The organism is Streptomyces sp. NPDC005794, assembly GCF_042871445.1.
Lineage (GTDB): Bacteria > Actinomycetota > Actinomycetes > Streptomycetales > Streptomycetaceae > Streptomyces.
The window spans coordinates 399,456-455,041 of the sequence record NZ_JBIAIN010000005.1 but is presented as its reverse complement, the minus strand read 5'-3'; the positions used below and the strand labels follow the sequence as shown (position 1 = coordinate 455,041).

At 71.2% G+C, this 55,586-nt stretch carries 53 protein-coding genes and 1 pseudogene (2 of these 54 cut by a window edge); 30 read left to right on the top strand and 24 right to left on the bottom strand.

Annotated elements, in window-relative coordinates:
- Positions 1-1,443: the 5' portion of an acyl-CoA dehydrogenase family protein gene (locus ACFYQ5_RS11340; protein WP_389196370.1), read on the bottom strand. Its footprint begins 195 nt before the window's first position; the window shows 1,443 of its 1,638 coding nt (coding positions 1-1,443); its start codon is at positions 1,441-1,443; its stop codon lies beyond the left edge, outside the window.
- A 17-nt stretch (positions 1,444-1,460) separates the two neighbouring features.
- Here ACFYQ5_RS11340 and ACFYQ5_RS11335 point away from each other — a divergent pair, with 17 nt between their 5' ends.
- Positions 1,461-2,591 carry a YihY/virulence factor BrkB family protein gene (locus ACFYQ5_RS11335; RefSeq protein ID WP_389196368.1) on the top strand — a complete coding sequence of 377 codons (1,131 nt, stop codon included), beginning with the start codon at positions 1,461-1,463 and terminating at the stop codon, positions 2,589-2,591.
- Positions 2,592-2,616: 25 nt separating this feature from the next.
- Positions 2,617-3,378, top strand: a complete 762-nt coding sequence (locus ACFYQ5_RS11330; RefSeq protein ID WP_389196366.1) for a DUF6597 domain-containing transcriptional factor — start codon at positions 2,617-2,619, stop codon at positions 3,376-3,378.
- Here ACFYQ5_RS11330 and ACFYQ5_RS11325 read toward each other — a convergent pair.
- The 4 genes from ACFYQ5_RS11325 to ACFYQ5_RS11310 all read right to left on the bottom strand — a co-directional run bounded on the left by ACFYQ5_RS11325 (position 3,315) and on the right by ACFYQ5_RS11310 (position 7,083).
- Positions 3,315-3,710: a VOC family protein gene (locus tag ACFYQ5_RS11325; protein ID WP_389196364.1), complete on the bottom strand. Its 396-nt coding sequence runs from the start codon at positions 3,708-3,710 to the stop codon at positions 3,315-3,317. The two genes, ACFYQ5_RS11330 and ACFYQ5_RS11325, sit on opposite strands and share 64 nt — an antisense overlap.
- Positions 3,711-3,774: 64 nt before the next feature.
- The gene (locus ACFYQ5_RS11320) at positions 3,775-5,328 is read right to left on the bottom strand and encodes a 3-hydroxyacyl-CoA dehydrogenase (RefSeq protein WP_389196362.1); all 1,554 of its coding nucleotides are present in this window, start codon (positions 5,326-5,328) and stop codon (positions 3,775-3,777) included.
- A gap of 34 nt (positions 5,329-5,362) precedes the next feature.
- A complete protein-coding gene (locus ACFYQ5_RS11315; RefSeq protein ID WP_389196360.1) occupies positions 5,363-6,139 on the bottom strand; it encodes a CoA-transferase subunit beta in 777 nt (258 codons plus the stop codon).
- Positions 6,140-6,165: 26 nt separating this feature from the next.
- A complete protein-coding gene (locus tag ACFYQ5_RS11310; RefSeq protein ID WP_389196422.1) occupies positions 6,166-7,083 on the bottom strand; it encodes a CoA transferase subunit A in 918 nt (305 codons plus the stop codon).
- Positions 7,084-7,244: 161 nt separating this feature from the next.
- Between ACFYQ5_RS11310 and ACFYQ5_RS11305 the strand changes: the two genes are divergently transcribed.
- The 5 genes from ACFYQ5_RS11305 (at position 7,245) to ACFYQ5_RS11285 (ending at position 12,425) form a co-directional block, all read left to right on the top strand.
- Positions 7,245-8,135 (top strand): LysR family transcriptional regulator, encoded by an 891-nt coding sequence (locus ACFYQ5_RS11305; RefSeq protein ID WP_389196358.1) that lies wholly within the window; start codon positions 7,245-7,247, stop codon positions 8,133-8,135.
- A 115-nt stretch (positions 8,136-8,250) separates the two neighbouring features.
- A complete protein-coding gene (locus tag ACFYQ5_RS11300; RefSeq protein ID WP_389196356.1) occupies positions 8,251-9,477 on the top strand; it encodes an acetyl-CoA C-acetyltransferase in 1,227 nt (408 codons plus the stop codon).
- Between the two features lie 115 nt (positions 9,478-9,592).
- Positions 9,593-10,936: an MFS transporter gene (locus ACFYQ5_RS11295; RefSeq protein ID WP_389196355.1), complete on the top strand. Its 1,344-nt coding sequence runs from the start codon at positions 9,593-9,595 to the stop codon at positions 10,934-10,936.
- Between the two features lie 47 nt (positions 10,937-10,983).
- Positions 10,984-11,442, top strand: a complete 459-nt coding sequence (locus ACFYQ5_RS11290; RefSeq protein WP_389196354.1) for a MaoC family dehydratase — start codon at positions 10,984-10,986, stop codon at positions 11,440-11,442.
- A gap of 278 nt (positions 11,443-11,720) precedes the next feature.
- A complete protein-coding gene (locus ACFYQ5_RS11285; RefSeq protein WP_389196353.1) occupies positions 11,721-12,425 on the top strand; it encodes a hypothetical protein in 705 nt (234 codons plus the stop codon).
- Between the two features lie 161 nt (positions 12,426-12,586).
- Here the strand turns inward: ACFYQ5_RS11285 and ACFYQ5_RS11280 are convergent, their stop codons facing one another.
- The 4 genes from ACFYQ5_RS11280 to ACFYQ5_RS11265 are packed head-to-tail and all read right to left on the bottom strand — an operon-like array spanning position 12,587 to position 16,713.
- Positions 12,587-14,080, bottom strand: a complete 1,494-nt coding sequence (locus ACFYQ5_RS11280) for a sialate:H+ symport family MFS transporter (RefSeq protein WP_389196351.1) — start codon at positions 14,078-14,080, stop codon at positions 12,587-12,589.
- 55 nt (positions 14,081-14,135) lie between these two features.
- Positions 14,136-14,816: an N-acetylmannosamine-6-phosphate 2-epimerase gene (locus tag ACFYQ5_RS11275; RefSeq protein WP_389196349.1), complete on the bottom strand. Its 681-nt coding sequence runs from the start codon at positions 14,814-14,816 to the stop codon at positions 14,136-14,138.
- The gene (locus tag ACFYQ5_RS11270) at positions 14,813-15,757 is read right to left on the bottom strand and encodes an ROK family protein (RefSeq protein ID WP_389196347.1); all 945 of its coding nucleotides are present in this window, start codon (positions 15,755-15,757) and stop codon (positions 14,813-14,815) included. The genes ACFYQ5_RS11275 and ACFYQ5_RS11270 overlap by 4 nt, the downstream gene beginning before the upstream one ends.
- Positions 15,754-16,713, bottom strand: a complete 960-nt coding sequence (locus ACFYQ5_RS11265) for a dihydrodipicolinate synthase family protein (protein ID WP_389196345.1) — start codon at positions 16,711-16,713, stop codon at positions 15,754-15,756. The genes ACFYQ5_RS11270 and ACFYQ5_RS11265 overlap by 4 nt, the downstream gene beginning before the upstream one ends.
- A gap of 163 nt (positions 16,714-16,876) precedes the next feature.
- Between ACFYQ5_RS11265 and ACFYQ5_RS11260 the strand changes: the two genes are divergently transcribed.
- Positions 16,877-17,614, top strand: a complete 738-nt coding sequence (locus ACFYQ5_RS11260; protein WP_389196343.1) for a FadR/GntR family transcriptional regulator — start codon at positions 16,877-16,879, stop codon at positions 17,612-17,614.
- Here ACFYQ5_RS11260 and ACFYQ5_RS11255 read toward each other — a convergent pair.
- From ACFYQ5_RS11255 to ACFYQ5_RS11235, 5 genes are all read right to left on the bottom strand, one after another.
- Entirely contained in the window at positions 17,560-18,774 is a 1,215-nt protein-coding gene (locus ACFYQ5_RS11255; RefSeq protein WP_389196341.1) for an FAD-dependent monooxygenase, read from the bottom strand. The genes ACFYQ5_RS11260 and ACFYQ5_RS11255 overlap by 55 nt on opposite strands.
- 99 nt (positions 18,775-18,873) lie before the next feature.
- The gene (locus ACFYQ5_RS11250; RefSeq protein ID WP_389196340.1) at positions 18,874-20,313 is read right to left on the bottom strand and encodes an exo-alpha-sialidase; all 1,440 of its coding nucleotides are present in this window, start codon (positions 20,311-20,313) and stop codon (positions 18,874-18,876) included.
- Between the two features lie 73 nt (positions 20,314-20,386).
- Positions 20,387-20,863, bottom strand: a complete 477-nt coding sequence (locus ACFYQ5_RS11245; protein ID WP_389196338.1) for a hypothetical protein — start codon at positions 20,861-20,863, stop codon at positions 20,387-20,389.
- Between the two features lie 14 nt (positions 20,864-20,877).
- A complete protein-coding gene (locus ACFYQ5_RS11240) occupies positions 20,878-21,882 on the bottom strand; it encodes an acetylxylan esterase (protein ID WP_389196336.1) in 1,005 nt (334 codons plus the stop codon).
- A gap of 160 nt (positions 21,883-22,042) precedes the next feature.
- The gene (locus tag ACFYQ5_RS11235) at positions 22,043-22,774 is read right to left on the bottom strand and encodes a FadR/GntR family transcriptional regulator (RefSeq protein WP_389196334.1); all 732 of its coding nucleotides are present in this window, start codon (positions 22,772-22,774) and stop codon (positions 22,043-22,045) included.
- A 168-nt stretch (positions 22,775-22,942) separates the two neighbouring features.
- On the opposite strand from ACFYQ5_RS11235, the gene ACFYQ5_RS11230 reads away from it, so the two are divergent.
- The 5 genes and pseudogenes from ACFYQ5_RS11230 to ACFYQ5_RS11210 all read left to right on the top strand — a co-directional run bounded on the left by ACFYQ5_RS11230 (position 22,943) and on the right by ACFYQ5_RS11210 (position 29,464).
- Positions 22,943-24,538, top strand: a complete 1,596-nt coding sequence (locus ACFYQ5_RS11230) for an ABC transporter substrate-binding protein (RefSeq protein WP_389196332.1) — start codon at positions 22,943-22,945, stop codon at positions 24,536-24,538.
- 71 nt (positions 24,539-24,609) lie between these two features.
- Positions 24,610-25,560: an ABC transporter permease gene (locus tag ACFYQ5_RS11225; protein ID WP_389196330.1), complete on the top strand. Its 951-nt coding sequence runs from the start codon at positions 24,610-24,612 to the stop codon at positions 25,558-25,560.
- A 1-nt stretch (position 25,561) separates the two neighbouring features.
- A complete protein-coding gene (locus ACFYQ5_RS11220) occupies positions 25,562-27,529 on the top strand; it encodes a dipeptide/oligopeptide/nickel ABC transporter permease/ATP-binding protein (RefSeq protein ID WP_389196328.1) in 1,968 nt (655 codons plus the stop codon).
- A pseudogene (locus tag ACFYQ5_RS11215) lies at positions 27,526-28,532 on the top strand (oligopeptide/dipeptide ABC transporter ATP-binding protein). The gene ACFYQ5_RS11220 and the pseudogene ACFYQ5_RS11215 overlap by 4 nt, the downstream one beginning before the upstream one ends.
- Positions 28,529-29,464, top strand: a complete 936-nt coding sequence (locus tag ACFYQ5_RS11210; protein ID WP_389196326.1) for a dihydrodipicolinate synthase family protein — start codon at positions 28,529-28,531, stop codon at positions 29,462-29,464. Before ACFYQ5_RS11215 ends, ACFYQ5_RS11210 begins: the two are co-directional and overlap by 4 nt.
- A 63-nt stretch (positions 29,465-29,527) precedes the next feature.
- Here the strand turns inward: ACFYQ5_RS11210 and ACFYQ5_RS11205 are convergent, their stop codons facing one another.
- Positions 29,528-30,349: a chaplin gene (locus tag ACFYQ5_RS11205; protein ID WP_389196324.1), complete on the bottom strand. Its 822-nt coding sequence runs from the start codon at positions 30,347-30,349 to the stop codon at positions 29,528-29,530.
- A gap of 472 nt (positions 30,350-30,821) precedes the next feature.
- On the opposite strand from ACFYQ5_RS11205, the gene ACFYQ5_RS11200 reads away from it, so the two are divergent.
- From ACFYQ5_RS11200 to ACFYQ5_RS11185, 4 genes are all read left to right on the top strand, one after another.
- Positions 30,822-31,676, top strand: coding sequence for a hypothetical protein (locus tag ACFYQ5_RS11200; RefSeq protein WP_389196322.1), 855 nt, complete (start codon positions 30,822-30,824; stop codon positions 31,674-31,676).
- Between the two features lie 592 nt (positions 31,677-32,268).
- Positions 32,269-32,538, top strand: a complete 270-nt coding sequence (locus ACFYQ5_RS11195; RefSeq protein WP_389196320.1) for a hypothetical protein — start codon at positions 32,269-32,271, stop codon at positions 32,536-32,538.
- A gap of 246 nt (positions 32,539-32,784) precedes the next feature.
- A complete protein-coding gene (locus ACFYQ5_RS11190; protein WP_389196319.1) occupies positions 32,785-33,060 on the top strand; it encodes a hypothetical protein in 276 nt (91 codons plus the stop codon).
- A 98-nt stretch (positions 33,061-33,158) separates the two neighbouring features.
- Positions 33,159-33,506 (top strand): hypothetical protein, encoded by a 348-nt coding sequence (locus tag ACFYQ5_RS11185; protein ID WP_389196317.1) that lies wholly within the window; start codon positions 33,159-33,161, stop codon positions 33,504-33,506.
- Between the two features lie 79 nt (positions 33,507-33,585).
- Here the strand turns inward: ACFYQ5_RS11185 and ACFYQ5_RS11180 are convergent, their stop codons facing one another.
- A complete protein-coding gene (locus ACFYQ5_RS11180) occupies positions 33,586-34,599 on the bottom strand; it encodes an alpha/beta fold hydrolase (RefSeq protein ID WP_389196315.1) in 1,014 nt (337 codons plus the stop codon).
- 273 nt (positions 34,600-34,872) lie between these two features.
- On the opposite strand from ACFYQ5_RS11180, the gene ACFYQ5_RS11175 reads away from it, so the two are divergent.
- The gene (locus ACFYQ5_RS11175; protein ID WP_389196313.1) at positions 34,873-35,085 is read left to right on the top strand and encodes a hypothetical protein; all 213 of its coding nucleotides are present in this window, start codon (positions 34,873-34,875) and stop codon (positions 35,083-35,085) included.
- 222 nt (positions 35,086-35,307) lie between these two features.
- On the top strand, positions 35,308-36,462 hold the full coding sequence (gene rsgA, locus ACFYQ5_RS11170) for a ribosome small subunit-dependent GTPase A (protein WP_389196311.1): 1,155 nt from the start codon (positions 35,308-35,310) through the stop codon (positions 36,460-36,462).
- A gap of 56 nt (positions 36,463-36,518) precedes the next feature.
- On the opposite strand, the gene ACFYQ5_RS11165 is transcribed toward rsgA, so the two are convergent.
- Together ACFYQ5_RS11165 and ACFYQ5_RS11160 are read right to left on the bottom strand one after the other, a co-directional pair.
- The gene (locus ACFYQ5_RS11165; RefSeq protein ID WP_389196309.1) at positions 36,519-37,001 is read right to left on the bottom strand and encodes a DUF456 domain-containing protein; all 483 of its coding nucleotides are present in this window, start codon (positions 36,999-37,001) and stop codon (positions 36,519-36,521) included.
- Between the two features lie 79 nt (positions 37,002-37,080).
- Positions 37,081-38,067 carry a helix-turn-helix domain-containing protein gene (locus ACFYQ5_RS11160; protein ID WP_389196307.1) on the bottom strand — a complete coding sequence of 329 codons (987 nt, stop codon included), beginning with the start codon at positions 38,065-38,067 and terminating at the stop codon, positions 37,081-37,083.
- Positions 38,068-38,373: 306 nt separating this feature from the next.
- Here ACFYQ5_RS11160 and ACFYQ5_RS11155 point away from each other — a divergent pair, with 306 nt between their 5' ends.
- From ACFYQ5_RS11155 to ACFYQ5_RS11125, 7 genes are all read left to right on the top strand, one after another.
- Positions 38,374-39,723 carry a protein phosphatase 2C domain-containing protein gene (locus ACFYQ5_RS11155; protein ID WP_389196305.1) on the top strand — a complete coding sequence of 450 codons (1,350 nt, stop codon included), beginning with the start codon at positions 38,374-38,376 and terminating at the stop codon, positions 39,721-39,723.
- 60 nt (positions 39,724-39,783) lie between these two features.
- A complete protein-coding gene (locus ACFYQ5_RS11150; RefSeq protein WP_389196303.1) occupies positions 39,784-41,526 on the top strand; it encodes a pyruvate dehydrogenase in 1,743 nt (580 codons plus the stop codon).
- Positions 41,527-41,647: 121 nt separating this feature from the next.
- Positions 41,648-42,457 carry a helix-turn-helix domain-containing protein gene (locus ACFYQ5_RS11145; RefSeq protein WP_389196301.1) on the top strand — a complete coding sequence of 270 codons (810 nt, stop codon included), beginning with the start codon at positions 41,648-41,650 and terminating at the stop codon, positions 42,455-42,457.
- A 197-nt stretch (positions 42,458-42,654) separates the two neighbouring features.
- Positions 42,655-43,692: an iron-siderophore ABC transporter substrate-binding protein gene (locus ACFYQ5_RS11140; RefSeq protein WP_389196299.1), complete on the top strand. Its 1,038-nt coding sequence runs from the start codon at positions 42,655-42,657 to the stop codon at positions 43,690-43,692.
- Positions 43,689-44,732, top strand: a complete 1,044-nt coding sequence (locus ACFYQ5_RS11135) for a FecCD family ABC transporter permease (protein WP_389196297.1) — start codon at positions 43,689-43,691, stop codon at positions 44,730-44,732. Before ACFYQ5_RS11140 ends, ACFYQ5_RS11135 begins: the two co-directional genes overlap by 4 nt.
- Entirely contained in the window at positions 44,729-45,781 is a 1,053-nt protein-coding gene (locus tag ACFYQ5_RS11130) for a FecCD family ABC transporter permease (RefSeq protein ID WP_389196295.1), read from the top strand. The genes ACFYQ5_RS11135 and ACFYQ5_RS11130 overlap by 4 nt, the downstream gene beginning before the upstream one ends.
- Entirely contained in the window at positions 45,778-46,608 is an 831-nt protein-coding gene (locus tag ACFYQ5_RS11125) for an ABC transporter ATP-binding protein (RefSeq protein ID WP_389196294.1), read from the top strand. Before ACFYQ5_RS11130 ends, ACFYQ5_RS11125 begins: the two co-directional genes overlap by 4 nt.
- On the opposite strand, the gene ACFYQ5_RS11120 is transcribed toward ACFYQ5_RS11125, so the two are convergent.
- Together ACFYQ5_RS11120 and ACFYQ5_RS11115 are read right to left on the bottom strand one after the other, a co-directional pair.
- Positions 46,594-46,983, bottom strand: a complete 390-nt coding sequence (locus ACFYQ5_RS11120; protein ID WP_389196292.1) for a barstar family protein — start codon at positions 46,981-46,983, stop codon at positions 46,594-46,596. The two genes, ACFYQ5_RS11125 and ACFYQ5_RS11120, sit on opposite strands and share 15 nt — an antisense overlap.
- A 95-nt stretch (positions 46,984-47,078) precedes the next feature.
- Entirely contained in the window at positions 47,079-47,477 is a 399-nt protein-coding gene (locus ACFYQ5_RS11115) for a ribonuclease domain-containing protein (protein WP_389196290.1), read from the bottom strand.
- Between the two features lie 250 nt (positions 47,478-47,727).
- On the opposite strand from ACFYQ5_RS11115, the gene ACFYQ5_RS11110 reads away from it, so the two are divergent.
- Positions 47,728-48,138 carry an ATP-binding protein gene (locus ACFYQ5_RS11110; protein WP_389196288.1) on the top strand — a complete coding sequence of 137 codons (411 nt, stop codon included), beginning with the start codon at positions 47,728-47,730 and terminating at the stop codon, positions 48,136-48,138.
- Between the two features lie 6 nt (positions 48,139-48,144).
- Here ACFYQ5_RS11110 and ACFYQ5_RS11105 read toward each other — a convergent pair whose 3' ends face one another.
- Both ACFYQ5_RS11105 and ACFYQ5_RS11100 read right to left on the bottom strand, forming a co-directional pair.
- Entirely contained in the window at positions 48,145-49,230 is a 1,086-nt protein-coding gene (locus tag ACFYQ5_RS11105) for a DUF2637 domain-containing protein (protein WP_389196286.1), read from the bottom strand.
- 204 nt (positions 49,231-49,434) lie between these two features.
- The gene (locus ACFYQ5_RS11100) at positions 49,435-50,283 is read right to left on the bottom strand and encodes a (2Fe-2S)-binding protein (protein ID WP_389196284.1); all 849 of its coding nucleotides are present in this window, start codon (positions 50,281-50,283) and stop codon (positions 49,435-49,437) included.
- Positions 50,284-50,426: 143 nt separating this feature from the next.
- Between ACFYQ5_RS11100 and ACFYQ5_RS11095 the strand changes: the two genes are divergently transcribed.
- Positions 50,427-51,173, top strand: a complete 747-nt coding sequence (locus ACFYQ5_RS11095; RefSeq protein WP_389196282.1) for a GntR family transcriptional regulator — start codon at positions 50,427-50,429, stop codon at positions 51,171-51,173.
- Positions 51,174-51,229: 56 nt separating this feature from the next.
- Here the strand turns inward: ACFYQ5_RS11095 and ACFYQ5_RS11090 are convergent, their stop codons facing one another.
- Both ACFYQ5_RS11090 and ACFYQ5_RS11085 read right to left on the bottom strand, forming a co-directional pair.
- Positions 51,230-52,015: a hypothetical protein gene (locus ACFYQ5_RS11090; protein WP_389196281.1), complete on the bottom strand. Its 786-nt coding sequence runs from the start codon at positions 52,013-52,015 to the stop codon at positions 51,230-51,232.
- Between the two features lie 193 nt (positions 52,016-52,208).
- The gene (locus tag ACFYQ5_RS11085) at positions 52,209-53,933 is read right to left on the bottom strand and encodes a PucR family transcriptional regulator (protein ID WP_389196279.1); all 1,725 of its coding nucleotides are present in this window, start codon (positions 53,931-53,933) and stop codon (positions 52,209-52,211) included.
- 276 nt (positions 53,934-54,209) lie between these two features.
- On the opposite strand from ACFYQ5_RS11085, the gene ACFYQ5_RS11080 reads away from it, so the two are divergent.
- Positions 54,210-55,100: an FAD binding domain-containing protein gene (locus ACFYQ5_RS11080; protein ID WP_389196278.1), complete on the top strand. Its 891-nt coding sequence runs from the start codon at positions 54,210-54,212 to the stop codon at positions 55,098-55,100.
- 2 nt (positions 55,101-55,102) lie between these two features.
- Positions 55,103-55,586, top strand: the 5' portion of a protein-coding gene (locus ACFYQ5_RS11075) for a (2Fe-2S)-binding protein (RefSeq protein ID WP_389196277.1). It continues 113 nt past the right edge of the window; 484 of the gene's 597 nt are visible here — the first part of the coding sequence; the start codon lies at positions 55,103-55,105; the stop codon falls past the right edge of the window.

Genomic DNA, 55,586 nt, shown 5'->3' with positions numbered 1-55,586 from the left:
CGCCTCGACGGCGTCCAGATCAGCCAGCTCCGTCAGCAGGTCCTTGATCGCCGCGTCGAGCCGGTGGTCCGCGCCGCGCGCCTCACCGACCTCGGTGAGGAAGGCGTTGAGCGCCTGGGGCTCACGCTGCAGCGCCCGCAGTACATCGAGCGCCTGTACGTTGCCCGAGCCCTCCCAGATCGAGTTGAGCGGGGCCTCGCGGAGCAGCCGGGGCATCCCGGACTCCTCCACGTAACCGTTGCCGCCCAGGCACTCCAGGGCCTCCCCGACCACCGCCGTGCACCGCTTCGTCACCCAGTACTTGGCGGTCGGCACCGCGATCCGCAGGAAGGCACGCTCCTCCTCCGTGTCCGCGTCGTACGCGGCGGCCAGCCGCAGCCCGAGCGTCGTGGCCGCCTCCGACTCCAGGGCCAGGTCGGCCAGTACGTTGCGCATCAGCGGCTTCTCGATCAGCAGTCCGCCGAACGCGCTGCGGTAGGCGCTGTGGTGGACCGCCTGCGCCACCGCCTGACGCATCAGCGCCGCCGAACCGAGCACACAGTCCAGCCGGGTCGCCGCCACCATCTCGATGATGGTGCGCACCCCGCGCCCCTCCTCGCCGACCCGGCGGGCCCACGTCCCGTCGAACTCGACCTCGCCGGAGGCGTTGGACCTGTTGCCCAGCTTGTCCTTGAGGCGCTGGATCGCGAACGGGTTGCGCGCCCCGTCCGGCAGGACCCGCGGCACCAGGAAGCAGCTCAGTCCGCCCGGCGCCTGTGCCAGCACCAGGAACCCGTCGGACATGGGCGCCGAACAGAACCACTTGTGGCCCGTGAGGAGATATTCCCCGTCCCCGGCCAGGGGCTCGGCCCGGGTGGTGTTGGACCGCACGTCGGTGCCGCCCTGCTTCTCCGTCATGCCCATCCCGAAGAGCACACCGGCCTTCCGCGAAGCGGGCCGCAGCCCCTCCTCGTACACGTGGGAGGTCAGCAGCGGCTCCCACTCCGCGGCCAGCGCCGGATCGGTCCGCAGCGCCGGGACCGCCGCGTGCGTCATCGACAGCGGGCACCCGTGGCCCGCTTCGGCCTGCGTCCAGACCAGGAACCCGGCCGCGCGCCGTACATGGCCGCCCTGCCTGCCCCAGGCGTCCGTCAGCCCGGCCGTGACCGCGTGCCCCAGCAGCCGGTGCCAGGCCGGGTGGAAGTCCACCTCGTCGACGCGGTGTCCGTAGCGGTCGTGCGTCCGCAGCTTCGGCGGGTTCTCATTGGCCTGCGCGCCCCACTCCTGGGCCTGGAACGATCCGGCGGACCGGCCCAGCACGCTGAGCTCCTCCCGGGCCTCGTCGAGGATTCCGGGCGCGAGATGCCGCTCGACGGCCTCCGTCAGCGCCCGGTCGGCGGCGAAGACGTCATAGCCGACCAGCGGCGGAGCCTGGTTGGTCACTGTGTGGGTGCTAGGTGCCATGCCGATACGGTAAGGAGGTGCAGGCAGCAAACGAAACACCCGAGCGGCCACCGGGTCGGCTCCACCGGGCTCGCGTCCTCTACCGCAACGTGTCGAAGCGGCAGATGGCATGGCAGTTGCTCAAGGACACGGTCAATTCGTGCATCGAGTACCGCATCCTCGGCCTCGCGGCCGAGGCGGCGTTCTTCACCCTGCTGTCCCTGCCGCCGCTGCTGCTCGGTCTGATCGGGCTGCTCGGCTACGTCGACGACTGGACGTCCACGACCACGGTCGCCTCCATCGAGCGCAACATCCTGGGCGCGGTACAGACGGTGCTGTCCGAGCGGGGCGTCAACGACATCGCCAAACCGCTCATAGCCGACGTCACCACCGGCGCGCGCCCCGATGTCATCTCCCTCGGTTTCGCCATAGCCCTCTGGTCGGGTTCACGCGCGGTGAACGTCTTCATCGACACCATCACCGTGATGTACGGCCTCGACGGCCACCGAGGCATCGTCAAGACCCGGCTCCTCGCGTTCCTGCTGTACGTGGTCGCGCTGCTGCTGGGAGCCGTGGTCCTGCCCCTGCTGGTGGTCGGCCCCGACCGGGTGGTGGAGTTCGTCCCGTGGGGCACCGAGGTACTGGCCGTCCTCTACTGGCCGCTGGTCATCGTGCTGTCCATCGCGTTCCTGACGACGCTTTACCACGTGTCCGTCCCCGTCCGTTCGCCGTGGATAGAGGACGTTCCCGGGGCGCTCATGGCCCTCGGGATGTGGGTGCTGGGCAGCTTCCTGCTGCGGATCTACCTCACCAGCACGGTCGAAGGTCCCACCATCTACGGCTCGTTGGCCGCGCCCATCGCCGTGCTGCTCTGGATAGGCATCTCGGCCTTCGCCGTACTCGTCGGCGCCGCGGTGAACGCCGCGATCGACCGCGTCTGGCCCTCGCTGGCCACGGCGGCGGCCCGCGAGGCCAGCGACCGGCTCAGGGCGGCGCAGGCCGCGGAGCTCGTGGCCCGCGCCCAGGCTGCGCACTGGGACGCGTACGCCGACGACGACGAGGAGGACGTGTCCATGCCCTCCGAATTCCCCGAGCGCTGGTCACGCTTCCTGCCGCCGGACGACGTGGTGTCCCGTCTCCACGGGACCCGGGACAAGGACGCCCCCTGAGAGCTGTCCCGATGGCCTGGTGACCATGGGCGCACCGTACGAGGAGCGGGCCTCACGCTTCGGCGGCGCGGTCCTGTGGTCGTGGCGCGGGCCGCGTGAGCCCGGGCGTCCGGTCCTGCCCGACGGCTGCATGGATCTGCTCTGGGTGGGTGGCCGACTGCTGGTGGCCGGCCCCGACACCCGTGCCTTCACCCCTGCCGCGGCGCTCTCCGGCAGCTGCGCCGGCATCCGCTTCGCCCCCGGCACGGCACCCGCGCTCCTGGGCGTACCGGCGCACGAGCTGCGCGACCGGCGGGTCGCGCTCGACGCGCTCTGGCCCGGCCCGGAGGTCCGCGGGCTCACCGAACGGATCGGCGTGGCCGACGAACCCGCCGCCGCGCTGGAGGGCATCGCCCTGCGCAGGGCGGCCCGTGCCGAACCCGCGGACCCGCTCGCGGTGGCCGTCGCCGCACATCTGCGGCAGGGGCGTTCGGTCGCCGCCACCGCGCACGCCGTCGGGCTGGGGGCCCGCCAGCTGCACCGCCGCTCGCTGGCCGCGTTCGGCTACGGCCCCAAGACGCTGGCCCGGGTCCTGCGACTGCAGCGCGCCCTGGCCCTCGTACGCGCGGGCACGCCCTACACCGAGGCCGCGCACACGGCGGGCTGTTCCGACCAGGCGCATCTGGCCCGTGAGATGCGGGACCTGGCCGGCACGACGCTCAGCGGCCATCTGGCCGCGACGGGCTACGACGGGTTGGCGGCGAACAGTGAGACCCCGCACCCGTCCGGGTCCAGGACGATCGCGTAACGCTGGCCCCAGACGGCGTCCCAGGGCTCGAGGTGGCCCTGGTGTCCGGCGCCGGTCAGATCGGCGTACACCGCGTCGACCTCCGCCGGGCTGTCGCAGAGGAAGGCGAGCCCGAGGCGCTCGCCGCCCTTCGGCCCCTTCCAGCCGGGGTCGAAGGAGCGGATGACGTCCTCGGTGTCCCACAGCAGGCGTTGCCCCCCGGGCAGGGCCACTTCGACATGGGGCGCCGATTCGGCGCCGTCGGGGATGTCGAGCCCGAGCCTGCGGTAGAAGGCGAGCGAGGCGGCCAGGTCGGCCGTGACGACGGAGATCGCGTCGAGTCGTGGAGTCATACGACGACCGTATGCCGGGGCAGCGACCGGGTCTTGTACGAAACGGTCGTGGCCCCCGGCCCGGTCACCACTCCGCGCAGTCGGCCGGCGAGGTGCCGGGGTCCGTCAGCGGCAGCCCCAGCTGGGCGCGTTCGGTGAGCCGGCGGGTCGGCCGGTGGCGCGGGTCGCCCGTCGTGGCGTGCAGCGACCGCTGCAGCTCCAGCATCCGCGCGGCGCCGATCCGGTCGCCCCAGGCCAGCGGCCCCGCCGGGTAACCGAGGCCCGTCGTCACGGCGAGGTCGATGTCCGCCGGCGTCGCCAGTCCGCGCTCGGCGATCGACGTGGCGACGGACACCACCGAGGCGAGCAGCCGCTGCGCCACCGAACCCGCGGTGTCCCGCACCACCGACACGGCGTACGGCTCCCCGCCGTCCGCGGCGCGGGCCAGGACCGCGCGGGCGTCGCGCGCGGCGGCGGGGTCGGCCGCGGCGGTGACCGCGAGGACCCGGCGGCGGCCCGCCGGGGGCAGCGGGTCGACGCCGAAGGTGCGCGCGGCGGGCAGCCCCAGCGACGCGACGGCGGCCGCCACCGTCGTGCCCCAGACCGGGACGAGGACCAGGGCACGGCCGGAGGGCCGGGTGCCGCTCTCGACCGTGGCTCCGGCGGCGGCCAGCGCGGTACGCAGCTCTGCTGCATCCCCTGCGTATCCCGCGTTCTCGCCGCCCGCGACGAACACCGGCCGGTCCGCGTCACCCGTCACCGGCGGCTCCGGCGCCGGGGCGGGCGCGTCGGGGCCGTACGTGAACCAGCCCTGCCCGGTCTTGCGGCCGTGCAGGCCCGCGGTCACCCGGTTCGGGGTGAGATAGGAGGGGCGGAGCCGGTCCTCGTAGCGGAAGCCCTGCCAGATCGAGTCGATCACGGCAGCCGTGACGTCGAGCCCGGTGAGGTCCATCAGTTCGAACGGGCCCATGCGCAGCCCCAGGACGTCCCGGGCGATCCGGTCGATCCCGGCCGGGTCCGCGACGGACTCCTCCAACAGGGCCAGGGCCTCGGTCACCAGCCCCCGCCCGGCGTGGTTGACCAGGAAACCGGGAGTGTCGGCGACGGTCACCGCGCGGTGGCCGCAGCTCTCCACCAGCGCGGTGAGAACCGGCGCGATCGCGGGGCGGGTGGCGGCGCCCGGCACGACCTCGACGATCTTCATCAGCGGCACGGGATTGAAGAAGTGCAGCCCCGCGAGCCGCCCCGGGTCCCGCAGCGAGGCGGCGATCCGGGTCACCGACAGGGACGAGGTGTTGGTCGCGAAGACCGCAGATTCCGGCAGCGCCTGTTCCAGCTTCCCGAAGACCTCGGCCTTGGTGGCCAGGTCCTCCCGTACGGCCTCGATGACCAGCTCGACCTCCGGGCCCTCGGCCCACGGGTCTTCCAGCGGGATCAGCCGCCCCAGGGCCACGGCCATGTCCTCGGCGGACATCCGGCCCTTCTGGACCGCGCGTTCCAGCATGGACCGTACGAAGTCCACGGCCGCCGTCACCGCCTCGGTGCGGACGTCGCAGAGCTCGACGGTGTGTCCGCCGGCCACGGCCCACTGGGCGATGCCTCGGCCCATGGCTCCGGCTCCGACGATCCTGATACGCATGGCGGTGACGTCCTCTCGGGGGGTTCGGCAGGTGTCAGCGAAGGTAGACGCGGTCGGGGTCGACATCCTCGCGCAGGAGCCGGAGCTCCGCCTCGGTCGGCGGGGGCACGGTATCGACCAACCCGGACACCTGGAGGTCCCAGCCGGTGGCCTCCCGTACCTGATCCACCGTCACACCCGGGTGTACGGCGACGAGTCGGAGCTCCTCCCCGACACCGGAGCGGGCCAGGATGCCCAGTTCGGTGATGACCCGGGTCACTCCCGCGCCCAGCGGCCGGATGCCCTCGGCGAGCGCCCGGTCCGGGCCCGGGGTGGTGCAGAAATCCAGGACCCCGGTGAAGGAGCGCGGACTGTGCCGGCGCATCACCACGAAGACCTCCTGGGAGTTGGCCATCACCTCGACGGCGCCACCGGAGCCGGGGAGCCGCACCGTGGGGCTCTCCCAGTCGCCGATGACGGAGGTGTTGAGGTTGCCCCACCGGTCGATCTGCGCGGCGCCGAGGAAACCGACGTCGATGTGGCCGCCCTGGAGCACACAGCCGAACAGCGCCGGCATCGAGAGCACGGCCTCCGCGCCGGAGATGAGTACGGCGTCGGCGATGGTCTCCGGCAGATGCGAGGGGTGCGCCCCGCACACCCCGGACTCGTAGACCACCTCGATCTGCGGCGCGACCGTCAGACGGGCGAGCTCGGTGGCGAGCGTCGGCAGCCCGATGCCGGCGAACACCGCGCGGCGCGACGCCAGTTCGCGGGAGGCGACGACGGAGAGCAGCTCGGACGAGGTGACGGCCTGCGGTGCGGTGGTGGTCATGTCGCGTCCCTTCTCCTGCGGCGTGCTCACAGCCGCCGCCCGTAGTTCACCGGTTCGCTGAGCGCTTCGCCCACCGCGAGGCCGGCCCAGAAGTCCGCGCCCAGCTTGGCGACGTACTCGGCGTGGTCGGCCGTTCCGTACACCCACTCGTCCAGCCACGCCCGCAGCCGCTCCGGGTCCTTGCTGATGTGCGACCAGGCCCGGTAGAAGGCGTTGTCGCGGTCGTAGTAGCCCTGCGCGAAGGAGGGGTGTGCTCCACGCGGGCAGACCACGACGGCGTCCACCGCGTGGGAGGGGACGAGCGTGCGGTTGGGGTCCGAGCGGACCACCTCGTCCGCGACGACCTCCTCGACGACCACGATCGCCTTGTCCGCCGCGTACACCGCCTCGGCCTGGATGCCGGTCAGTCCCCAGATCTGGGTGTTGCCCCGGCGGTCGGCCCGCTGCGCGTGGATGATCGTCACGTCCGGGTTCACGGGTGGCACGACGTAGATCTGCTCCGGCTCCCCGTCGGGACCGGGGTAGGGCGACGTCACCTTGCGCAGATCGCTGTTGACGGACGGCAGATCGCTGCCGCCATAGCTGCGCAGCGGGTAGAACGGCAGCCGCTGGGACCCCGCGAGGTAGCGGCACACCATCCCGTAGTGGCTGTACTCCTCGAAGGCCAGCGGGGCCGGGTCGGCGCGCTCGATCCTGCGCCGCAGCTCACCGAGCGAACCGGCGGAGGAGTTGCCCACGAAGGAGGAGACCAGCCGCGACACACAGCCCGCGGCGAGCATCTGGTCCACCACGATGTCCGCCGTCATCCGGACGACGGTGAGGTCCTTGCGCCCTTGGCGGATGATCTCGTGCCCGGCGGCGGTGGGAACGAGATGGGTGAACCCTTCGAGGCTGACGGTGGCTCCGTCGTGCACGAAGGCGGCGACGGCCTCCTTCATCGACATGACTTTGCCGGCCCCGTCGGCCGTATCCGTCCGTTCCACGGTGCTCCTCGGCGAGTGCGTGCTGGTCGCCCTCACCGTGTCAGCGGCCATTGATTGCTGTCCAATACCAAATTAAGGTCGGATCAAGACCAGGAGTTAATGAATGTGGCTAGGGAGCCCCGATGGAACTGCGCCATCTGACCGCGTTCACCGCCGTCGCCGAGGAACTGCACTTCGGCCGCGCCGCCAAGCGGCTGCAGATGGCCCAGCCTCCGCTCAGCCAGCAGATCCGGCAGCTGGAGAAGGAACTCGGCGTCCAGCTCTTCGAGCGCAACACCCGCTCGGTGCGGCTCACCAGTGCGGGGGAGTCCTTCCTCGAACCCGTACGGACCGTGCTCGCCGACCTCGATCTCGCGGTACGGGCCGCCAAGGCCGCCGGGCGCGGGGAGTACGGCCGGGTCACCATCGGCTTCGCGGGGGCGTCCAGCCACGAGACGCTGCCCCTGCTGACCCGGGCCGTACGGGCCGCCCACCCCGGGATCGAGCTGGCCATGAAGGGCCAGACCTATGCGAACGTCGCCCTGTCCCGGGTCGCCGACGGCTCCCTCGACCTGGGGTTCGTCCGGCTTCCGGTCACCCAGCCCGGGGTGGCCTGCCGGGTGATCGACGAGGAGGAACTGCTCTGCGCACTGCCCTCCGACCACCCGCTCACCCGCCTGGAGAGCATCCCGATCGGGATCCTCGCCGATGAACCCTTCGTCTCCTTCCCCGCGAACGCCGGCTCCACGGTGCGGGACGCGATGGTCCAGGTCTGCGAGGCCGCCGGTTTCAACCCCCGCGTGGTGCAGGAGGCCCCCGACTCCTACACGATCCTCGCCCTCGTCGCCGCGGGCGTCGGCGTCACGCTCACGGTCTCCTCGGTCCGCCACATCCAGCAGAACGGGCTGGTCTACCGGCCCCTCGCCGGGCCGCCCGTCCGGCGCCAGGCCGCGCTGGCCTGGCGCACGGACAACCCCTCGGCCGCGCTGCGCGCGGTGCTCGCGGTCGCCGAGGAAGCCCTGCCGACCCCATGAGCCCCGATTGAGACGCGTGGCGTCTTGAAAGGCGGGCAACTCGATATTGGACCGACTCAGTGGTCCAGTGCGAAGGTCACCCCACACATTCGAATCCGCCGAAAGGTGTTCCGCCGTGCCCGACCGGACCGATGTCGTCATCTGCGAGCCGCTGCGCACCCCCATCGGGCGTTTCGGCGGCGCGTTCGCCCAGCAGACCCCGGCCGCGCTCGCCGCACGCGTCATCGCCGAGGTCGTCGCCCGTACGGGGATCGATCCGGACCGGGTGGACGAGGTGATCCTCGGCCACGCCTATCCCTCGGCCGAGGCCCCGGCCATCGGCCGGGTCGCCGCCCTCGACGCCGGACTCCCCGACACCGTCACCGGCGCCCAGATCGACCGGCGCTGCGGCTCGGGCCTGCAGGCCGTCCTCGACGCGGCGATGCAGATCCGGGCCGGGTTCAGCGACGTCGTCATCGCGGGCGGTGTCGACGTCATGAGCGCCGCCCCCTACTACACACACGACGGACGCTGGGGCATCAAGGGCCCCGGCCTCCAGCTCCACGACTCACTCGCCCGGGGGCGGGTCACCGCGGGCGGTGTCCACCACCCGGTACCCGGCGGCATGATCGAGACCGCCGAGAACCTCCGCCGCGCCTACGCGATCAGCCGCGCCGACCAGGACGCCCTCGCCCTGCGCTCCCAGGCCCGCGCCGCCCGCGCGGTGAAGGAGGGGCGCTACGACGCGGAGACGGTCCCCGTCACCGTACGCACCGGCAGGAGCAACACGGTCGTCACCGCCGACGAGCACCCCCGCCCCGACACCACCGCCGAGCAACTCGCCGCGCTGCGCCCCATCATGGCCAAGGCCGACCCCGAGGCCACCGTCACCGCGGGCAACGCGAGCGGCCAGAACGACGCGGCCGCCGCCTGTCTGGTCACCGGCGCCGCCACCGCCGAACGGCTCGGGCTCACCCCGCTCGTCCGTCTGGTCTCCTTCGCCCGCGCGGGTGTCCCCGCCGCGACGATGGGCATCGGCCCCGTCCCGGCCACCCACGCGGCCCTCGGCCGCGCCGGTCTCACCCTCGCCGACCTCGACCTGATCGAGATCAACGAGGCCTTCGCCGCCCAGGTCCTCGCCTGCACCCGGGAGCTGGGACTCGGCGAGAAGGACCACGAGCAGCGGATCAACGTCAACGGATCCGGCGTCTCGCTCGGTCACCCGGTCGGTGCCACCGGCGCCCGCATCCTGGCCACACTCAGCCGGGAGATGCACCGCAGCGAGGCGCGTTACGGGCTGGAGACCATGTGCATCGGCGGCGGCCAGGGCCTCGCCGCGGTCTTCGAACGCGTCACCTCTTGACACCCTCCCCGTCCACTTCCGTCCCCCCTCCACCACGCGACCCAGGGCGTCTCGGGCGACGCCCAGGTCGGTCGTGCCTCCATCCGCTTGTTCCACCATGTTCACGGGAGCCACCATGAGTGCGACCACCGCAACCGCACGCGAGCGAACGAAAGCCGCCAACCGCGCAGGATTCGGAGCCTTCATCGGCTCCACCATCGAGTGGTTCGACTTCTACATCTACGGAACCGCGGCGGCGCTCGTCTTCGACAAGGTGTTCTTCCCCGAACTCGAAGGCCCCGTAGGCACCCTGGTCGCCTTCGCCACCTTCTGGGTCGGCTTCCTCGCCCGCCCCATCGGCGGCATCGTCTTCGGCCACTACGGCGACCGGCTCGGCCGTAAGAAGACCCTCGTCATCACCCTGCTCATGATGGGGATCTCGACCACCGCGATCGGTCTGCTGCCCGGCTACGCCTCCCTCGGCATAGCCGCCCCGGTCCTGCTGGTCTGTATCCGCATGATCCAGGGCATCGGCCTCGGCGGGGAGTGGGGCGGCTCCGTCCTCATCGCCTCCGAGCACGCGCCCAAGGGCAAGTCCGTGCTGTACGCGGCGTTCGCCCAGCAGGGCTCGCCCGTCGGCAACACGCTCTCCACCCTGAGCTTCCTCGCCATCAGCCGGCTGCCTGACGACGCCTTCGTCTCCTGGGGCTGGCGGGTGCCCTTCCTCGCCTCCGCCGCGCTGGTCATGGTCGGTCTGCTGGTCCGCCTGAAGGTCGCCGAATCCCCGGCCATGGCCAAGCTCATCGAGAAGAAGGAAGTCGTCAAGCTCCCGTTGACCGAGGTCCTGCGCAGCCACCCCATGCTGATCGTCCTCGGTATCGGCGCCTGCACCATCGGCCTGTCCGCGACCTACTTCAAGTCGACGTTCGCCCTGTCCTGGGCCACCACGTCCCTGGGCTTCGACCGCAGTTCGTTCCTGACGATCATCCTCGTCGCCAACATCACCCAGATCATCGCCCAGCCCTTCGGCGCCCTCATCGCCACCCGGATGAAGAGCTGGTCCCGCGCGGTGACGGTGATGCTGGTCCCCGAACTGATCCTGATGCCCGTGATGTTCGTCCTCATCAGCACCGGGAACTACGGCCTCGCGATGCTCGGTGTCGCCGTCGCGACGATCCCGCACTGCCTCTACTACGCGGCCCTCGCCGGCATGCTCGCCAGCCGCTTCCCGGCCCATCTGCGCTACACCGGCATCTCGCTCTGCTACCAGCTGTGCGGCACCCTGCTCGGCGGGACGACCCCGATCGTCGGCCAGTTCCTGCTCAACCGGACCGGCTCCATCACCGCCGTCATCGCGTACGCGGTCTTCCAGGTGGCGCTGACCCTGGGCTGCATGCTCCTCCTCCTCAAGCGCCCCAACCACGACGAGCAGGCCGCGGAGCCGGTCACCGCGCCCCGCACCGCGCCCGTCACCGCCTGACCGCTCGAAGCCTCGGACCGGCAGACCCGCAGAACGGAGTACCGCCCATGCCGCTGACCGTGCACGGCATCCCGGAGATCCTCGCCCTCGGCGGGCGCGACCTCGGGCGCTCGGAGTGGAAGGAGGTCACCCAGGAGCTGATCGACGCCTACGCGTACGTCTCGGGGGACCACCAGTGGATCCACACCGACCTCGAGCGCGCCGCCGCCGGCCCGTACGGACGCACCATCGCCCACGGCTACATGGTCCTGAGCTGGGGCATACCGATGTTCGGCGAACTGCTCCAGGTGAGCGGAGTGGGACGGGCACTCAACTACGGGGTCAACCGGGTGCGCTACCCGGCGCCCGTCCCCGTCGGCAGCCGCGTCCGCCTGCACGCCTCCGTCACCGGGGTGACCGAGGTCGCGCGGGGCGGCGTACAGATGACGCGGGGCTTCACCTTCGAACTCGAGGGGTCCGAGAAGCCGGCCTGCGTCGCCGAGTCGCTGACGCACTTCTACCCGTAGACGCCCCCCCGACGCGTCCAGCGGCTCCGAACAGCTAGCCCGATCCTCCGCACATGACCGATTCGGATGAACGGTGATCTGGCCGGGCGACTGTCTGTGGGGTGCCGGATCTGTGCGGGGGTTGCCAACAGGGGCGGGCGGGATAACGGGAGTTCGACCCTCAGGGGCATCAAAAAGTTAATATCGACTGAGCCTCGGCGGGGGAGGGCATTGTGGCAGGCGCATCCGGTGATCATTCCACTGCCACGTTGTGGGCACTGCTCGGGGGAATCGCATCCGTGCTGTCGATCCTGACCTGGCTGGGCGCGAGCAACGCGGCGGAGCTGAAGGACCTGTTGGCCGACTCGCCCCCATCCAGTTCCAGCCCAGCCCCGTACACGCCTTCGCCGACCGTCCACACCCCCGTCAGCCCTGACACCAGTGAGGGGAGCACTGACAAGTCCGTCCCCGAGCCGACGACACCCACTCCGGATCCCACCGAAGAGGCGTTCAAAGCCATCTCGGCCGGCGACTGCCTGGCGGTCTACGACACGGGCCGCGGGGGCACCACCAGCATCGACTGGAGCGTCGATGTTCCGCCGGGCCCCGTGTCCTGCGCCGGCGAGCAGGCGCTGGTCCGGGTGACCGCCACCGACACGGCCTGCCCCACCAGCTACGGGAAGTCGTACTGGAGCTACCGGTCCGCCACCGGCAACACCACGAAGCTCTGCCTCACCCGCATCCACCACGCCGCCTACTGCATGCTCGGCCAGCAGTCCGGCGACTCGATCTCCCTCGGCGTGATGACGGCCGTGGCCTGCCGACGCGAGCCGGTGCCCGCCCCGTACAACCAGATCATGCACATCACAGGCGTCTACCGCGCCCCGGCGGGCGCCAACGCCAACAACTGCCTCTGGGCGGCAGGCGACCAGACGCGCTACTGGGCCTGGCTGGTGGACGACGGCGCCACGCTGCTGTGCACCACGATCTACCAGGGCGGCTGACCGCCAACTCAGTTCCCCCCAACCCCGGCCCAAGTGCGTTCGCGAGAAGTCCAGTTCAGCCCCGGCCGCTCACATAGGCGGAGACGATGACGTTCGCCGAGCAGGTGGGGGTGCGGGTGTCGAAGGTGCCGCCGCAGGTGACCAGGCGGAGTTCGGCGCGATCAGGGTGGTGGCTGCCGTAGGCACGGCAGGTCGTGCTTCTCCAGCGCTTCCGCCGGAGACGGAGCCGCCGCCAGGTGGTCCGGCTGGGCGTCGGGATCGGTCAGCCGGTTCAGCCTGGCCGGTACGTCGAAGCCGACCAGCAGCACCACGATCGCCGTCCCCGCGAAGGTCAGCACCGCCAGGGCCTGCCCCAGGTCCATCCCGGACGCCAGATGCGCCCCGAGCACCGGGGCCACGGCCCCGCCGAGCGCCCCCACGTTGTAGGTGAAGCCCAGCGCGGCCCCGCGGCTCGCGGTCGGGAAGTGGCCGCCGATGTACCGCGGCAGCAGCCCGGAGATGCCGAAGCTGGTCGCCTGCAGCAGGAACAGCAGACAGCCGAGCACCAGCAGGTTGTCCTTGACCGCGAAGACCGGGAAGACGAAGGCGAGCGAGGCCACCAGCGTCAGCGCGTACGCCTTCTTCGCCCCGATCCGGTCGCCCAGGAACCCCGCCGCCCAGCAGCCCACCATGGTGCCGAAGCCCGCGAAGTACAGGACGTCGGTGACCTGCTCGGTGCTGTAGCCCAGATCGGTCTTCAGATAGGTGGGCAGCAGCGCCTGGATGGGCCAGGAGTACAGGAACGCGAAGAACAGCGTCACGATCATCGATACGTACAGCAGCCAGCCGCGCCTCCCGCCGAGCTGCACCGCGAACGCCACGAGTGCGAGCCCGGCGACCACCGACAGGACCGGCACCAGACCCTCGCCGCCCGGGGTGAAGATCAGGAAGAGCGAGAGGGTGGCGGCGACGATCAGGACGGTGTTGGCCACGGCCGGCCGCGGGGTCCGGAACAACGGCCGGAACGGGTTGGGCTTCGCACCCTGGTCGGCGACGTCCGACGTCCACTCCTCGGCCTCCGGCAGGGCGCGACGCATCCACAGCGCGACCACGATCGGTATGAGGCCCAAGTAGAACATCCAGCGCCAGCCGAGCGAGGGGACCACCCAGGTGTAGACCTGCGCCGCGAGGACCGAACCGACGGAGAAGCCGGAGATCAGGAAGCCGCTGGCCCGGCCGCGCAGGCGGGCCGGCCAGCTCTCCATGACGTACGTGGCGCTGGCGCTGTACTCCCCGGCCATACCCATGCCGATGGCCAGCCGGGCGGCGAAGAGGCTGTGGTAGTTCCAGGCGAACCCGCAGGCGAAGGTGCCCAGGGAGTAGAGCAGGATGCTCAGCACCATGGAGAGCTTGCGGCCGTACCGGTCGCCGATGGCGCCCAGTACCGCGCCGCCCAGCCACCGGGTGATGAAGGCGCCGGAGATCAGGCTGGCAGCCTGGACCGTGCTCAGCCCGAACTCGTCACTGATCTCGGTGAGGACGAGCGTGATGAGGACGAAGTCGAAGCCGTCGAGGACGTAGCCGATCCAGGCGGCGAAGAAGGACTTCCACTGGGTACCGCTCACCTCGCGGTACCAGGGGAGCGTGGGAGAGGTTTTCTGCACGGTGCGCTCCATGGTGCGGGACGGCCGTCCGGTTGCCGGGGCAGCCGTCCCGCGTGGTGAGGGCTGCTCAGGGCCGGGCGAGGCCGGCGACGAAGCGGGTGGTCAGGGCGGTGGGTGCGGTGATGGCGGTACCGACCACGACGCTGTGGGCGCCGCGGGCGAGGGCCTCGGCAGCCTCCTCGGGGGTATTGATACGGCCTTCGGCGACGACCGGTACAGAGAGGACGGCCGAGAGAGATGTCACAAGGTCCAGATCCGGGCCGGTCTGCTTCGGGGACCCCGGCACATAACCGGACAGGGTCGTGGAGACGAAGTCCGCCCCCTGCCCGGCGGCCGCGACCCCCTCGGCGAGCGTGGACACGTCGGCCATGACCAGGGCGCCCGCCGCGTGCACGGCGGTGACCAGCTCGGCGAAGGTGGAGCCGTCGGGGCGGGGCCGGTCGGTGGCGTCGGCGGCGACCACGGCCGCACCGGCCTCGACGATCGCCAGGGCGTGCCGGACCGTCGGGGTGATGTAGACGCCGGTGTCGCCGTCCTTCCACAGGCCGATGACCGGCAGGTCCACGGCCTCGGTGATCGCGGCGACGACCTCGGGCTCGTCGGCGCGGATCGCGGACCCGCCGCCGGCGCCGGCCGCGAGGGCGAGGCGTACGAGGGTGGCGGTCTCCCGCATCGGGTCGCCGGGGGGCGCCTGGCAGGAGACGATCAGTCGGCCCCGGAGAGTGTCGGCGAGGTTCTGTGCGGTCATCGGGGAACTCCCGGGTGGTGGAGGGGAAGGACGGTGGTCAGGGCCGCGGCGCCCAGGACGGCGGCGTCGTGGCCGAAGAGCGGGGCCTCGGGGGTGAGCCCGCGCAGCGGTGGCATCAGCTCGGCGGCGAAGGCGGCGGCCAGCGCGTCCCCGTACAGCGCGCCGATCCGGGGGACCCCGCCGCCGACGACGACCCGGTCGGGGCCGAGCGCGTTGGCGAGACCGCCGAGGACCCGTCCGGCCGCCGCCGCGCCGGTGGTGACGGCACGTACGGCGGCGTCGTCGCCCCGGGCCGCCCGGGCGGCCACCGTCTCGAGCCGGTCCACCGGGGTGCCGGTGAGCCGCGCGTAGTGGGCGGTGATGCCAGGGCCGGAGGCGATGACCTCCAGGTGCCCGGTGGCCCCGCAGGTGCAGGGCAGTCCGGCCGCGTCCGCGCTGGGGAGATGGCCGAGGTGACCGGCGATACCGGAGGCGCCGTGCAGCATTCGTCCGTCGACGGCGAGGGCACCGCCCACGCCCGTACCGACGGCCGCGAACAGCAGCGAACCGTGGCTGCCCGGCAGGGCGGCGAGCTCCGGGCCGGCGGTGGCGCGTACGTCGTTGTCGCAGGCCACCGGCAGACCGGTACGGTCCGCGAGGCCGGCGCCGAGCGCGGTGCCCGCCCAGCCGCTGATCGAGTCGGTGGCGCTGGTGACCATGCCGCTGCGGGGATCGACGACCCCGGCGGCCGCGATGCCGAGCACCGTGGCCAGGCGGCCGGGGTCCACCACGGCCGCCGCCGCGGCGAGTGCGTCGAGCACCGCCTCGGCGCCGTCCCGGGCGGGGGTGGGCCGGGTGTGCCGGGCCAGCACCGTGCCGTCGGTGGCGAAGAGCGCGGCGGCGATCTTCGTACCGCCGAGGTCGAGGCCGATCACCACGGCCCCGGTCGCCCGCGCGCTCATCGGACCGGCGGCAGACCGGCGGCGCGCAGCCGCTCCGCCACCCGCTCGACGGACTCGGCGGACAGCGGGATCTGCGGGAAGGCGGTGGCGCCGCTGTCGATGACACCGAGCAGCCGCAGCGCCTGCTTGAAGGAGCCGAGCGCCGAGGAGCTGCGGCCCATGTCCTGCTCCGGGCCGACGTCGACCATGGCGAACAGCTCGATGAGCCGCTCCTGCTCCCGGGCGGCGAGCTCCCAGTCGCCGGCCCGCGCGGCGTCGTACAGCCGGACGTAGCCGGTCGGGTCCACGTTGCCGATGCCGGGCACGACCCCGTCGGCGCCGGCCAGCAGTGCCGCGTCCACGGTGAGTTCGGAACCGGTCAGCACACTGAAGTGCGGCACAGGACCCTGAGCCCGGCCCTCGCGCCCGCCGAGTTCCACGATCAGCCGGCGCAGTCCGCCCTCGTCACCGCTGCTGTCCTTGAGCCCGGCGAGGGTGCCCTCCTCGGCGAGCTCGCGCACCAGGGCGCCGGAGAGCTTGGAGTGCACGGCCACCGGGATGTCGTAGGCGAACAGCGGCAGGTCGACGGCGGCGCGCAGCCTGCGGAAGTGTCCGGCGATCTCCTTCGGGTGCGTACGGGTGTAGAAGGGTGCGGTCGCCACGAGGGCGTCCGCGCCGAGCTCCGCGGCGGTCCGGGCGTGCTCGGTGACCCGGGCGGTCGTCGTGTCGATGACCCCGGCGAGGACCGGGACCCGGCCGGCGGCGGCGGTGATCACGGTCTTCAGCGCGGTGGCGCGCTGGTCGTCGGTCAGATAGGCGACCTCGCTGGTCGAACCGAGGGCGAAGAGCCCGTGCACGCCGCCGTCGACGAGGTGGCCGACGAGCCGGGTCAGGGAGGCCGTGTCGACCTCCCCACGGCCGTCGAGCGGGGTGCAGACCGGCGGTACGACGCCGTGCAGCGGTGCGGTCAGGGACATGGTGAAGGGCTCCAGCTCGTTCGGTACGCCGGTCCGTCGCCCGTGGGAGAGAGGGACCGAGACATGAGACGTAAGATGTCCTATGTCTGGACTCACCTTAAACAGATGCCCCGGCGGCCGGTCAAGAGGTACCGGCGGCCGGCGACACCCCAGGAGGACCGTAGTGGCCCGCCCCACCATGGCTCAGGACATCGAGCGAAGGATCAAGGAACTGATCCTCGAACGCAGGCTCGGACCGGGCGACCCGCTGCCCACCGAGGCCGAGTTGATGGAGCTGTTCTCGGCCGGACGCGTCTCGGTGCGCGAGGCGCTCAAGGCCCTCCAGGCCATGAACGTCGTGGAGATCCGGCGCGGCTTCGGGACCTTCGTCGGCTCCCTCTCCCTGTCACCCTTCGCCGAGGGGCTGGCCTTCCGGGCCGCCGTCCGGCACGGGCAGGGTGAGCCGGGTCTGCTGGAGCTGATGAGGGTGCGTGAGGCGCTGGAGACCGGACTGGTCGGCGCGGTCACCGCCGGAGTCCCCGAGGAGGACCTGGCGGTGCTGCGGGCCCTGGTCACGGCCATGGAGGCCGAGGCCGCAGAGGGCGGCCGGGTCGCCCGGGCCACCGACCGCGCCTTCCACCTCGCGCTCTACGCCTCCCTCGACAACCACCTGCTCAGCGAGGTGCTGGACGCGTTCTGGGCGGCCATGGACCGGGTGCGTGAGGACGTCGACGACGGCCACCAGGACCCGGCCGTCACCTGTGCCCAGCACCACGAGATCGTCGAGGCGGTCGCGGCGGCCGACGGCGTGCGTGCGGTGCGCGCCATGCGCACCCACTTCGGCGGCATCCGCGAGCGGCTGGAACCTCAGCCCGCGCCGGTCTCCGCGCCCGCTTCCGCGCCCGCTTCCGTGCCCGAGTAGAGGTAGCTGCTCGCCCCCGCCAGGGTGGTGCGGCACCACGCGTCCACCGTGTCCTGGTCCATCGCCGCCCAGTCCGGGGCCTGCTCCACCTGCGCGCGGCCCAGCCTGCGGCCCAGCTCGACCAGCCGGGCCCCCTCCGGGGTACGTTCGCGGGAGTAGTGCCGCAGCGCGTCGGCGGGTGAGGCGGACGTCCGCAGCGCCTCCTCCAGGCACAGCGCGTCCTGCAGCGCCTTGACCGCCCCGCTCGCCGTGTGCGGGCGGGTGACCCCCGCCGCGTCGCCCGCGAGCAGGAACGGCGGGTCCGCGGCGCGGGGCGCGTGCAGGTCGGCGACGGGGTGGCAGGTCATCGCGGTGTGTTCGCCGCGGGCCACGATCTCCGCCCACTCCTCGGGGAAGTGCTCCTCGGCCAGCTGCCGTACGTACCCGGCTTCGCCCGGGGCCCCGTCGGGCGGTGTCGCGTAGATCGCGTACGCGAGCAGACGGCCGTCCGGTCCGGCGCCGTCGCCCCGGGGGATCAGATAGAAGATGCCGTGCCCGCCGGGGAAGCCGAGCGTGACCCAGGCGCCGCGTAGCAACTCCAGAGGCCGGCGGTGGTCCGCGAGCGCGCCGAGGGGGAGCGTGCCGCGCCATACGGCGTATCCGGCGGGGGTGGGCCGCAGGTCCGGAGCCAGGACGCGGCGGGTGAGCGACGCGTGCCCGTCGGCGCCCACGACGATGTCGTGGGCGTCCTCGCTCCCTGCCGTGCGGACGAGGGCGCTACCGGAGGGGGCCCGCCCGACCGAGGTGACGGGGCGTCCGCGGTGATGGCGGGCGCCCGCGGAGGCGGTGCGCAACGCCTGCCACAGCAGTCCCCAGTTGCAGGGGGTGACCGGGCTGGGCTGTCGCGCGAACTCACGTGCCGAGCGTCCGTCCGGCGCCCGGGTCAGCCAGACGCGGGTCGCCACGGGGGCGGTCGGCATGGCGGCGTCCAGATAGCCCGCCGTGACCAGACGCATGTGCAGGGCGGGCGGGATGACGATGCCGAGTCCCCGGTCCTGGAGCGTGCCGGTGCTGCGCTCGTACACGGTGACGTCCGCCCCCGCCCTGATGCCCGCGACCGCCATCGCGCACCCGGCGATGCTGCCGCCGACCACGCCCATCCGTAAGCCCGTTGCCGCCATGCCGCTGCCGCCTGTCCGTCGTCCCGGGAAGTGATGTCCCCCCATCGTCGCAGCCGGCCGGGTGCGGACGGGGGACAACACCGCCCTCGGGACGTGGTGTTACGGGGTCACGGTCACCGTCCGGCTGCCCGAGGCCTGCTTGCCGTCGGACCTGTAGGTCACGGTGAGCTTTGCGTCCCCGGAGGCACCCGCCGGGATCGTGACCGGGACCGTGATGTTCGCGCCCTCACCCGGCCGCGTCGCCGGGAACGCCACCTGCTTCGTCGTCCAGCCGCCGGGCACCGCCAGGTCGAGCGTTCCCGCACTGCGGGTCACGTCCATCCGGTTGACGACCCGGACGGTGACCTCCGTGGCCGTCCCCGCCTTCAGGGTGGCCGGCGGGGTGAGGGTGATGTCGGCGCAGGTGCCGCCGAGCCACGTCAGGTCGAACGAGGAGTAGCTGATGTTCTTGTAGTTGTCGCGCTCGTAGAGCAGGCCCACCCGGCCGTCCGGCAGTCGCGTCAGCGTCGAGTACGCGGCACTTCCCGGGTCGACGACCTTCCGGATCGGCCAGGTCTTCCCGCTGTCGCAGGACATCTTCACGGTGAGGTTGCTCCGGGAGGAGGTGCTCTCCGTGTTGCTGAACAGCAGCCACGAGGACTTCGGGTCGGACGCGGCGGCGTCAGGGGCGTACCGGATGACCGAACCGTTGTTCGCCGGGTCGGGCAGCTCGGTGTCCTGTGTGAACGGCGTGTAGTTCACCCCGCCGTCGGTGGAGTAGGCGATCGTCCGGTACGGCGCCGAACGGTTGTTCAGCATGATCCGGCCGTCGCTGAGCTCGACGGTCTTGTTCTCGTCCCCGCCGGGCCCGATCGGGTTGCCCGTCCTCCAGGTCGCGCCGTGGTCGTCGCTGTACGCGCTGACCGCGTAGTTGGCCCCGTTGTCGCGGATGGCGTACTGCTGGATCAGCCGCCCCTTGTACGGGCCGTTGCGTACCTGGATGCCTTCGCCGGAGGCCGCGAACATGCCGGCCCAGGCCGGGTTCTTGATCTGCTGGGTGATGCGGCGGTGGGTCCAGGTCACCCCGTCGTCGTCCGAGTAGCTGTAGTCGGCCTGGAGGACGTCCGGGTCGGTCTCGTCGTTGCCGGTGGCGGACCCGAAGAAGCCCTGGTTCACGGAGCCCGCGTAGAAGACGAAGATGCGGCCCGTCGTGCGGTCCACGAGCAGGCTCGGGTCGCCGAAGCCCTTGGGCGCGGCCTCCTTGCGGACGACCTGCTGGGTCTTCCAGGTGGCACCGCCGTCGGTGCTGCGGCGCAGCACGATCCCGAGGTTGCCGGGCAGGTCGCCGAGCGTGGGACGGGAGTCGTAGGCGGCGAGCAGGGTGCCCTTGACGGAGGTGGTCAGCGCGGGGATGCGGTAGTAGGGGGATCCGACGCCCTGGGTCGCGAGGTCCTGGGAGGTCAGTTCGCCGGCGGCGGTGGGGGCGCCGTGGGCGGTGCCTGTCGCGGTGGCCACCAGGACGGCGGCGGACAGCATGGCGACGGTGACTCTGCGCTGCATGAACGGTCTCTCTTCTCGTGAGGGGGAGAGGTACGGGGAGGGAGCGGCGCGCGGGGCGTGACGGGCCGACGCGTCAGGGGATGGAAAGGGCGCACACCCGGCTGCCGGTGTCGAAGATCTGCAGATCCTTGATCATCTTCAGGGCGATGCGGTGGTGACCCCGCTCGTCGGGCTGCAGCCCGTCGTCGTAGCGCGTCCTGGTCATGACATTGATGAGGACGGCGCCCTGACGCCGTACGGAGAACTGCAGGGCGCCGCCGCTGAGGCTCAGCGTGAGGTTCGAGGAGGGGGCGGCCGGGTCGGAGGCGCTGATCAGCGTCATCGCGTTGTCGTGGCTCGTGGTGCGGAAGGTGACGAGGATCGTTCCCGTGGAGAGCGGGGCCGGCGCCCCCACGTGGGACGACAGGTCGACGTGCTCGCCGCCGTCCAGGTCCACGGCTGTGCCGTGGTCCACCAGCGGGCCGCTGCGGGAAGCGGCGAAGGCGCGGCCGGCCGGCGGACCGGACAGGGCTGCCGCACCTGCGGCAAGAAGAAGGGAACGTCTGCGCACGGAGCCTCCTCCGGTCAGGAGCGGTCGGCCTGCTCGGTCGGCAGGCCGGCGAACAGGCAACGCACCCAGGCCAGTTGCTCGGCCCGGTGGTATTCGGTGCCGCCCTCGTGCCCGTTGAACTCGTAGACGCGTACGTCCTTGGGGCCCGCGTAACGGTTGTAGGCCGTGAAGCAGGTGGAGGGCGGGCAGATCTCGTCCGTCATCGCGATGGAGAACAGCGCGGGAGCGGTCGCGCGGGTCGCGTGGTGCGCCGCGTCGAAGTACGCCAGTGTGCGGAAGACCGGCTCGGTGCGGTCGCGGTAGAGCCGGAGGTAGGCGGCGACCTCGGTGTACGGCGGCATTCCCGCGATCCGCGCGGCCCGGGGGATGTTGCACAGGAACGGGACGTCCGGCATCACGCCGGCGAGCCCCGGCACGAGCCCGGCCACGGCCAGCGCGATACCGCCGCCCTGACTGAACCCGGTCACCACTATGCGGGCGGGATCGACCTCAGGGTGCACACGCATCGCCTCCACACAGCGGACCGCGTCGGTGAACACCCGTCGGTAGTAGTAGGTTTCGGGGCTCTCGATGCCCCGGGTCAGGAAGCCCGGCACGGCTCCGGCGGCTCCGGGGTCGGAGTCGGGTGTGACGCCGCCCGCCGCGGACCACCCCTGGCCCCGGGTGTCCATGATCAGGTGGGCGTATCCGGCGCAGGCCCACATCAGCTGTTCGTGCGCGAGCCCCCGGCCGCGTCCGTACCCGAGGAACTCGACGATGCAGCCGAGCGGTTCGGTGGCCCCGGCGGGCATGTGCAGCCAGCCGCGCACCGGGCGTCCGCCGTACCCGGGAACGCTCACGTCGTACGTACGCACCTGGAGCAGACCGCAGTCGACCTGCCTGTACCGGGGCTTGTCCTGGATACCGTCGTGCGGCGCCTCGCCGAGGGTGCCGGCCCAGAAGCCGTCGAAGCCGTAGGGCAGCGGGAGTTCGGGCCGGTAGGTGCGGCATTCCGCGAGCGTGAGATCGGCCGACGGCATGACTGTGCCCTCCTGGTGTACGGGAAGCGACAGGACAGAAGACGTCAGATGTCCTGGTGGCAACCGGACCCTAGGGAGCCTTGTGGCCGGACGTCAAGAGTGCCGGGGCTGTGGAGCCCCCGCCTGAGGGGCGGCGGGGGCGGGGGTGTGACGCTCGCGGTCAGGCCGGGCCGGCCCCGCGTGACCTGGCCTCGGCGATCCGTCGCCTGACGGGTGCGTAGTGCTCCCCGAGGGCCTGGAGGAACGCGGCGACGTCGCCCGCCCGGGCCGCGTCCACGATGTTCTGGTGGGCGGCGATCGTCGCCGTCTCGTCGGCGTGCGTGAATCCTTCGAGGTGCGGCGCGACGATCGTGTAGACGTCCCAGAAGGCCATCGAGAGCTGACCGATCAGGTCGTTGCCGAGCGGGGCCACGAGCTGGGCGTGGAAGGCCCGGTCCGCCGCGACGAAGCCGTGGCCGTCGCCCGCGCCGGTGGCGCGCATGGTCGCCACGAGGCCGTCCAGGGTGTCCAGCTGCTCGGTGCTGAGCGAGGAGATGATCCGGTCGGCCATGCCCCGCTCGAAGAGTTCGCGCACGTCGACGAGGTCGGCCATCACCTGGAAGTCGTCGTCCGGGGAGAGCAGGCCGCGGAAGGTGAGGCTCTCCACCAGCGCGGACAGGCTCAGCCGGCCGACGTACGTCCCGTGGCCGTGGCGCACCTCGACGATGTCGAGGGCGGCGAGGATCTTGACGGCCTCCCGGACGCTGGACCGGCTGGCTCCGAGTGCCTCGCACAGGGCCGGCTCGGTCGGAAGCGGGTCCCCGGGGCGCAGCCGCTCGTCGAGGATGTAGCGCTTGATGCCTTCGACGACTTCCTGTCGCAACAGGGTGCGCCCGGGGCGCGTGCCGGACATATGTGAACTCCCCACCTCTTGACCCCTCTCGATTGTCAAGCTACGTTCCCACGCTATCAAGGCATCAGACATCTGACGTCTGATGCTTACTGGTTCATCGGCGGTCCGATAGTCACCGAAACAGTTCTTCTCCACCCATTTCTCATCCCCATGTCCCTTGGAGGACCCGTGCCCGAGCTGAGGCCAGCCGGCGTCGAGCGCCGCACCTTCCTGCGTTACACGAGCGCCATCGGCGCGGCCGCCGCCATCACGGCAGGCCTTTCGGCATGCGGCGGGCCCTCCTCGACCGCCGACGGTGCGGCGGGCAAGGGGGACGGCAGCGGCACCATCGAGGCCGGTCTGTCGTACCCGCTGTCGACCGGATTCGACCCGATGACCACGTCGGGCGCCACGCCGTACGCCGCCAACATGCACATCTTCGAGGGCCTCGTGGATCTCGATCCCGCGACACTCGTGGCCCGCCCCGCGCTCGCCACCGAGATGCCGAAGAAGATCAACGCCACCACCTACCGGGCCACTCTCCGCGACGGTGCGACCTTCCACGACGGGTCACCGGTCACCGCCGACGACGTCGTGTTCAGCTTCGAACGCATCCTGGATCCGAAGAACGCCTCGCTGATGGCGCAGTTCGTGCCGTTCATCGACACGGTCACCGCCGTCGACACCAAGACGGTCGAGTTCAAGCTGAAGCACGCCTTCGCCCTCTTCCCGTCCCGCGTCGCCGTCGCCCGGATCGTGCCGAAGAAGACGGTCGAGGCGGACGTCAAGGGGTTCGACGCCAAGCCGGTCGGCTCCGGGCCCTACAAGTTCGTCGAGGCCACCCGCGAGGACAAGATCGTCTTCGAGAAGTTCGCCGCGTACAACGGCCCCCACCCGGCCATGGCCGAGAAGATGATCTGGCGCCTGATGTCGGACCAGTCGGCCCGCGTCAGCGCCATGGAGTCCGGCCGCGTCCAGGCCATCGAGGACGTCCCGTACATCGACGTGAAGCGGCTCTCCGCCACCACGAAGACCGAGTCCGTGCAGTCCTTCGGCCTCCTCTTCCTGATGTTCAACACCGCCGACAAGCGCTTCGCCGACAAGCGGGTCCGCCAGGCGCTGCACTACGCGCTGGACACCGAGAAGATCATCAAGACCGCCATGGTCGGGAACGCGGCGGCCGCGACGGGGTACGTCCCCCGGACACACCCCGATTACCACCAGGCCGCCACCGTCTACACGCACGACGTGGCCAAGGCGAAGAAGCTGCTCGGCGAAGCGGGCGTGCGCAAGCTCAAGTTCACCGTCCTGACCACCGACACCGGCTGGGTCAAGGACATCGCCCCGCTGCTCAAGGAGAGCTGGGCCGCCGCCGGCATCGAGGCCACCCTGAACATCGCGCAGTCCCCGGCCCAGTACGCCAAGGTCGACAGCGGCGACTTCGAGGTCCTGGTCGCACCCGGCGACCCCTCCGTCTTCGGCAACGACGCCGACCTCCTGATGCGCTGGTTCTACTACGGCTTCTGGCCGGAGAAGCGCTACGGCTGGGCCACGACCGCCGAGTACAAGCAGGTCAAGCAGCTCCTCGACAAGGCCGCCCGGGCCGCCGACGAGGCGGCGCGCAAGCAGCTGTGGGGGCAGATCACCGACCTCGTCGCCGAAGAGGCCGCGCTCTACCCGATCCTCCACCGCAAGCTGCCCACCGCCTGGAACGAGAAGGCCCTGCCCGGCTTCGAGCCGCTGCCCACCACGGGCCTGTCCTTCGTGGACGTCAGCCGCGCCTGACCCCCACCGGTCCGGGCCGCCCTCCCCGGCGGCCCGGACCCGCCGTCCGCCCAATCGCAAGGAACCCGACGATGGTTGCTTTTCTCCGGCTCGCGCTGCGCCGCGTCGCGATGATGCCGGTGATGATCCTCGGCATCGCGCTGCTGGTCTTCGTGGTGTTGCAGTTCTCGCCGGTCGACCCGGCCTTCAACGCGCTCGGGGAGAGCGCCACCCCGGAGGCCCGGGAGGCCTTCGCCGAGGCCAACGGTCTCAACGACCCGCTACCCGTGCGCTACGTCGACTTCCTCGGCCAGTTGCTCCACTTCGACCTCGGGATGACCGTCCCGCCGAGCCAGCCCGTGATCGACCGGATCACCGCGGCCTTCCCGCTCACCCTCCAGCTCACCTTCCTCGGACTGCTCCTCGCGGTCGTCCTGGCCGTCGTCGGCGGCGTACTGGGCGCCATGTACCGCGACCGCTGGCCCGACCAGCTCTTCCGGATCCTGTCCATGGCCGGGGTCGCCATCCCGTCGTTCTGGCTCGGCGTCCTGCTCATCCAGCAGTTCGCCCTGAACACCCGGATCTTCCCGACCGGCGGATACACCAACCCCGCGGACTCGTTCAGCGGATGGCTCACCACCATGGTCCTGCCCGCCGTCTCGCTCGCGGTACCCGTCGCGGCGTCCCTCGCCCGCCTCGTCCGCACCTCGATGGTCGCCGAACTCGACCGCGACTACGTCCGTACCGCCCAGGGCAACGGCCTGCCGGTCTTCCTGGTGATCCGCTCGGTGCTGCGCAACGCGCTCGTCACCCCGCTCACCGTGCTCGGCGTCAAGGTCGGCTACCTGCTCAGCGGAGCCGTCGTCATCGAGGCGATCTTCGACCTGCCCGGCATGGGCAAACTCATCCTCGAAGGTGTCACCGGCGGCGACGTAGCCCTGGTCCAGGGCACCGTACTGACCATCGCCATCGCCTTGCTGGTGGTCAACGTCATCGTCGACCTGCTCTATCTGCTGGTCAACCCGCGCATCAGGACGGTGTGACATGTTCACCACGGGCCGTCTGGCCAAGAAGCTCTCCCGACCGGGCATCGCCTTCCGCGCCCTCCCGGTCACCTCCCGCGTTGCCCTCGGTGTCCTGATCGTCGTCGTCCTCGGCGCCGTACTCGCCCCCCTGCTCACCCAGGACCCGCTGACCACGGGCACCCCCGTGCAGGCCCCCAGCGGCGAGCACTGGTTCGGCACCGACCGGGCGGGACGCGACGTGTTCGCCCGCGTGGTGCACGGATCGCGCTACTCCCTGGTCATCGGCCTCGGCGCGACCGCCGTCGCGCTGATCGCCGGAGCCGTCCTCGGCTCGCTCGCCGCCACCTCGCGCAGACTCGGCGACGAATCCGTCATGCGCACCCTCGACATCGTGATGTCGTTCCCGCCGATCGCGCTCGCGGCCGTCCTCGTCGCCGTGTTCGGCACCAGCATCCCGGTGATCATCTTCACCATCGCCTTCGTGTACACCCCCTCGCTCGCCCGCGTCGTGCGCGCCAACGTCCTCGCGCAGTACGGCGAGGACTACGTGGCGGCCGAGAAGGTCATCGGCGCACGGCGTGGCTACATCGTGCTGCGCCACGTCGCCGTCAACTGCATGGCCCCCGTCATGGTGTTCGCGACCGTCATGGTCGCCGAGGCCATCATCTTCGAGGCCAGCCTCTCCTTCATCGGCGCCGGCGTGCAGGACCCCGACCCCAGCTGGGGCAGCGTCCTCGCCTACGGCCGGCAGATCCTCCTGGCGGGCGGCTGGTGGGCCACCTTCTTCCCCGGCCTGGCCCTGCTGGTCACCGTACTCGCGCTCAACATCCTGTCGGAGGGCCTCACCGACGCCTCCGCCGCTCCCAGGAACGCCCGCCCCTCGGCCGAGTCCAGGACCATCACGGCCCCGGACCCCGTCGAGGCCGCCTCCACCGTCGACATCGACGCCGCGCTGGCCGAGCTCGCCCGGCACATCGCCGACACCGAGCCCGCGATCACCCCGGTACCCGAGGACGCGGGCGAACTCCTCGTCGTACGCGACCTCGCCATCCGCTTCCCGGACCGCTACGGCGAGATCCCCGTCGTCGACAAGCTGAACTTCACCGTCCACGAAGGCGAGACCCTCGGCCTGGTCGGTGAGTCCGGGTGCGGCAAATCCATCACCAGCCTCGCCGTCATGGGCCTCCTCGCCCGCAACGCCGAAGTCAGCGGTGAGATCCTCTACCGCGGCCGGGACCTGCTGAAGCTCCCGCTCAAGGAACGCCGGGCGCTGATGGGACCCGAGATCGCGATGGTCTACCAGGACGCGCTCTCCTCCCTCAACCCCTCCGTCCTCGTCGGCACCCAGCTGAAGCAGCTGACCTCACGAGGAGGCACCAAGACCCCCACCGAACTCCTCGAACTCGTCGGCCTGTCACCGGAACGCACCCTGCGCAGCTACCCGCACGAGCTCTCCGGCGGCCAGCGCCAGCGCGTCCTCATCGCCATGGCCCTGTCCCGCAGTCCCCGCCTCCTGATCGCGGACGAACCGACCACCGCCCTCGACGTCACCGTCCAGGCCCAGGTCGTCGAGCTCCTGATCAAGCTGCGCGACGAACTCGGCTTCGCCATGGTGCTGGTCTCCCACGACCTCGCCCTGGTCGGCGACCTCGCGCACCGGGTCGCCGTCATGTACGCAGGACGCCTCGCCGAGATCGGCGACACACGTGCCGGCCTCACCGACCCCGCCCACCACTACAGCCGGGGTCTCCTCGGCTCCGTCGTCTCCCTGGAAGCCGGCGCGAACCGGCTCCACCAGATCCGCGGAGTCGTTCCCGCGCCCCAGGGCTTCGGACAGGGCTGCCGCTTCGCGGGGCGCTGCGGTGCGGCGACCGAACTCTGCCGCACCACGACCCCCGCACTCACCGCGCGCGGTGCCACGGAGGACCACGGCTCCGCCTGCCATCACCCGGCCGGGGCCAAGAAGCTGGAAGGGAGCGCCCTGTGATCAGGCTCAACGACGTCCACGTACGCCACAAGGCACGCAGCGGAGGCCTCTTCAGCCGCGACGCCGTCCACGCGCTCACGGGCGCCGGCCTGCAGGTCGAGCGCGGCGAGATCGTGGGCCTGGTGGGGGAGTCGGGCTGCGGCAAGTCCACGCTCGCCCGGTGCTGACCGGGCTGCAGGAGCCCACCGAGGGCGAGGTCCTCTTCCACGGGCGCGACCTGTGGGAGATGTCGGCCGCCGAGCGGCGCAACGACTTCGGCTCGGCCGTCGGCGTCGTCTTCCAGGACCCCTCCACCGCGCTCAACCCGCGCCTCACGGTCCGTCAGATCCTCCGTGACCCGCTGGACGTGCACCGGCGCGGCACCCGCGAGGCGCGCGAGGCACGTGTCGAGGAACTCCTCGACCTCGTCGGGCTGCCCGGCCACACCCTCGCCGCCCTGCCCGGTCAGCTCTCCGGCGGTCAGCGCCAGCGGGTGGCCATCGCGCGTGCCCTGGCCCTCGAACCGGAACTGATCGTCGCCGACGAACCGACCTCCGCGCTCGACGTCTCCGTGCGCGCCCAGGTACTCAACCTCCTCGTCGACCTGCGTGAACGCCTCGGCCTCGGCATGGTGTTCATCTCGCACGACATCCAGACCGTGCGCCATCTCGCCGACCGCATCGCCGTCCTCTACCTCGGCCGCATCGTCGAGGAGGGCCGGGCCGCCGATGTCGCGGGCGCCCCCAGGCACCCGTACACCGAGGCGCTGCTCTCCGCCACGCCCAGCCTGCTGGAGGCGACGCAGCGCATCGTGCTCACCGGCCCGGTGCCCTCCGCCACCAACCCGCCGGCCGGCTGTCCGTTCAGCACCCGTTGCTGGAAGGCGGACGCGGAGTGTTCCACGGTCTTCCCCGAGGAGACCTTCGGGCCCGGCGAACACCGCTGGCACTGCGTCCACCCCCAGACATCCGAGCCCCCCACCGGGGACCGGACCCCCGTACCGCCCGCAAGGAGCACCGCATGACCGCCCCCAGTACCCCCTACACAGGAGTGATCCCGCCCGTCGTCACCCCGCTCACCGCGGACGGCGAGCTCGACCGGGTCTCCCTGGAGCGGGTCGTCGGCCATCTCCTCGGCGGCGGCGTCAGCGGCCTCTTCGCCCTCGGCAGCTCCGGCGAGACCGCCTACCTGACGCCCGGTCAGCAGGACGAGGTCATCAAGGTGATCACCGCGACGGCGGCGGGCCAGGTGCCGGTCCTTGTGGGTGCCATCGAGACCACCACCAACCGGGCGATCGAGCGGGCCCGTGCCGCGGCCGCCCTGGGCGCCGACGCGGTCGTGGCCACCGCACCCTTCTACACGCGCACCCACGCCACCGAGATCGACCGCCACTTCAGGGACATCGCCGCAGCCGTGGAGCTGCCGCTCCTCGCGTACGACGTGCCCGTCTGCGTACACAGCAAGCTGGACCCGGAACTCCTGCTGCCGCTCGCGGCCGACGGAGTGCTCGCGGGTGTGAAGGACTCGAGCGGGGACGACGGTTCCTTCCGCCGGCTGGTCATCGGGGCGCGGGACCTGCCGCGGTTCGCCGTACTGACCGGCCACGAGTTGGTGGTCGACGCGATGATGCTGAGCGGCGCCCACGGGTCGGTGCCCGGCCTGGGCAATGTCGACCCGCACGGTTATGTGCGGCTGCACGAGGCGGCCACACGTGGTGACTGGGCCGCCGCCAAGGCCGAACAGGACCGTCTCGTGGCGCTGTTCGACATCGTCGGGGCCGCCGCGCCCGGCACCGCCTCGGCGACGGCGGCCGGGCTGGGCGCGTTCAAGACGGCTCTGATGCTGCGCGGCGTCATCGCGACCAACGTGATGAGCCCGCCGATGCGCCGCCTGGACGCCGCGGAGACGATCGTGATCGCCGCGTACCTGGACCGGGCGGGCCTGTCCCGCGTGTAGCACGTACAGAGGGCCGTCCCGCAGTGCGAACACTGCGGGACGGCCCTCTGTACGACGGCGGAACTAGTTGCGCGCGCCGCGGGTGCGGCGCATCAGCACCGCACCGCCCAGGAGCAGCGCTGCGGCCCCACCTGCGGCCAGACCGATCTCGCCTGCACCGGTGTGCGCCAGCTGCGCGACCGGGGTGCTCGGCGCGGGAGCGCTGACGGAGGGCTCGTCGGCCGGCGGCTTCACAGCGGTCGGGGGCTCGTCGACCTTCGGCTCGTCAACCTTCGGCTCGTCGGCCGGAGGCTTCACGGGGCCGCTCTCGTTGACGCAGTCGTTGTCGGCGGCCGCGTTGAGGAGGGCGATCGCGTTGACGCTGTTGCCGCAGACGTTGACGGGGATGTGCACCGGGGCCTGAACGACGTTGCCGGAAAGCACACCGGGGGAGCCGGCGGCCACCGCCTCGGCGTTCGCCCCGCCGTATCCCTGGTGAGCGTCGTCGCCGTAGGCGTCGGAGCTCGGGCCGGCGTGACCGCGGTCGCTCACGCCGGAAGCTTCCTCGGTCGCGCTGTCGTAAGCGGAGTCGCTGTGGATACCGCGGTCCTCGCCGTGGCTGTCGCTCTGCTCGGAGCCCTCACCGTGGTGGCCCTTGTGGGAGCCGACGTTCGCGCATGCGTTGCCGAAGGAGGGGTTCAGCAGGGCGGCCGCGTTGACGGTGTTGCCGCAGGCGTTGACCGGGACGTGCACCGGTACCTGGGCGACGTTGCCCGAGCCGACGCCCGGCGAATTGACGGCGGCACCCTCGGCCGAGGCGTCGGCGTGGGCATATCCGCCGACGGCGGTCAGGATGCCGGACGCCGCTGCCATGACGAACATGCTTTTGTTCAACACTTGACGCATTGAATAGGCCTTCCTCAAACATTTCCGCGCGGGTAGTGCACCCGCAAGTGACGCCTGTGTGTGACGAGTGGTGCCGTTGCGTGTGAGGCCATGACCTCGGCGGACCGTCATCTCAAGTGCGCTGGACGACAGTCATAACGAGCGGGTTGCGCTGGGGAAACTCGGAAGACGTCGCAAATTTTGGATTCCCCCGTTCGGGTTACGCGTACGCGCTCAGGTTGCCTGAACAGGTGTCCCAGTGGTGGTCATCCGGATGCTCCCGCGCGCACAGTGCCGGCCGGGGGATTACTCCCGACCGTCACTCTTTCGGCGGCATTACCCGTCCGAATCCACCTCGTTCATTGTTGTGGTACGTAGGAAAAGGTCGGGCTGTTGTACAGTCGCGAAGAATTTTCCCCCCACTCGGTTCGTGAATATTATTCGCGGACCTAAGCGAAAGGTCATCTCCGTGTTCGGAAAGCGAACCGCTGCCGTGTCTCTGTCAGCCGTTGCCCTGCTGGCGATCGGGGCGGCTGCGGCCCAGGCCGATGACGGTCCCAAGTTCGAGAACAACGGCCACGTTCTGTCCTGCTTCAGCCTGGAAGCCCTGCACATCCCGATCGCGTCGACGTCGGGCAACACGGTGGACTGCTCCACTAACAACGAGTGGAACACGCAGGCGAACACGAACACGACGGTCATCGACGCCAGCGTGGCTCCCACGGATACTCCGGCCCATCAGGCCCAGGCTCCGGCCGAGGCCCCCGCTGCGGCCCCGGTCCAGGCCCCCGCTGCGGCTCCGGTTCAGGCTCCGGTTCAGGCTCCGGCCCAGGCTCCGGCTCCGGTCGAGGCTCCGGCTGCGGCTCCGGTTCAGGCTCCGGCTGCGGCCCCCGCTCCGGTTCAGGCTCCGGCCGAGGCTCCGGTTCAGGCTCCGGCCCAGGCCCCCGCTCCGGTCCAGGCCCCGGCCGAGGCCCCCGTTGCGGCTCCGGTCCAGGCTCCGGCCCAGGCCCCTGCTCCGGTTCAGGCTCCGGCTCCGGTTCAGGCTCCGGCCGAGGCTCAGGCTCCGGCCCAGGCCCCTGCTCCGGTTCAGGCTCCGGCTCCGGTTCAGGCTCCGGCCGAGGCTCAGGCTCCGGCCCAGGCCCCCGCTCCGGTCCAGGCTCCGGCCGAGGCTCCCGTTGCGGCTCCGGTCCAGGCTCCGGCCGAGGCTCCCGCCGAGGAGCAGCGTCCGCAGTCGACGCCCGTCGAGGCGGAGGCCGCTGTGCAGGCGCCGCTGCAGGACCAGGCTCCGGTAGGGGTGCAGGCTGCCGTCGGGGCGCCCGTCGAAGAGCTGGGCCTCATCCAGGGCTAGTGTGTGTCCGGCGCACTCTTTGCGCCGGGGTGTTTTGGTTGTATGTTGTGCGCTGAATTCCAGGCGTAGCTGTCTCAGCCGAAACTGCCGAAGTGTCAGGCAGTTGACAGTGTGCCGTAGTCGGTAGGAATTCAGGATTATCTCCCCTGCAGCCCTTTCTCTGTTGAGTGCGTCGATAGTGATATCGATTTCCTGGATTGTTCTGTTCCAGGAAAGCGCTTCGAGGGTGAACTGCGGCAGGGGTGGGGGAGGCCACTGAGTCGACCCCGTGTCTCATGCGCCGCCGCCGCCGGGTTCCTCCCCCGGTGGCGGCGGTTTCTTTTGTGTCGCGGACGCGAATGTCCCCCGTCGAGAGCATCGCCGACACGCGTGGCGGCATGGTCCGAACGAGTGTATTTCCCTGAGGTGCCGAGGGCCTCCGATCCCGCGGAACCCTTGTCCCCCAAGGGGGAGTTGGCTTCCCATGCCGAGTGTCGGCTTCCGCCCTCAGTGCGTCGCGGTGATTTGCGGTACTTCATCCTCTAACATCTCGTAACTGTAAGAACACGGCCAACAGCGGACCGTGCTTTACGCGTCAAACGGAGTGAAAGAAATGCGCAAGCTTCAGAAGGCCGCCGTCGTCGTCGCGATGCTCGGTAGCGTCGGCTTCATCGGTTCCGGCACCGCCTTCGCCGGCGACGACGGCGGCATCGACGTGACGCAGAGCGCGTCCTGCGTGCAGCACGACACGAGCGTCAACATCCTCAGCAACGTCAGCGCCCTCAACGGCCTGCTGAGCGGTCTGATCGGCAACGCGGGTGACCCGGGTGCGTCGGACCAGAACATCGGCTCGCAGTGTGCCGCGAGCAACGACGCCTTCTGAGCGTCGGTAAGTAGCTGACCGAAAAAGCACGGCACGGCGGCGGGCTGCCCCTTGGGGGCGGCCCGCCGTCTCGTTGTGCGGCGTCACTTCCCCCGGCGTGCGCCGTGACGTGCGCTCGGCTGAACGGTGGTCATTGCCTCGATTTCCGGCACGCCGTTGGCGCCGATGCGCGCACTCCCGTAATGTCGTGACTGTAAGTACGCGCACAACTACGGTGCGTGCCGCCAAGAATCGGAGACAGAGAAAATGCGCAAGCTTCAGAAGGCCGCCGTTGTGGTCGCGATGCTCGGTAGCGTCGGCTTCATCGGCGCCGGCACCGCCGTCGCCGGCGGTGACGGCGGACCGGACATTGACGTCAAGCAGAGCGCGTCCTGCGAGCAGCACGACACGAGCGTCAACGTCCTCAGCAACCTCAGCGCCCTCAACGGCGTGCTGAGCGGTCTGATCGGCAACCAGGGTGACCCGGGTGCGTCGGACCAGAACATCGGCTCGCAGTGTGCCGCGGGCAACGACGCCTTCTGAGCGTCCGGTAGCCGAGTAAGTATCTGAGAGTGGGTCCGGATTCCGAGCCGATTGGCCGGGGGACGGGCCCGCTTTCTTATCACGAAGGAACGCAGCGCATGTCCAGTCGTAAGAAGATCGCAGTCGCATCGATGCTCATGGGTGGCCTTGCCCTGGCAGGGCTGGGTGTCACTCAGGCGTACGCCGGAGGACCGCAGGGCGACTGCTCGCGGGACGCGCACGGCAACGTCGTCTGCGTCCAGAAGAGCGAGACCTCGTACACCAGCGAGGACGGCACGTACCACCTTCACCAGAAGTCGAACTGCACGACGGTTACCCGCGAGACGGTGCAGCAGCCCGGGTTCACTGTGGGGCAGAGCGGGACGACGAACACCGGCCCCTCTGTGAACTGCACCAACTCGGCGCCTGCGCCTGAGGGCTTCGTAGCCCCCGCCGTCGGGCGCTGAGCCCGGCGCGCTTGAGCAGACGGATGGCCGGACCCGAATCGGGTCCGGCCATCCGCATGTAGACGCCAGGTCAGGGCTCCTACCGGTGTGTCGGTGCCGCATCACTCCGGTCGACCGGCGCGGGGACGACAGGTCGCTGTACGGCAGTGCCCAGGGTCTCGATCGGGTTGCAGTACGGCAGTCCGATCAGCGGCCCGTTGGTGCAGAACCTGACGATCAGGTCGGAGAACTCCTCCATCCGTTCCACCGGGGCCAGGTGGTCGGCCTCCCTGATGGTGGTGAAACTCGCCGAGGGCAGCGAGGCGGCGACAGCGCGCCCCACGGTCGGTGTGCAGAGCGTGTCGTACTCACCGGTGCACACCAGGGACGGCACGGAGGGCAGCGGTTCGTCCCGGAACCAGTCGTGGCTCATCAGGCGGGCGTTGTGCTCCACCGACTTCCGGAGTTCGTCGTCCGACTGTGCCATGAACTGACGCAGGAGCAGCCGGGAGACGATCGCGTGCTTGCGCACGGTCCCGGTGCCGGCCGGCGACATGAACCGCTCGACCAGTTCGCCGGCGATCCCGGCCCGGTCGCCGTGTTCCAGCATCCGTGTCCAGCGCGGCACGGCGGCGGCATAGTCGTCCGGAATCACCAGGGTCATCCCGACCAACCCCAGCTTGGCCACGTACTCGGGGTGCTGCTGGGCGAAGCGCATGGCGATGGCCCCGCCGAAGCAACTGCCGACGAGGTTGATCTGCGGCATGCTCAACTCCTCGAGCATGTGCCGCACGTTGGCTGCGAGGAAGTCGATGCCGTGCTCGGCGGGGAGGAAATCCGCGGTGCCGTAACCGGGGAGGTCCACAGTGACTGTGGTGCAGTACTCGGCCAGCCACTTCTCGTGTCGCGACCACGCGTATCGGTTCTGTGAGGAACCGCCCAGGAGGACCAGTGGTTCGGCCCGAGGGCGGTCCTGGTGGACGATGCGGCAGTGGTAGGTGAATCCCTCGAAGGTGAGCGCGCGTTCCTCCACCCTTACGACGGCCGGTGACTCGGTACCGAGAGCGGGGCCCGGCACTCGAGTGTCCTGTGCGGTACTGATGTCGGAATGCATGGGGCCCCCAGGGGAGTGGGATGAGTTTGAGGCTGAATCCCACGATCCTCCCATCACACTCCATTCATGACGATCCGTCCTTAGTGGGCGTGTCGGTGATATCGGCTCGGTGTGGTATCGAAGCGGTCCGCAGCCGGCTGGGGTGCTGGTCAGGGTCGGTCGTCGTCAACTCCTCCGCCGTGGGTCGTTCTTTTGGCCAACCGGCCGAGTGCGTGTTGAGCCGGTTGACGCAACGCGGGCTACGTTTCCCGCCACCCCGGGTAGGGCATTCTCATGGACCAGTACGACAGCCGCAGACCGTCGCGGCCCACCGAATCCGATACGCCTGTCTACGACCGCCTGCTCGCCGAATGGCAGGAGGCCGCAGAGGCCGCGAGGCGCAGGGGCCCGACGTCCACCTCGCCCGCTGTGTCCGACCCGCTTGTCGGGCATATTCCGGTGCCCGGTGCCCGGACCTCAGCCGAAGGCATGGGCGGCGGGAAATGACCTCGTCGGCAAAAAGCCGTTGACGCCACTCGGCCACCTCCCGCTAGAGTGCGCCGAGTCGGAGGAACCAGGAGGTGAGGACATTGATGACCGTCGTTGCGGTGGGCACTGCCCACGACCCGAAGAGCATCGTTCCCACCCCCGTGGCCGCCGGCTGACCCAGACCTTTTCTCTCCGCGCCTGAACGCGCGGTGCCGGGGCCGCCCTTGTGAAGGGTTTCCCTTGTCTTTCTCCCTCTTTCAGGCTTCCACTCCGTCGCACCCTCTGGCCCCGTACGGCTGGGACGACGCATGGGCCGACACCTTCGCCCCGTACGCCGAGCGGGGGCTCCTGCCCGGACGTGTGGTGCGGGTGGACCGCGGTCGGTGCGACGTGGTCACTCCGGACGGCACGCTCAGGGCGGACACCGCGTTCGTGGTGCCTCGTGACCCGATGCGGATCGTCTGCACCGGCGACTGGGTGGCCGTCGATCCCGACGGCGACCCTCAGTTCGTCCGCACCCTTCTTCCCCGCCGTACCGCCTTCGTGCGCTCGACGTCGTCGCAGCGTTCCGAAGGGCAGGTGCTCGCCACCAACATCGATCACATCGTCATCTGCGTCTCGCTCGCGGTCGAGCTGGACCTCGGACGGCTGGAGAGGTTCCTGGCGCTGGCCATGTCCAGCACCGCCGGCGCCGCTCTGCTCGACGACGGGCCCCGCTCCGCGGTGCACGAGGCGCACCCGCTCGTGCTGCTCACCAAGGCCGACCTCGTCCCGGACGCCACCACGCTGTCCCACCTCGTCGCGGACATCGAGGGCATCGCCCCCGGGGTGCAGGTGCTCCCTGTCAGCTCTGCCACGGGGGAGGGCATCGATGTGTTCGGCGCGATCGTCGCCGGGGGTACGAGCGTGCTGCTCGGCACCTCCGGTGCCGGCAAGTCGACGCTCGCCAACGCCCTGCTCGGCGAGGACGTGATGCACGTGCAGGCGGCGCGGGAGGTGGACGGCAAGGGCCGTCACACCACCACGACGCGCAACCTCCTCGTCCTGCCGGCAGGAGGTGTCCTGATCGACACCCCCGGGCTGCGGGGGGTCGGTCTCTGGGACGCGGAGACCGGCGTCGGCCAGGTCTTCTCGGAGATCGAGGACCTGGCACGGCAGTGCCGCTTCCACGACTGCGCCCACGAGGCCGAGCCCGGCTGCGCCGTGCTCGGCGCGATCGAGGACGGGTCACTGCCCGAGCGGCGACTCGACAGCTACCGCAAGCTGCTCCGGGAGAACCATCGCATCGCGACGAAGACGGACGCCCGGCTGCGCACCGAGACCCTGCGCGAATGGAAGCGCAGGAGCGCGGAAGGCCGGGCGGCCATGGTGATGAAGAGGGGCAGGACGCGTTAGTGGCAACGGACCGGGTGTCCGGGCGGCGGCAGTCGTCGCCCGGACACCCCGGTTCATCAGCCCCAGATGACGGCGCCCAGCCAGGCCCCCACCACCAGGAGACAGCAGTAGAGCTCCAGGAGCACCGAGTACCCCGTCGCCCGCATCACGGATCTGAGCGAGGTCCAGCCCGCCGCCCGGCTGCCGAGGCGCAGGCGCTCGACGCCGTAGACCGCGCCGACGTATCCCAGGACCCCGCCCACCACGGGGATCACGAAGAACCCGGCGATGGCCGCGATCCCCCCTGCCATCAGCGTTCTGCGCGGCGCCCCCGTCTCGCGTGGGCGCCGCGAGGGCAGCAGCGCCTTCAGCACCTGGTTCAGCAGCAGCAGGCACGTCGCGCCGATCAGCACGCCCCAGGCGACCGGAGCCGGGTCCGTCAGCGCCCACCACAGCACCGCGGCCCAGACGATCGCCTGCCCGGGCACGCCCGGCACCAGTACGCCGACCAGGCCGAGCAGCATCACCGCCCCGACGGCAACGAGCTGCCACACAGTCATTCGACCAGCGTGCCGGAGGACGTCGGGTCCCGCGCGTCAGCGGGGCTCCACGAGCGGCCGAAGCCGAGGGCCGATGCGGTCAGCGCGGGGCGCGGGCCACCCAGCCACGTTCGTAGGCGTGCCAGCCGAGCTGGAGCCGGGTGGAGACCCCGGTGAGCTCCATGAGCCCTTTCACCCGCCGTTGTACCGTTCGCAGACCCAGGTCCAGCTGCTTCGCCACACTCGCGTCCGTCAGACCGGCCAGGAGCAGCGAGAGGATCTCCAGGTCGGTCGGATCCGCACCCGGACCGTTCCCCTCGCTGATCCCGCTCGCGCCGAGCCGCAACGGCATCGCGTCGCGCCACACCGCCTCGAAGAGGCCCATCAGCGACTCCAGCAGCCCGCTGGCGTGGATGACCAGGGCGGCCGGTTCGGCCCCCCGGCCGGTCAGGGGCACCATGGCCAGCGTGGCGTCGGCGAGCATCAGTTTCGTCGGCACCCGGTCGACCACCCGGCACTGCTCGTCGCGGCCCAGCGCCGCCGACAGCTCCACGATCCCGGACGGCAGCGAGAGCACGTCCCGCTCGACGACCACGCGGTAGGTCACGCCCCGCATCGTCGCCCGCTCCTCGGACTCGTTCTCCATCCCGGTCACCGCGATCGGCTTGCCCGTGACCAGCGCGCAGACCTCGGACGTGGCGCCCAGCTGCAACTGGTGGAACCGGTGGGCCACCGCGCTCGCGCCCGTCACCACCTCCACCAGGTCGTGCACCGCGGGTTCGGCCGCCTCCGCCCGGTACTCCTCGGCGAGGAGGGCGGACGCCAGCTCCGCCTGTTCGAGCTCATGGCGTTGCTGGGTGAGCAGCGCGCCCAGCGCGACCCCGGGCGGCGCGGCGACCCAGCGGTCCGCTCTCGACGACGACTGGGCGACGAGACCTTGCTGTTCGAGGAGGCGCAGCGCGCGCTCGGTGTCCGCCTCCGGCGTCGCCAGCCGGCGCGCGAGACCGGGCAGCTCCGCGGCGCCCGCCGCGACCAGTGCCCGGTAGACCGCTTCCTGTCTCTCGTCGAGACCTATCGCTGACAGCATCCTCGGCCCTCCCCGGATCGGCGCGCGCATTCCTGCGCACATCAGGCGTGGTGCCGTGGCGGGAAACAGCCACGGCGTAAACCCGCCGGGCCCATCATGCCCCGTAGCACCCGTCGCTCTGACAATCTGGCGCCACCGCAGCAACGATCGCCCCACGGGTGCTGGGCTGAACACACGGACCGGCCCGTCGGACGACCTTCCCGTGGGGGGTGGGGACGTCCGGCGGGTCTCCTTGTCGATGCCACTTCCGGGCCACTTTTCCGGATGAACCGTTTTCGTACGCCCCGAGCGGTCGACACTATGGGCATGAGCCAGCAGGGGGAGAAGCCCGCCGCCCACGAGGACGAGTGGTGGCGCAGGCTGTACGACGAGACCGCGCCGGACACCGGGCCGAGCGGCGCGGCCGACAGTCTCGACGACCGCTTCGACTCGGCGTCGGACGCCGTGGGCGGAACCGACACGGTCCAGGCGGACCACGCCGACCACCCGGTCACGGTGGTGCCGCTGCCCGACCCGCGCTCGTCGGGGGCGGACCTGACGCCGGCGCCGCCCGCAGCGCCGGAGCCGGCCCTTCCGCGCACCGTCACGGTCGGGCGCGCCCCCTGGGAGGCCCCCGCCGGGCCCTCCCGGCCGCAGACCTTCGCCGCACGGCCGCCGACCGCGCCCCCGCCTCCCGGGCCGGCCGCCGCACCGGGGCCGCCGGCGGGCCCTGCCGTCGGCCATGTCGGAGACCGGCACCCCGCCTACGACGCCGAGCCCGCCGCACTGCCCGCGTCCGGCCCCGACGACCTCGAGGACCTCGTCCCCGACACGGTCCTCGACGGCGCCCGGTACGGGACGTACACGCTGCGGGCCGCGTCCGTGCGCGGGGACTCGGCGCGCTTCCGCGGTGAGCCCCGCCGCGACGCCCTGCTCACCGCGCGCTTCGGTACCGGGGACAGCGCCCTCGTCCTGGTCGCGGTGGCCGGCGATGCCCGGGGCGCGGGACAGGCCGGTGCCGCCACCGCCGACGCCTGTCGCTGGATCGGCGGATCCGTCGCCCGCAGTCACGCCCGGCTCTCCGACGACATAAGGGCGGGGCGCAGGGGCGACCTGAAGTCGGGGCTGCACCGCCTCACCGACCGCACCTACGGCAAGCTGCGCGCCCGCGCCGCCGAGCTCGGCCTCGAACCGTCCGCGTACAACGCCGGTCTGCGCTGTCTGCTGCTGCCCGCCGACCCAAAGTGCCGCACCCGGGTCTTCTTCGGCATCGGCCCGGGCGGTCTCTTCCGCCTCCGCGACGGAGCCTGGCAGGACCTCGACCCCGTGCTCCCCGAGACCGGCGGCGCGGCAGGCGAAGAGGGTCCCGGCGGGGGCCGGCTGACGATGGATCCGCAGAGCGCCACGCCCGCGTCCCCGTACGCCGAGGCTCCGCCGCCTCCGCCCGCGGAGCCCTTCCGCTTCCGCGCCTCCGTCGCCCGGCCCGGGGACACGCTGCTGCTCTGCGGAAACGGCCTGGCCGAACCGATGCGCGGAGAGCCGGCGCTCGCCGAGGAGCTGGCGCGGCGCTGGTCGGGGGAAGGTCCACCCGGTCTGCCCGCCTATCTGGCCGACACCCAGCTCAGGACCAAGGGGTACGCCGACGACCGTACGAGCGCCGCGGTCTGGGAGGCGTAACCGGGCACGCCGTGGGTTGATGGAGTCACGGACAGCCGGAGGCAGAGAGGGTGCGCACCCATGGCCAAGCAGAACGTGTCGGAACAGTTCGTCGACATCCTCGTGCGGGCGGGGGTCAAACGGCTGTACGGCGTCGTCGGCGACAGCCTCAACCCCGTGGTCGACGCCGTCCGGCGTAACGCCGCTGTCGAGTGGGTCCAGGTCAGGCACGAGGAGACCGCCGCGTTCGCGGCCGGCGCCGAGGCCCAGATCACCGGCACCCTCGCCGCCTGCGCGGGGTCGTGCGGGCCCGGCAACCTCCACCTCATCAACGGCCTCTACGACGCCCACCGCTCCATGGCCCCGGTGCTCGCCCTGGCCTCGCACATCCCGTCGAGCGAGATCGGCCTCGGCTACTTCCAGGAGACCCATCCGGAGCTGCTCTTCCAGGAGTGCAGCCACTACAACGAGATGATCTCCAACCCGCAGCAGATGCCGAGGCTGCTCCAGACGGCCATCCAGCACGCGATCGGCCGCGGTGGCGTCAGTGTCGTCTCGATGCCGGGTGACATCGCTTCCCAGCAGGCCCCCGAGAAGTCGATCGAACACGCGCTGGTCACCTCGAGGCCCTCCGTGAAGCCCGGGGACGAGGAGATCGACAAGCTCTGCCGGATGATCGACAAGGCCAAACGGGTGACGCTGTTCTGCGGCAGCGGAACGGCGGGCGCGCACGCCGAGGTCATGGAGTTCGCCGAGCGGGTGAAGGCCCCGGTCGGCCACGCGCTGCGCGGCAAGGAATGGATCCAGTACGACAACCCGTACGACGTGGGCATGAGCGGACTGCTCGGCTACGGCGCCGCCTACGAGGCGACCAACGAGTGCGACCTGCTGATCCTGCTGGGCACCGACTTCCCGTACAACGCGTTCCTGCCGACCGACGTGAAGATCGTCCAGGTCGATGTGAGGCCCGAACACCTGGGACGGCGGTCCAAGCTCGACCTGGCGGTCTGGGGCGATGTGCGCGAGACCCTGCGTGCGCTGACCCCGCGCGTGAAGGTCAAGACCGACCGGAAATTCCTCGACCGGATGCTGAAGAAGCACGCCGACGCGCTCGAGGGCGTGGTCAAGGCGTACACCCGCAAGGTCGACAAGCACGTACCGATCCATCCCGAGTACGTCGCCTCGGTCCTCGACGAACTCGCCGACGACGACGCCGTGTTCACCGTCGACACCGGCATGTGCAATGTATGGGCGGCCCGCTATCTCACGCCCAACGGCAAGCGCAGGGTGATCGGTTCGTTCAGCCACGGTTCGATGGCGAACGCCCTGCCGCAGGCGATCGGCGCGCAGTTCACCGACCGGAACCGGCAGGTCGTGTCGATGTCCGGCGACGGCGGATTCACCATGCTGATGGGTGACTTCCTCACGCTCGTCCAGTACGACCTGCCGGTGAAGGTCGTCCTGTTCAACAACTCCTCGCTCGGGATGGTCGAGCTGGAGATGCTGGTCGCGGGGCTGCCTTCGTTCGGTACGACCAACAAGAATCCCGACTTCGCGGCGATCGCGCGGGCCGCGGGGGCGTACGGGGTCCGGGTGGAGAAGCCCAAGCAGCTGGAGGGCGCACTCAAGGACGCCTTCAAGCACAAGGGCCCCGCGCTCGTCGATGTGGTCACCGATCCGAACGCCCTCTCCATCCCCCCGAAGATCAGTGCCGACATGGTCACCGGCTTCGCGCTCTCCGCCAGCAAGATCGTCCTGGACGGTGGGGTCGGCCGGATGCTCCAGATGGCCCGCTCCAACCTCCGTAACGTGCCGCGGCCCTGAGCGGGACAGGGGCGGGGTCGGCCGGCTCCGCGCGGCGGTCTCGATAATGTGAGGGCATGCGACCGCACCCTCCCGTCCGCGACGGCTCGACTCCGCCCGCCGGCGGGCCGGGGGGCGTCTCGTGACCAGGGAGACCCGCACCGTGCCGGAGCAGGACGCGGGTGCGGTGCGGACGCCGTTCGTCATGCACGGCTACGAGGAGACCGTCGCGCACGACACCAGCTGGAACGCCCACGCCCACCCCTGGGACGAACTGCTCTGGAACGAACGGGGCGCGTCCATGGCCGTGGTCGGGGCGCGGGCATGGATGATCACCCCGACCCTGGGCCTGTGGATGCCGGCGGGCACCATGCACTCCGCTTCGGCGGTCGCCGGGACGTGGTACCGGGCGGCCTTCTTCGGCCGTGCCACCACACCGTCCCTCTCCGACGTGCCCGTGGCCGTCGAGATCACGCCGCTGCTCCGCCTGCTGCTGGAACGGCTCGGTGACGCCGCCCTCGGGCCGGATTCCCAGGCGGCCACGGAGGCGATGGTGCTCGACGTGCTCATTCCGTCCTCCCGGGAACTGCTGGTCCACGCCCCGACGTCCCCGCTGTTGCGTCCGATCGCCGAGGCCGTGCGCGAGAACCCCGGTGACCAGCGGACGCTGTCCCAATGGGCCGTCGAGCTGGGCGTGAGCGCCCGAACGGTCACCCGCGCCTTCAACGCCGAGACAGGCACCAGCTTCGCGCGCTGGGTGGCCGGGGTCAGGGCTCAGCACGCGGTCGGACTCCTCACCCGGGGCTGGGAGGTGGAGGTCGTCGCGGAAGAGGTCGGTTACCGCTCGGCGAGTGCCTTCGGCGCGGCCTTCCGGCGTACGACGGGGCTGACCCCTGGAGCGTTCAGGGCTCGCAGAGCCGACTCGAAGGCCGCCTCATCCCGCCTTCGGTGACTCGCCTGATGTCCCGATCGCTACAACGGTTGTCTGCAATGGGTGATTGCGACATTCCTGTGTCTTTCATAAGGTCAAGAAAGCCAAGCCTTACCTAAGTCTCTTGTGCGTCTCCGGTGCACCGTTCCACGTCCGAATCCCCGTGACGCGGACGCGCGAGGCCGGCAACGCCCACCCCTGAACTGGAGTACGGATCCATGCGTCCACACCGCCTTCGCACAGTCGCCGTCGCGGCGGCCCTGCTGGTGGGCCTCACGGCCTGCGGCGGGGAGTCCGGGTCCGAGAAGGACGAGAGCGGCAAGGCCGGCTCAGGGGCGTTCCCGGTCACGATCGAGCACGCGCTGGGCACGACCACGATCCCGTCCGAGCCCGAGCGCGTCGCCACGGTGAACTGGGCCAACCACGAGGTGCCACTGGCTCTCGGCGTCGTGCCCGTCGGCATGGCAGCCGCGAACTTCGGTGACGACGACGGCGACGGCGTCCTGCCCTGGGTCGCGGACAAGCTGAAGGAACTGGACGCGAAGACCCCGGTCCTCTTCGACGAGACCGACGGCATCGACTTCGAAGCCGTGGCCGACACGAAGCCGGACGTCATCCTCGCCTCGTACTCCGGGCTGACCCAGCAGGACTACGACACGCTGAGCGACATCGCCCCGGTGGTGGCGTACCCGGAGGCGGCGTGGGCCACTCCGTGGCGCGAGATCATCCAGGTGAACAGCAAGGCGATCGGCCTCGCCGACGAGGGCGAGAAGCTGATCGACGAGGTCGAGGGCGACATCAGGAAGACCGTCGCCGAGTACCCCCAGCTGACGGGCAAGTCGGCGATGTTCATGACGCACATCGACCCCAACGACGTGAGTGAGGTCGGCTTCTACACCGCCCACGACACCCGCGCCCAGTTCTTCCAGGACCTCGGTCTCAAGACCCCCGGCAGCATCGCCGAGGCGTCCGAGGGCAACAAGAAGTTCTCGCTCACCAAGAGCGCGGAGCAGATCGACGCGTTCGACGACGTCGACATCATCACCGGCTACGGCGACGACAAGGGGGAGCTGCTGGAGACCCTGAAGAAGGACCCGCTGCTCTCGAAGATCCCCGCCGTCGAGCGCGGCTCGGTCTACCTCCTGCCGGGCAGCGCCCCGCTGGCGACCGCCGCGAACCCCACGCCGCTGTCGATCTCCTGGGTGCTGGAGGAATACGTGGCCGAACTCGCCAAGGCCGCGGACAAGGTCAAGTGACCACGGTCGACACCCGACAGGCACCGGACGCCGCCCTGGTGCGGCGTCCGGCGCGTGCCCGGCTCCTGTGGCTCCTGGTCACCCTGCTCCTGCTGGCGGCGGTGACGGTGCTCTCGGCCGCCGTCGGCTCGCGTACGGTCGCCTGGTCGGATGTCTGGAGCGCGCTCGGCGGAGCGGACGGGACGCTGGAACAGGCGGCCGTCACCAAGCGGATCCCGCGCACCCTGCTGGCCGTGGTGATCGGCGCGGCGCTCGGCCTGGCCGGCGGCGTCATGCAGGGCGTGACCCGCAATCCCCTGGCCGACCCGGGCATCCTCGGCGTCAACATGGGCGCGTCGCTGGCCGTGGTCACGGGGGTCGCGTTCTTCGGCCTCACATCGCCGACCGGGTACGTGTGGGTCGCCATGGCCGGAGCGGCGCTCTCGGCCGTGTTCGTCTACACCGTCGGCTCCCTGGGGCGTGGCGGCGCCACCCCGCTCAAGCTCGCCCTCGCGGGAGCGGCCACCTCCGCCGCCTTCGCCTCACTGGTGACCGCGGTCGTCCTGCCCCGCAACGACATCTCCGGGGCCTTTCGGCTCTGGCAGATCGGCGGGGTCGGCGGCGCCTCCTTCGAGCGCATCGGTCATGTGCTGCCGTTCCTCGGGGTCGGCTTCCTGATCTGCCTGTTCTCCGCGCGGGCGCTGAACTCGCTGGCCCTGGGCGACGAACTCGCCGCCGGACTGGGTGAACGCGTCTGGGTGGCCCGCGCCACGGCGGCGGCCGGCGCCGTCATCCTGTGCGGCGCCGCGACCGCGGCCGCCGGACCGATCGGCTTCGTCGGACTCGTCGTCCCGCACGCGTGCCGGATGATGGTCGGCGTCGACCACCGCTGGCTGCTGCCGTTCTCCGCGGTGACCGGTGCGGTGCTGCTGACCCTCGCCGACGTCGTCGGACGGATCGTGGCGCGCCCCTCGGAGGTCGACGTGGGCATCGTGACGGCGCTGATCGGTGCGCCGTTCTTCATCTACACCGTCCGCCGTCAGAAAGTGCGTGCCCTGTGAGCGCCCCCGCCGTCGCCCGGTCGTCCGTCCTGCGCGAGGTCACTCGCGGACGGGTCCGGAACGCCTCCCGCCGGCGCCTGATCGCGCTGGCCCTGGCCGTGCTCGTCGTCGCCGCGTTCGCCGTGACGCTGATGGCCGGGCAGACCTTCTACCCTCCGCGTGACGTGGTCAGGGTGGTCCTCGGGGAGCAGGTCCCCGGAGCGTCGTTCACCGTGGGGCGGCTGCGGCTGCCGCGCGCGGTGCTCGCCGTGGTCGCCGGGTTCAGCTTCGGCATGGCGGGCGTCACCTTCCAGACGATGCTGCGCAACCCCCTCGCCAGCCCCGACGTCATCGGCATCAGCGCCGGCGCGAGCGCGGCAGCCGCCGTCGCGATCGTGACGCTGTCGCTCGACGAGACGCAGGTGTCGGTCATCGCGATCGTCGCCGCCCTCGTCGTCGCCCTGCTCGTGTACATGCTGGCGTTCCGCGACGGGGTCGTCGGAACCCGTCTCATCCTGATCGGCATCGGGATCTCGGCGATGCTCGACAGCATCACCTCCTACGTCCTGTCGCGGGCCGCCGAATGGGACCTCCAGGAGGCCACACGCTGGCTGACCGGCAGCCTGAACGGCGTGAGCTGGGACCAGACGGTGCCCGCCCTGGTGGCGCTCGCCGTGCTGGCTCCCGTCCTGCTGTCGCAGGGCCGCAACCTGTCAGCCCTGCAGCTCGGCGACGACACCGCCTCGGCCCTCGGGGTCCGTGTCGAACGCACCCGGATCACGGTCATCGTCGTCGCCGTCGGCCTGATCGCCTTCGCGACGGCCGCCGCGGGCCCCATCGCCTTCGTGGCGTTCCTGTCCGGTCCGATCGCCGCCCGGGTGGTCGGCGCGGGAGGTTCTCTCCTGGTGCCCGCGGGGCTGGTCGGTGCGCTCCTGGTCCTCGTCGCCGACTTCGCGGGGCAGTTCGCCTTCGACACCCGCTACCCGGTCGGCGTCGTCACCGGGGTGCTCGGCGCGCCGTACCTCGTCTACCTCATCGTCCGCACCCATCGGGCTGGAGGCTCGATTTGACCACGTCCCACTCCCTCACCGCCGAGCGGCTGACGCTCGGTTACGGCGACCGTGTCGTCGTCGACTCCCTCGACCTGACGGTGCCGCCCGGAAAGGTCACGGTCATCGTCGGGGCCAACGCCTGCGGGAAGTCGACGCTGCTGCGCTCGATGTCCCGGCTGCTCGCCCCCCGGGAGGGACAGGTACTTCTGGACGGCAGGCAGGTGCACCGCATGCCCGCCAAGGAACTCGCGCGCACGCTGGGGCTGCTGCCCCAGTCACCCATCGCGCCCGAGGGCATCACGGTGCTTGACCTGGTGGGCCGCGGGCGCCACCCCCACCAGGGTGTCTTCACCCGGTGGAGCGAGCAGGACGACGCCGCCGTGGCCTCCGCCCTGGAAGCCACCCGGACCGCGGAACTCGCCGACCGGTCGGTGGACGAGCTGTCCGGCGGCCAGCGCCAACGGGTGTGGATCGCCATGGCGTTGGCGCAGCAGACCGACCTGCTGCTGCTCGACGAACCCACCACGTTCCTCGACGCCAGTCATCAGATCGAGGTTCTCGACCTGCTGACCGATCTGAACCGGGCGCGGGGGACGACCGTCGTGATGGTTCTGCACGATCTCAATCTGGCGGCCCGGTACGCGGATCACCTCATCGCCCTCGCCGAGGGGCGGATCCACGCCGCCGGTTCCCCGGCCGAGGTGCTGACGGAGAAAGCGGTCGAGACGGTGTTCGGCCTCGAGAGCCGGATCATCGAGGACCCGGTGTCAGGCAAGCCCCTGATGCTGCCCATCGGCCGGCACCATGTCCGGGCGCAGGCCGGTGCGGGCTCACAGCAGTCGTAGGGTCCCGGGCCCGGTCCGGTCCGCGATGATCTCGACCAGCTGGTCGAAGAGTGTCGGACCGCGGCCCGCCCTGGCCTCGGCCAGTTCCCGCTCGACGCGTGCCCGGTTGGTGGGGTGCACCCGGGGGAGCAGCCGGTCCAGCCTGCGGGCGGTCTCCTCGTGGCCCAGGGCGCGGGCGGAGCGGGCGTGGTCACGCCACTCGATGACGAAGGACCCGTCCTCCGGGGTGCCGAAACCGCCGCCGAGGCAGTCCGCGAAGGCGTCGAGACTGCGGCCGAAATAGCCGCCCGGACCGTTCACCGCCTCGCCGATCGCATCCCAGAAGCCGTCCAGGCCGGTGATCCCGGAGCCGTCGATCACATAGGTCACGGTCATGCGTGGAGCGTACAAGCGCGTTCCTTCCCGATGCCGGTCAGATGGTCCGCGCCGCAGGTGGGGGACTACGGCGCGGACCGGACCTGGGGAGGGGATCAGCAGTCGTGGTCGACCAGGTCGAAGGACTCGTAGTGGTCGGCGGTGTAGTAGTCCTCCTGGACCTCTTCGCCCGTCACGATCCGGCGGGCCCCGCGGTCCGAGGAGCCGGGCGTGATGACCGTGTACTCGTGGTAGTAGCCGGTGCTCTGGCTGGGCAGCAGTGCTTCCCGGTTCTGGAAGACGGTGCCGTCCTGGTCGTACGGGAACGGGCCGCCCGCCTCGATGAGGTCGAGCGTGTCATGGGCCTGGGACGGCAGCGCGGAGTAGCAGATGCTGCCGACCGCGGCGGCCGAGGGAGCCGTCGCGGCCGATGCCGTGACCGGCCCGCCGACGAAGAGGACGGACAGGAGGGCGGCGATGCCGCCGAGCGTGGTGATCCGTGGGGGGATTCGCATGTCCACCATGATGACGCGCGTAGATCCCCATCCGTCAACGCCAATACGAGTGAATTTTTGGGAAGTTAACCGTGGGTACGAAAATGTAACGCGCCGGTTGTGCGCCCGGGCTTGCGAGAGGCCTGTTCATATGTTGACGCCCGGGGACGCGTGACTGCTCCGCTGTGGGGCATGCATCCCGTGTAGGCGTTCGAGACATGACGGATGAACCGGAATCCAGGGAGGCCGATTCAGCGTGCGTGCGGGGGACATGACGAAGCGACAGGAGAGCCCGCCGGTGCGACTGCGGCGCAGACTGGGGCACGCCGACCTGTCGGGCGTGCGGGAGATACGCGCCGCGCTGCGGGAGTTCCTGCGTTATCGCAGGCGGCCGGAGGAGACGGAGGTGGCGGAGCTCCTGCTCAGCGAGCTGGTGACGAACGCGCTCATCCACACCAGGAACGGCGCCGTGGTCACGGTGACCTCCGCGCCCGCGCGCCTACGGGTGGAGGTGCGCGACTTCGTGAGCGGACAGGAGCCCGCGCCGTACGTACCGAACGCCGACGACGGTACGCACGGCAGGGGACTGCTCCTCGTCCAGAGCCTGGCGGACTCCTGGGGAGTCACGACGCAGGCACTGGGCAAGGTGGTCTGGTTCGAGCTGAACGCCGCCATGTCCTGACGCGGCTCAGCCGAACTGCTGCTCCAGGTCCTTCAGTTTCCGCTCCAGCGAGTCGAGCCGGGGCAGGGCCTGGGTGTCGTCCTCGGCGGTGAGGTCGACGGTCTTGGGATCACCGCCGACGGTCTGTGCCGAAGTACTCCTGGAGTTCGAGCCGTTCACGGCTTGCAGGGATGGCCGGGGGCGCAAGGGCAGTTGTCCCGGCTCTGTTATGGCAGGCTCCGCGACGGCCGGCGGGCCGCCGCCCGGTGCCGGGGCGATGGCCTGGACGTCCATCTGGCGGCCGTGCCTGCTGCCGCGCCCCCAGGCCCGGTTCTGCCGGTTCAGGGCCTTGATGTGCGCCCTGTCCAGCTTCGCCTGGTCCCTTCTGCGGTGCCGGTCCTGTTCCCTCTCCCGGCGGTCCTCGCGTACCTCGTCCACCGCCTCGTCCAGGGTGCGTACGCCCTCGAGGAGCATCAGCGACCAGGCGCCGAAGGTCTCCCTGGGGGCGCGCAGCCACCGTACGATCCGGATCTGCGGCAGCGGGCGGGGCACCAGGCCCTGCTCACGCAGCGCCGCACGGCGGGTCTGCTTCAGCGCGCGGTCGAACAGGACGGCCGCCGAGAGCGACATCCCCGCGAAGAAGTGCGGGGCGCCCGCGTGGTCCATCCCGCGCGGTGCGTGCACCCAGTTGAACCAGGCGGCGGCTCCGGCGAACGTCCACACCAGCAGCCGGGAGCCCAACGCGGCGTCTCCGTGGCTGGCTTCGCGCACCGCGAGCACCGAACAGAACATCGCGGCCCCGTCGAGACCGAAGGGCACGAGGTACTCCCAGCCCCCGGAGAGGCTGAGGTTCTGCCGGCCGAAGCCGACGAGCCCGTGGAAGGAGAGGGCGGCGGCGACCGCGGCACAGCAGAACAGCAGGACGTACGAGGCGGTGGCGTAGAGCGCCTCCTTGCGCCTGCGGCGGTCCTCGCTGCGTTCCCAGCTGTCGTCGGCCGCGGCCTTCCCAGCGGCGCGCTTGCCTCGCGCGACCACCGTCACCGCCGCCATGACCCCCACGAGCAGCACGGCGCCCGGAAGCAGCCAGTCAAGCGATATGTCGGTCAGTCTCATGCGCGGTCCCTTGTGTCACGTGGGGCGTTTCGGGCGCCATCGTGACGGAAATACCGCCGTGCTCAGGGGGTTTCGGGGCAAGTGAACGCGATTGAGGCGACAGGGACCATCGTTGGACGGAATCTTTTCGAATGTCCGCGCGGAGAAGCCGAGTTACGTGCGAATTGTGGTCGCCCGGCCGGGTGGTGTGAGTCGCCGTAGGACTCAGGCGGCAGTCGTCAGCTTCCGGACGCGGTCGGCGTCGCAGGTGCGCGGGCAGGTGACGCACGTGTCCTCGGGCCGCAGGGTGTAGAAGAGGCAGCAGCTCGCGCGGTCGCGGGTCGGGAGCGATTCGCCGTCGGGCCCGGTCAGTTCACGGAAGCCGGCGGTGCCCACGTACGGCTTGGTGGTGCCCGGCAGCAGCAGCTCCAGCTCCCTCATCGCGCGGCCCTCCTCGCCGAGCAGATGGCCGACGTACCAGAGGCCCTCGACGATCTCGTCGGTCGCCATCCCCCACAGGGCCCGCTTCCCGCGCCGCATGCGCGGCCGGAAGCCGTCCAGCACCGGGCCGATGTGCTGGGCCACGGCGTCGAGGACCTCGGCCCGCAGGGCCGACTCGTCGGGGACCACCCGGGCCCCGGGCAGCGCCGCCGCCGGGTCGTCGGGCAGGCAGGCGAACTCGCGTACGCGGAGGGTCAGATGCCCCAGGCCCCGGTGGAAGGAGACGTCCTCCACGGGGATCCGGGGTACCCGGCGGTGCGTGAACCACGGCAGGGTCACCAGGAGGCAGGCCGGCCAGGCGTAACGGTGCAGTCCGAAGCTCGCCACGACGTCGGGGCGGGCCCGGGTGCCGTAGTCCCGCAGCACCTGTGCCTCGTCCCATGCCAGGAAGTCGTCCAGCACGGCACCGCCCGCCGCGAGCTCGGCGGCGCCGACCCACCCGTTGCCCGAAGGCGCCGCGACACCGTCGGCGAGCATCTCGGCGCGCAGTCCGGGGAAGACCTCGGCCAGACGGGCGTACGCCGCCGTCAGCGGGGACGGGGCGGTGGCGGTGAGCAGAGCGGGCACGGTCATTCAGGGACCACCGAATCACGATCTCTTACAGGTAAGCCTTACCTTACCCGAAGGGATCGGTGTTTGAACTGCGGCCCGCTCCGCCTATCGTGCACAAGGGGCCTGGCGCACGCGAGCCGGCCCGCACGTGCGAGGAGGTCCCCGTGGAGCAGGGCAGAGCGTGTGAGGACGGGTGGCCGTACGCGTCCGAGGTCACCCCGCCGGACGTCCGCGTGCCCGAGCAGGCACGTGGCGAGCACACCCACAGTGAGCCGCCCGCACCACGTGTGGTCCAGCGGCACTCCGTACGCGGCCAGATCCTGGACGCCCTGCGCGCCGCGCTCGTCGGCGGCGAGCTGGCCCCCGGGGAGGTCTACTCCGCCCCGGCGCTCGGCGCCCGCTTCGGTGTGTCCGCGACCCCGGTGCGCGAGGCGATGCAGCAGTTGGCCGTCGAGGGTGCCGTCGAGGTCGTGCCGAACCGGGGCTTCCGGGTCAGCGAGAGGGGCCCACGCGAGCTGGCGGAGCTCGCCGAGGTGCGCGCCCTGATCGAGGTCCCGGTCATGCTGCGGCTCGCCCGCACCGTCCCGGCGGCCGGCTGGTGCGCGCTGCGCCCGCTGGCCGACGCCACCGTCGCGGCGGCCGCCGTCGGCGACCGGGCGGCGTACGCGGAGAGCGACCGCGCCTTCCACCGCGCGGTGCTCACGCTGTCCGGCAACCAGCAGCTCGTGTCGGTCGCCGACGACCTCCACCGCCGGTCCCAGTGGCCCCTGGTCAGCAGCCCCGCCGGCCGTCGGGCCGAGCTGCTCGCCGACGCCTCGGAGCACACCGCCCTGCTGGACGCGCTCATCGCCCGGGACCTCGCAGTGGTGCAGTCCCTCGTACGCGAGCACTTCCACGGGGCCGACGCCTGAGGCGGCCGGTCCTGCCGGGCCGGTGCCTGCCCGGCGGGACCGCCGGTCGCGGTCCGTCAGTTCGCCTCGACGGTCTCCGGCGCCGGCGGCTCCAGCCGGGGAGCGAGCCAGGTCGGTACGCCGCCCAGCAGCCGGAACAGCCGGCCCGCCTCGGCGCGCAGCCGGGCGGCCGCCTCGGGTTCCGGCTCGGCGTCCGCGAGCGAGATGAGCGCCGGAGCCGTTCCCACGAGGTACCCGAGCTCCTCCCTTATCCGCAGCGACTCCGCGAAGCCGTGCCGTGCCTCCGCCAGTTCACCCTCGCCCAGGGCGAGGGAGGCGAGGTGCCGCCAGGTGAAGGAGAGCAGGAGCTCGTCACCCCGGGCCGTGGCACCCGCGTGCGCCCTGCGGTAGGCGGCGCGGGCGGACTGGGGTGAATCGGCGATGTTCTGGGCGATCAGGCCCCGTCGGAAGTCCAGCAGGGGGCGGCCGGGGGCCGCGGGGGAGAGCAGCGCCGCGGCCCTGCTGAGTGCCACGCTGGCCTCGTCGGCCCGGTCGCGTGCCCCGAGCAGGGTCGAGGCGTAGGCGAGGTAGCCGCGTTCGCAGGCGGCCGCCCCGCGCTCGGAGTCGTCGTGGGCGATCGCCTCCGCGGTGCGCAGCGCGTCCTCGGCGTCCGTCCAGCCGGTGCCCGTGTAGAGGCACCGCTCGGTCAGCAGCGAGGTCCGCTGGAGCGCGGCCGCGGGGTCGGTGGCCGCCCGGGGTTCGAGCAGCGCGGCCGCGTCCGTCCAGCAGGCCCGTGAGCGCAGCCGCCATACCGCGGTCTGGAGCGGCGGATCGTCATCTGCTGTCGTTCCGGAACCAGACATGGCGGGATGCGCCACATTGCCCTCCCCGAGCGCGCCATCGAGCTGTGGAGGCCGGGCCGGCGACCGCCGGTCGGCCAGGGTCTGCGCGCATCTCAGCACGGAATGGCACGCCGGGCCAAGGGGTGGGATCAATGTCAGGTGAAAGATTTCACAATCACCTGGAGGGCCGAAGGGCTGTGATACGCCCGGGAAATCAGCTCATACGCAGGGCGAGGAAGAAGTCGAGCTTGTCCTCGAGGCGCGAAAGGTCACGTCCCGTCAACTGCTCGATACGTCCGACGCGATAGCGCAGCGTGTTGACGTGCAGGTGCAGCCGGGCCGCGCAGCGGGTCCAGGAACCGTCGCAGTCCAGGAAGGCCTCCAGCGTCTCGATCAGCTCCGCGCGGTGGCGCCGGTCGTAGTCCCGCAGCGGGTCCAGGAGCCGGGCGGTGAAGGCGCGGCGGACGTCGTCCGGGACGAAGGGCAGCAGCAGGACGTGCGAGGCGAGCTCGTGGTGGCCCGCCGCGCAGACGGGGCCGGGCCGGGCCGCGGCGACGCGGCGGGCGTGCCGGGCCTCCTCCAGCGCGCCGCGCAGCCCCTCCGCGGAATGGACGGCGGCGCTGACACCCAGTGTCAGGCGGCCGTCGTCCGAGAGGCCCTCGGCGAGCGGCGCGCGGACGGTGTCGAGCAGGGCATCGGCGTGCAGCGCGGCGAACTGCCGCTCCGTGGCGGCAGCGCCCTCGGCCGCCTCCTCCGCCTCGGCCCCGCCGGGGCCCGGGGCGGCGAGCGAGGTCAGCGGTACGAGGGCGACGGCCTCCTCGCCCGTGTGCGCCACGGCGATCCGGTCCGCCGACTCGAGGCCCGTCACCGCCGGGTCGACGAGGACCTCCTCCAGCAGGGCCTGCGCGATCCGGCCGCCCGGCAGGTCCGTGTCCTCCGCCACCCACTCGACCCTGGCGACCACCACCTGCCAGTGCGGCGCCGTGCCGAGACCCGGCAGCAGGACGGGGGCGGCGACCCTCAGCCTGGCCGCGATCTCGGCCGGGGGAGCGCCCGTCTGGACCAGTTCCAGGACCTCCTGGGCGAGCCTGCGGCGTACCGCGCGTGCGGCGTCGCGGCGGTCCCGTTCGACGGCGATCAGCTGGGTGACGCCCTGGAGCAGGTCCAGACGGGCCGCCGGCCAGTCGCCGGAGTCGGCCGCCACGGCCAGCAGCCAGTCCGAGAGCACGGACTCGCGCACATCGTGGGACGGCGCGGACAGGGCGCCCCGTCCGGTGTTCCGGATCGGGAACAGCGAATAGGTTGTGCCGTCCACCTCCGCCCGGTGCGGCCCCGGGCGGCCGGTGCGGGTCGCCGCGAGGTGCCGGCCGGCCAGCTCCGCGCCCGTACGAGGGGACAGGGGCTCGCCCGCTCCGGCGATCTGCCGCCCGGTGGGGGACAGGACCCAGGCGCGCAGGTCCAGGTCGGAGGTGAGGAGGTCGAGGACCACCTCGGGACCCCCGCCGGCCGGGCCCGAGGTCATCAGCCTGCGGTGCCGGTCGACGACCGCAGCCAGGTCGCCGGCCCGCTCGCCCGAGACCTGGCGCACCACATGCTCAGTGATGGTTGCGAACGCCACGGTCTCGTCGACCGCGAAGAGCGGGAGCCGGTGCCGCAGACACGCCTCGACCAGATCGTCGGGGACGGCCCCGAGCTCCGCCTCACCCGCGGCCAGACCGGCCACCCCGGCGTTCGCCAGGATCCGGACGAACGGCTCCGAGTCCGACGCGTCCCGGCGCCACGCCAGACCCGTGAGGACCAGCTCTCCGCCGGAGAGATAACGGCTGGGGTCGCGCAGGTCCGTCGTCATGACGCCACGGACCGAACGGTCCAGCTCGTCCTCGCCGCCGAGCAGCCGCAGGCCCAGCGCCTCGGTGTCCAGCAGTGCGCGCAGCCGCATCGTCGATTGCCGCCGATCTCTTCGTTGGTGCGGGGGACGGCGGAGGGAGGTCACCTGTGCATTGCGGTGGGGTTACCGCTGCCCGCCATTCGTTCGAATCTACAAGACGGGGATGGGGACCAGCCAATTCCTTCATGGTTTCGGTGACTGCACCGAGTGGAGCAAGGCTTGTGTACTGGGCCACATACCGCGTCAACAACACAGGAACGATCCTTCGAGGGCCGGCCGTCCCCCAGCCCCAGCCGAACGACCCGATCGAGAAGAAGAGAGCCACTCATGGACTTCCTTCGCCCCGCCAGCTGGGAGGAGGCGCTCGCCGCCAAGGCCGAGCACCCGACGGCTGTGCCCATCGCGGGGGGCACCGACGTGATGGTCGAGATCAACTTCGACCACCGGCGGCCCGAGTACCTCATGGACCTGAACCGCATCGGTGAGCTGTCCGAGTGGCAGGTGGGCCCGGACGCCGTACGCCTCGGCGCCTCCGTGCCGTACAGCGCCGTCATGGCGCACCTGCGGGCCGAGCTGCCCGGTCTCGCGCTCGCCTCGCACACCGTCGCCTCGCCGCAGATCCGCAACCGAGGCGGTGTCGGCGGCAACCTGGGCACCGCCTCGCCCGCCGGGGACGCCCACCCGGCGCTGCTCGCCGCGGGCGCCGAGGTCGAAGCCGTGTCCGTACGGGGGACGCGGATGATCCCGATCGACGACTTCTACACCGGCGTCAAGCGCAACGCCCTCGCCCCGGACGAGCTGATCCGGGCCGTGCACATCAAGAAGGCCGACGGACCGCAGCAGTACTCCAAGGTCGGCACCCGCAACGCCATGGTCATCGCCGTCTGCGCCTTCGGTCTCGCGCTCCATCCGGAGACCCGCACGGTGCGCACCGGCATCGGCTCCGCGGCCCCGACCCCGGTACGCGCGAAGGAGGCGGAGGCGTTCCTGAACGCCGCGCTGGAGGAGGGCGGGTTCTGGGAGAGCGGGAAGATCATCACCCCTTCCGTCGCCCAGCAGTTCGCCCAGCTCGCCGCCGGGGCCTGCAACCCCATCGACGACGTACGGGGCACCGCGGCCTACCGCAGGCACGCCGTCGGCATCATGGCCCGCCGCACGCTGGGCTGGACCTGGGAGCAGTACCGCGGAGCGGGACGCACCCTCGAAGGAGCTGCTTAACCATGCGAGTGAATTTCACGGTCAACGGCCGTCAGCAGGAAGCCGACGACGTCTGGGAGGGCGAGTCCCTCCTGTACGTCCTGCGCGAGCGCATGGGCCTCCCCGGCTCCAAGAACGCCTGCGAACAGGGGGAATGCGGCTCCTGTACGGTCCGCCTCGACGGTGCGCCGGTCTGTTCCTGCCTCGTCGCCGCCGGCCAGGCGGAGGGCCGCGAGGTCGTCACCGTCGAGGGCCTCGCGGACTACGCCAGACACCGCGACGACGCCCACCCCGGCACCGGCTGCGCCGCCGGAACCTGCGGTACCTCGCTCGACGCCGCCCAGCGGTGGCAGGCCAGGCCCACCGGCGGACAGAGCGCCGAGGCGGCCGAACTCTCCCCCGTCCAACAGGCGTTCATCGACGCGGGCGCCGTGCAGTGCGGCTTCTGCACCCCCGGCCTGCTGGTCGCCGCCGACGAACTGCTCGAGACGCAGCCCTTCCCGTCCG

Bases quoted from the DNA above. Each gene is read 5' to 3' on its own strand.
- ACFYQ5_RS11330 (WP_389196366.1), top strand. From the start codon at position 2,617: ATGGGCGCACCGTACGAGGAGCGGGCCTCACGCTTCGGCGGCGCGGTC.
- ACFYQ5_RS11325 (WP_389196364.1), bottom strand. From the start codon at position 3,710: ATGACTCCACGACTCGACGCGATCTCCGTCGTCACGGCCGACCTGGCC.
- ACFYQ5_RS11320 (WP_389196362.1), bottom strand. From the start codon at position 5,328: ATGCGTATCAGGATCGTCGGAGCCGGAGCCATGGGCCGAGGCATCGCC.
- ACFYQ5_RS11315 (WP_389196360.1), bottom strand. From the start codon at position 6,139: ATGACCACCACCGCACCGCAGGCCGTCACCTCGTCCGAGCTGCTCTCC.
- ACFYQ5_RS11310 (WP_389196422.1), bottom strand. From the start codon at position 7,083: ATGTCGATGAAGGAGGCCGTCGCCGCCTTCGTGCACGACGGAGCCACC.
- ACFYQ5_RS11305 (WP_389196358.1), top strand. From the start codon at position 7,245: ATGGAACTGCGCCATCTGACCGCGTTCACCGCCGTCGCCGAGGAACTG.
- ACFYQ5_RS11295 (WP_389196355.1), top strand. From the start codon at position 9,593: ATGAGTGCGACCACCGCAACCGCACGCGAGCGAACGAAAGCCGCCAAC.
- ACFYQ5_RS11290 (WP_389196354.1), top strand. From the start codon at position 10,984: ATGCCGCTGACCGTGCACGGCATCCCGGAGATCCTCGCCCTCGGCGGG.
- ACFYQ5_RS11280 (WP_389196351.1), bottom strand. From the start codon at position 14,080: ATGGAGCGCACCGTGCAGAAAACCTCTCCCACGCTCCCCTGGTACCGC.
- ACFYQ5_RS11275 (WP_389196349.1), bottom strand. From the start codon at position 14,816: ATGACCGCACAGAACCTCGCCGACACTCTCCGGGGCCGACTGATCGTC.
- ACFYQ5_RS11270 (WP_389196347.1), bottom strand. From the start codon at position 15,757: ATGAGCGCGCGGGCGACCGGGGCCGTGGTGATCGGCCTCGACCTCGGC.
- ACFYQ5_RS11265 (WP_389196345.1), bottom strand. From the start codon at position 16,713: ATGTCCCTGACCGCACCGCTGCACGGCGTCGTACCGCCGGTCTGCACC.
- ACFYQ5_RS11255 (WP_389196341.1), bottom strand. From the start codon at position 18,774: ATGGCGGCAACGGGCTTACGGATGGGCGTGGTCGGCGGCAGCATCGCC.
- ACFYQ5_RS11250 (WP_389196340.1), bottom strand. From the start codon at position 20,313: ATGCAGCGCAGAGTCACCGTCGCCATGCTGTCCGCCGCCGTCCTGGTG.
- ACFYQ5_RS11240 (WP_389196336.1), bottom strand. From the start codon at position 21,882: ATGCCGTCGGCCGATCTCACGCTCGCGGAATGCCGCACCTACCGGCCC.
- ACFYQ5_RS11235 (WP_389196334.1), bottom strand. From the start codon at position 22,774: ATGTCCGGCACGCGCCCCGGGCGCACCCTGTTGCGACAGGAAGTCGTC.
- ACFYQ5_RS11225 (WP_389196330.1), top strand. From the start codon at position 24,610: ATGGTTGCTTTTCTCCGGCTCGCGCTGCGCCGCGTCGCGATGATGCCG.
- ACFYQ5_RS11220 (WP_389196328.1), top strand. From the start codon at position 25,562: ATGTTCACCACGGGCCGTCTGGCCAAGAAGCTCTCCCGACCGGGCATC.
- ACFYQ5_RS11210 (WP_389196326.1), top strand. From the start codon at position 28,529: ATGACCGCCCCCAGTACCCCCTACACAGGAGTGATCCCGCCCGTCGTC.
- ACFYQ5_RS11205 (WP_389196324.1), bottom strand. From the start codon at position 30,349: ATGCGTCAAGTGTTGAACAAAAGCATGTTCGTCATGGCAGCGGCGTCC.
- ACFYQ5_RS11195 (WP_389196320.1), top strand. From the start codon at position 32,269: ATGCGCAAGCTTCAGAAGGCCGCCGTCGTCGTCGCGATGCTCGGTAGC.
- ACFYQ5_RS11190 (WP_389196319.1), top strand. From the start codon at position 32,785: ATGCGCAAGCTTCAGAAGGCCGCCGTTGTGGTCGCGATGCTCGGTAGC.
- ACFYQ5_RS11185 (WP_389196317.1), top strand. From the start codon at position 33,159: ATGTCCAGTCGTAAGAAGATCGCAGTCGCATCGATGCTCATGGGTGGC.
- ACFYQ5_RS11180 (WP_389196315.1), bottom strand. From the start codon at position 34,599: ATGCATTCCGACATCAGTACCGCACAGGACACTCGAGTGCCGGGCCCC.
- ACFYQ5_RS11175 (WP_389196313.1), top strand. From the start codon at position 34,873: ATGGACCAGTACGACAGCCGCAGACCGTCGCGGCCCACCGAATCCGAT.
- ACFYQ5_RS11165 (WP_389196309.1), bottom strand. From the start codon at position 37,001: ATGACTGTGTGGCAGCTCGTTGCCGTCGGGGCGGTGATGCTGCTCGGC.
- ACFYQ5_RS11160 (WP_389196307.1), bottom strand. From the start codon at position 38,067: ATGCTGTCAGCGATAGGTCTCGACGAGAGACAGGAAGCGGTCTACCGG.
- ACFYQ5_RS11155 (WP_389196305.1), top strand. From the start codon at position 38,374: ATGAGCCAGCAGGGGGAGAAGCCCGCCGCCCACGAGGACGAGTGGTGG.
- ACFYQ5_RS11150 (WP_389196303.1), top strand. From the start codon at position 39,784: ATGGCCAAGCAGAACGTGTCGGAACAGTTCGTCGACATCCTCGTGCGG.
- ACFYQ5_RS11140 (WP_389196299.1), top strand. From the start codon at position 42,655: ATGCGTCCACACCGCCTTCGCACAGTCGCCGTCGCGGCGGCCCTGCTG.
- ACFYQ5_RS11120 (WP_389196292.1), bottom strand. From the start codon at position 46,983: ATGACCGTGACCTATGTGATCGACGGCTCCGGGATCACCGGCCTGGAC.
- ACFYQ5_RS11115 (WP_389196290.1), bottom strand. From the start codon at position 47,477: ATGCGAATCCCCCCACGGATCACCACGCTCGGCGGCATCGCCGCCCTC.
- ACFYQ5_RS11110 (WP_389196288.1), top strand. From the start codon at position 47,728: ATGACGAAGCGACAGGAGAGCCCGCCGGTGCGACTGCGGCGCAGACTG.
- ACFYQ5_RS11105 (WP_389196286.1), bottom strand. From the start codon at position 49,230: ATGAGACTGACCGACATATCGCTTGACTGGCTGCTTCCGGGCGCCGTG.
- ACFYQ5_RS11100 (WP_389196284.1), bottom strand. From the start codon at position 50,283: ATGACCGTGCCCGCTCTGCTCACCGCCACCGCCCCGTCCCCGCTGACG.
- ACFYQ5_RS11090 (WP_389196281.1), bottom strand. From the start codon at position 52,015: ATGTCTGGTTCCGGAACGACAGCAGATGACGATCCGCCGCTCCAGACC.
- ACFYQ5_RS11085 (WP_389196279.1), bottom strand. From the start codon at position 53,933: ATGCGGCTGCGCGCACTGCTGGACACCGAGGCGCTGGGCCTGCGGCTG.
- ACFYQ5_RS11080 (WP_389196278.1), top strand. From the start codon at position 54,210: ATGGACTTCCTTCGCCCCGCCAGCTGGGAGGAGGCGCTCGCCGCCAAG.